Raw genomic sequence first — 55,112 nt, forward strand, 5'->3', positions numbered from 1 at the left:
AGGGCCGCACTCGATTACGACCTCGACGGCGCGGTCCTGCGACTGGCCGACCGCGATGCCTACGCCGCCGCCGGCACCCGCTCCAACTCCCCGCGCGGCGCGCTGGCGTTCAAATTCGCCGCCGAGGAGAAGACCACCCTGCTGCGCGAAGTCATCTGGGACGTCGGCAAAACCGGCAAGATCGTGCCGGTGGCGTGGCTGGAGCCGGTGTTCGTCGGAGGCACCACAGTCACCAAGGCCACCCTCGCCAATCAGGAAGTCATCCGCGCCCGCGACATCAAGATCGGCGACACCGTCCTGGTGCGCCGCGCCGGCGATGTCATCCCGTTCGTCGCGGGCGTGCTCGACGCCGCCGCGCGCACCGGGGCCGAGGTCGACATCGTCGCACCCGCGACCTGTCCGTCGTGCGGGCAGCCGGTGACCGAGGAGGGCAACAGCCGGGAACTGTTCTGCACCAACGTGTCCTGCCCCGCCCAAACCGTGCGACGGCTCATCCACTGGGCCTCGCGTGCGGCGGCCGATATCGACGCCGTCGGGCAGAAGTGGATCGAGCGCCTCGCCGAGGCCGGCATCCTGGAAAACCCGTCGGACTTCTACACCCTCACCAAGGAGCAACTGCTCGAATTCGACCGCGTCGGTGAGGTATCCGCGACCCGGATGATCGAATCCATCGACGCCAGCCGCCAGGTCGGCCTGCGTCGCGCCCTCATCGGGCTGGCGATCCCGATGGCCTCCGAAGGCACCGCCGCCCGCCTGGCCCGCGCCGGATTCGCCTCGCTGGAAGAGATCGCCGACGCGGGCGAGGACCGCCTGGTCGAGGTCGACGACATCGGGCCGAAGGTCGCCGCGTCGCTGGCCGCACACCTCACCCGCCTGCGCCCCGAACTCGAACGCCTACGCAAGTACGGTGTCTCCCTCGACGTCCGCACCGAGGATCTACCCCCGGTCGTCGCCGCCGGAGCACCCCTCGAAGGCAAGACCGTCGTGATCACCGGCGCCATCAGCGACCCGCGCTCGGGCGAGAAGGTCGCCCGTCCGACCTTCCAGCGCCTGTGTGAGAGGGCCGGAGCCACAGCGGCATCCTCGGTCTCGGCCAACACCGACATGCTCATCACCGGCGCCGGAGTCGGCGAGGCGAAACTGACCAAGGCCGAAAAGCTCGGCGTGCAAGTCGTCGATCAAGGCGAGATCTGGACCCTGCTCATCGACGCCAACATCGTGTAACGCGAACTACGACTGGAGTATTCGCGGCTAGCCGAATCGCAGGGGCAGCTCGATCGGGCCGACCGGACCCAGGTTCGGCCCGTGCACGATCGGGCCCGCGGCACTGAATTCCGGCACGCGACGCGCCAGGATCGGCAGTGCCTCGGCCAGTTCGGCGCGGGCCAGCGGCGCGCCCAGGCAGAAGTGGATGCCGCCGCCGAAGGCGAGCTGCGCGGCCGATCGCGTCGCGGTGATGTCGAAGCCGTTGTCGCCGAAGACCTCCGGATCGGTGTGCGCGGCATTGACGAGAATATTGAGGAAGCTGCCCGCCGGGATGGTGAGCCCCGCGAAGTCGAAGGTCTCCTCGGCGACGCGCCAGATGGTGTTGACCGACGGCGCGACCCGCATGACCTCGGCCACGGCCCGCGGCGCGAGCGCCGGGTCGGCCGCCAGCAGTCGCCACTGGTCCTGATGGTCGAGGAAGGTGCGCATGGCCAGCCCGAGCTGCTGGCGGGTGGTGTCCTGACCGGCGAACAGCAGCGCGCTGGTCATGGTGCGCAATTCGGCGGGCGAGAGGCGGTCCCCGGCCTCCTCGGCGGCGAGCAGCTCGGTCAGCAGGTCCGGGCCGGGTGTGGCCCGGCGCTGTTCCAGCAGCTCGTCGATGATGGCGTGCAGCGTCGCCAGCGCCGCTTCGATGCGATCCAGCTCGGCGGCCACCGACACACTGAAGATCAGGCCGATATCATTGGGCAGGCGGCGGAACTGATCGCGGAGTTCGGTTGGCACGCCCAGTAATTCGCAGATGACGCGGGCCGGATACCGGTCGGCGAACTCGGCCATGAACTCGCATTCGCCCGCCTGCGCCAGCGGCGCGATCAGCTCCTCAGCGATGGATCGCATGTCCGGTCGCAACCGGTCCACGGCCGCCGGGGTGAACGCCTTGCTCACCAGCCGCCGCAGGCGCGTATGCGCCGGTCCCTCGATGCTCGGCAGCACCGATCCCATCCACTCCACCGCCGGTCCCGACGTAATACCCTGGGCGGCAAGGAAATCCACCCCGCCCCAGCGCACCCGGCGATCGGCCAGCAGGGCCGTCGCCTCCCGGTGCCGCAGAATCGCGAAGCCGATCGGGGTGCGCGCGTACCAGCTCTCGGCGCGGGCGGCGACGACCTCGTCGGAGTCCGGCCGGAATGCCGGATCGAGCACGTTCAGTTCCATGCTGGAAACGCTATGGGCGGCGGTCCGCCCGGCCCATACCAGAAATCTGGTATCCGGCCGAGGCCCGCACTGTCTAGTCGAGGCCCGCACCGTCGGCGTGGATCAGCCCGGTGAGCTGGCGGCGGCTGCGCACCCCGGCCTTGCCGAAGATCGACGTCAGATGGGTCTGCACCGTCAGCGGGGAGATGAACAGCCGCTCCGCCACCTCGGCCGTGCTGCACCCGCGCACCACCAGCTCCACGATTTCCCGCTCCCGCGCGGTGAACCCGAACGCCGCGTACAGCAGTGGCGCGACCGCACCCGGATTCGCCTGTTGCAGAACGAGACTCACCTCGAACCCGGCGGGCCGCACATCGACGGCGGTGGCGGACGCGTGCAGCGACACCCAGCGTCCGCCGGTCCCGAGCACCCGTGAGGCGGCCTGGCCCTCCATCCGGGCCCGTTCCGCCAGCGCGAGCACCGCGAACGGCAGCGGCGCGAGATCCGGTGCTCCCGGCGCGCCGAGTTCGGCCAGCCACGCCCGTGCGGGCCCCGACGCCGCGATGACCTCTCCGCTCGCGCCCAGGACCAGCACGCCCGGCCACGCCGTGCCGCCGTCCACCGCGGCGCGCGCCCGCACCCCGGCGGTGCGCAGCCCCTGTCCGAGCACGCCCGCCACCTGATGCGCGAACTCCGCCTCATCCGCGGTGAAGTCGTGCGGGGTCCCCCGGAACAGCGAGATATTCCCCCAGCACATCCCGTCGGCCACCAGCGCGACCCGCAGCTCTCCCCGAATATTGTTGGGCCGCAGCAGTTCCCGATACCGGACGCTGCGTTCCAGTCGCCCCTCGGTGGCCTCGGTCAACACCCCGGCCCGCCGCTGCGCACCCGCCAGCCGCACGAAGGAATTGAAGTCGTCCGGCAGGTAGGCGAACCGCGCCACCTCCGCATCCGGCGGCGGCATATGGTGCGCCCGGAACCCGGTCTCGATCAGCGTGTCCGGATCGGTGGTGTGCCAGCACCCGCAGTCGTGCGGAACGGCGGTGGCCAGCAGCACCCCGGCCTCGTCGATCAGATCCGTGGTGCCCAGCCCCGCGGCGACCAGCCTGGTCAGCCGGTCGAAGGTCCGCTCCCTACCGCGACTCCCCATCGCTCCAGTGTCACCCGCCGATCCCGCCATGTGCACGCTATTTGCCCGACAACCCGGTCTGGTTCCGTACCAGACCATCTCCAGGCAGATTGTTTGACAGTAGATGATCAACGGTCCTACGTTGTAATGATCCGAGTGGGGCGCCGACCGGACGCAACCGGCAGCGGTGGCATTTTCTGGTGGTGACCGAGGCGGCGCAGCGGCGCGAGGTGGCCGAGGTCTTTAGGCGGGCCCTCGCACACGGCGAGGCAGCGCCCCTGACCCAGGACGATCTGGTGCGGATGAATGTTCAGCCGGGCACCATGTCGCGGGTGTTCGACGGCGTCCGGTAACGGTCGGCAATCCTCGGCGTGCCCTATGACGATGTGATGCTCGCGGCCTTCCTGCCCCTGGCCTATACGCTCGGCACCGATTTCAAACCCGCGGTGCGCGTCCCCCGCGACCGTGTCCTGCATTGGCAGCACTGGTAACTGTTCGGTCGGTTACCGGGCGAAATCTCCGATTCGTCGTAGTATCGGGGCCATGCGGTCCATTTGGAAGGGCTCCATCGCGTTCGGATTGGTCAATGTTCCCGTGAAGGTTTACACCGCCACGGAAGATCACGACATCAAGTTTCACCAGGTCCACGCCGTGGACGGCGGGCGGATCAAGTACGAGCGGGTGTGCACGGTGGATGGGCAGCCGGTGCAGTATTCCGATATCGATCGCGCTTATGAGTCCCCGGACGGGGACCGGGTGATTTTGACCGACGAGGATTTCGCCAAGCTTCCGGCGGCGGAGAAGCACGAAATTCCAGTGTTGCAATTCGTGCCGTCGGAGCAGATCGATCCGATTCTGTTCGACAAGAGCTACTATCTGGAACCCGATTCGACGACGCCGAAAGCCTATGTGCTGCTGGCGAAGACGCTCGAGCGGGTGGACCGGGTGGCGCTGGTGCATTTCACGCTGCGGCAGAAGACCCGGCTGGGCGCGCTGCGGGTGCGCGACGGGGTGCTGGTGTTGCAGACGCTGCTGTGGCCCGACGAGGTGCGGTCGGTGGCCTTCGACAAGCTCGATGATGTCGCCGAGCCCAAGAAGCAGGAACTGCAGATGGCGGAGACACTGGTCGACACGCTGTCGGATGATTTCGATCCGAGCCTGTACGTGGACGAGTACCAGATCGAGTTGAAGAAGCTGCTCGACGAGGCGATCGCCAGCGGTTCCAGCAAGGTGACCCGGGCGCCCGAAGCGGCCGCGCCGGAGATGGATGCCGAAGTCGTGGACCTGGTGGCCGCCTTGCAGCGGAGTCTGGAAGCCTCCGGTCGCAAGGCCGGCACAGCACCGGCCGCGCCTGCGAAGGCCGCCAAGGCGAGCAAGGCCACCGCCGAGAAGAAGCCCGCCAAGAAGGCCGCCGCGAAGAAGGCCCCGGCCAAGCAGACCCGCAAGGGCGCCTGAGACCACGCCATTCCCAACGCCCTGATACCACGCCACTCGCGCGGCATCGCCAGCCACGGGTCCCCGGCCAACCAGCACCCAGCTGGCAAACTGTCGGGCATGGAATCCGACATATCCATCCAACCCGATATCGCCATCGTCCCCATGGGCCTCGGCCACCTGCGTCAGGTCATCGACCTCGGCTACCAGGTGTTCGACACCCACGCCAAGCCCTACACCTCATGGTCGCTGACCTCGGTGGCCGAGCACCTCGACAGTGCCGGGAAGTCGTGCTGGGTGGCGGTGGACTCGGATCGGGTGGTCGGATTCGTGCTGGCCTCCATGGAATTCGAGCTGCGCGAGGACTGGGCGTACCTGGAGTGGATCGCGGTCTCGCCCGACATGCAGGGGCGCGGTGTCGCAGGCAAACTCATGACCGCCTGCTGCGACCTGCTTTTCAAGCACGGCGCGCGGCGCATCGTCACCGATGTGGAGCTGCACAACTCCGCCTCGGCCGGAATGATGCGCAAGAACGGCTTCACCGAGGGCACCACCGTCACGCTGTTCGTGCGGCCCAATCCCGATGAGGCGATCTCCGGCGAGGACGAGCAGGTCACTCTCGGCCCCGGCACCAAGCGAGATCTCATCCGCCGCGGCCGCATTGCCGGAGACGGACGGCACGGCCGACCCTCCCGCTAACCGGCGACCGTGCCAGACCGTCGCCCGGCAAAGCACCGCTCACCGAGGCTCGCGGGCTGCTCGGAGTCGCCAAACTGGCCGACAGTATCAGGGGCCACGTGTTCCTCAGTTCAACGGCTGGATCAACGGCGAATCACTTGTCGATAGGCGAAGGCCGCTATGCCGGGTGGCCGGACCTATTTGCTGGCCCGTTTCACCGGTGCCGCCCTGTCGCACATCGCCTTTCAGAGTTGCTGTGTGCTCAGCACAGCCACGCGGCGAGCAGGCTCGCGAGGTATCCGAGTATGCCGAGGTATCCGAGGATGAAGAGGATCTTGGCTGTTGGGCCGCTGTCGTCCAGGTGCGCGTCCCAGCGGATGATCGCCAGTAGCGGTACGAGCACTTCACCTTCCACGTCGGTGGTGTCGGGAAAGGTCGAGGCGCTCAGTAGGAGGAAGCCGTCAGCGGCCAAGACGGCCGGATGGGTGCATTGGCCGCCGAAGAAGCCGGTCAGGATCAGCGGACCGAATGCCAGTACGGGCAATGTGCCGAACGAGAACGCGGCGAACAGCACGAACACCCAGCCCATGGCGAAGAGGCGAAGCAGGAGGGCGGCGAACACAACCGCCAACTGGACCCAACCGATCGTCTGACTGGTCATCGCCGAATGCCCCCGCTCGCTTGTCGGTGATGCCGAATGCGTACCCGTGATGAATAAACGGCCGATAGGCGTCGAATGGCCCCGCCTCGTCGGGGCTCGCACCGGGAGCGGCCACGCTAGTTGTCGGACCCCGGGTCTACCGTCGATGTCATGACCGCCGTCGACAAGACCATGATCGCCATCAATGACGCCGTAACCCTTGGCCGACAAGGGGATACGGCGGCGGCGCGGGAGCGGTTGACGGCGCTGTGGGCGACCATCGGCGCGGGCGGTGATCCGCTGCATCGGGTTTCGCTGGCGCATTTTCTGGCGGATCTGGAAGAGCATGCGGCGGATGCGCTCACGTGGGACATTCGTGCTCTCGATGCCGCTGATTCGCTGACCGACGAACGGGCACAGGCTCATCACGCCGGGCTGAGTGTGCGCGGTTTCTATCCGTCGCTGCACCTCAACCTGGCGGACAACTACCGCCGCCTGGGCGCTTTCGAGACTGCGCGGCGGCATCTGGATTCGGCGCGCGCCAGTCTGGTCGATCTGGCCGAGGACGGCTACGGGATGGGTGTGCGGGCCGGAATCGCCAATGTCGAAGCGGCGCTGGCGGACAACTCGACCGAGCCGCTACCCACCCACCCGTAAGAGCCTCCGGCTCAATCCTTCTCGGCGGGATCGAGGCGGCGGCGGGCCAGCTGGGTGACGCCGTTGTAGCCGTAGCTTTCGCCGTCGAGCTCGTAGAGGGCGACGTAGGCGGCCGCGGGCAGCGGGCCGAGGCGGTCGGCGAGCACCGCGTAGGCGTGTTCGATGAAGGCCGCTTTCTCCTGGGCCGTATTGGTGCCCGCGGTGATGCTCACCTCGAGGTGGGCGCCGGTCGCCTCGACGGGGCGGGCGGTGGCCACGAACCAGCGGTCGGCCGGAACCAGATTGATCTGGACCACGGTGACTTCGGGTTCCTTGAGCAGGTCCTTCTCCAGCAGGGCGGTGATGTCTGCGGCCAGGGCCGCCTGGGTGTCGGCGGGGACGTCGGGGTTGGCGATGGTCACGCGTGCGAAAGGCATTGGAGGAGCTCCGAATCCGCGAAGTAATGGTTCGAATCATTACTACGCCGGTATGCTGTAACGTGTCAACCCATTACATGGAGGTGGGATCGTGGCGATCACCGAGCACATCAGCCTCGATCTGGTGGCGACGGTCGGCAAACGGTTCACGGGGACGCCGATCGAGCGGCTGCCCGATGTCGAGGCCTGGCGCGCCTGGCTCGGCGCGCACGAGCTGGAGATCGAGGACTGCGGCGAGCGCGATCTCGCGGCCGCGCGAGCTCTACGCGAGGCCGTCTACGAGCTGGTCGAGGCGGCGGCATCCGATCGGGCACCCGCTTCGACCGCGCTCACCTCGGTGAATGACCTCGCCGCACGCCCGGAGGCGCCACGAAAACTCCTCTGGGACAAGCGGAACGGCTTCCATCTCGATTGCGCCGTACTCTCCCCCGGCCAGGCGCTCAGCCTGATCGCCCGCGATGCCATCGACCTGCTCACCGGTCCCGAGCGGGATCGACTACATCAGTGCGAGGCCGATACCTGCGGCACCGTGTTCGTCACACCCACCGGCGGCAAGCCCCGCCGCTGGTGTTCGTCGGCCTCGTGCGGCAATCGCGAACGCGTCCGGGCCCATCGCGCCACCAAGCGGTGAGAGGACGTCGAAACGCTGCTCCGCGGCGTGCGCGACACCACCGGCGCCAACGCATTGCCGGAGTAGACCAGGCGGTTTACGCTACCGGTTGATCATCGCCCCACCGAAGGGAAACATCTCGATGCCGGATCCGAGACCGGGAACAGCTGTGCCGCAATCGGACTCCAGAGCTCGGGCCATCGGTGCGGTAATCGGGGCGCTGCTGGCCGCCGCCACCACGCTCGCGGGTCCGGCCGCCGCCGACAGTCCCGCCACGACCGCTGAATCCTGCTCCACCGCGAAGGTCGCGATGGGATTACCCACTCGCGCGCCCTTACTCGACTGGTCGGAGAACCTCGCGTTCGGACAGCGCGGTGATATCTGGATCGCGCGAAGCCTCCGCAATGTGGTCGAGCGCTATGACCACGACGGCCGGCTGGTGGCCAGTGTGCCCGTGACGGGCCCGGGCGCGGTTCGCCTGGGGTCGGATGGCCTGCTCTATGTGACATACGGCAATTCACCGATCGCCGGAGCCGCGAAGCAGGGCGGCGTGGTCCGGTTCGACCCCGAGGCCCCCGCACCGCAGCCCGAGGTCTTCGTCTCCGGACTCGGGCAGGCCAATGGCGCCGCCTTCGACCGCGACGGGAACCTCTACGTCGCCGATACCAGCACGAACACCGTTGAGCGCATCCATGCGGACGGGACCGTCGACGCCGACTGGACCGAGCGCGCCCGAAACGCGCTGGCGGCCATGGGCTCCGGCGCCGACGGCGTCGTCGCGGACGGCGATGTCCTCTACGTGACCCTGCTGGAGAGTTCGACCGCACGCGTGGTCGCCATGCCGATCGCCGATCCCGGGCTGACCTCGGTCGCCGTCGACCTGGCTCCCGCCCCGCTCAGCCCGCCGCTGCTACCCGACGATCTGGCGATCGGCGCGGACGGCGCGCTCTACATCGCTACCGGCACCGGGCAGCTCGTGCGTGCCGACCCGATCGCGCACACCAGCTGCACACTGCTGAGCATCGAGCCACTGACCTCGGTCGCGGTGAACCCGGACGACACCCGGACCCTCATTCTGGGCACCGAGAACGGCGACGTGGCCAAGACACGGGTGCACTGACGCAGCGCCGTCGATTGAGGCAGAGCCGTCAATTGTCGTGCGCCGCATGCGCTCTCCCCTCACGGAAGAATTCCAGCAGGCTCTCCACCGTCGGCACCTCGGTGCGCGGCCGCATGGCCCCGAACGACACATTCCAGAACTCACCGTGCCGCCGCGTCCACGGACCCACGTAGGCGTAGGGCTGCGGGTGGTCCCAATCTCCGGGCGAGACACCGTAGTTGACCTCGTCGACGGCCACGGACAGATCGAAATGCTCCGGCCACAGCACCGGCTGTTCGGCGGCGAAGCGGCGTAATGCGGTGTCCCCCACCGCGAACCAGTCGTGCACGGCGATGGCGGCATCGGTGTCGACGGTGAAGGGCTCGTCCGGGTCCATGCGGGTGCCGTCGGAGTACAGGCCCGCGGGCGGGGCGTCGGCCTCGAAACCGGCGGTCGCGGCGAGGTCACTGTAGGTGCCGTGCAGCCGGATGCGGCCCTGCGGCCAGACCAGATCGGTGCCCGTGACCGACACCGGCCATTTCATGCCGGTGAAGCCGCCCAGCACGATCCGCATGCGGATGCTGCCGAAGCGGCGGTACTGCGGACCGGCGATCAGCAGTTCGGCCGCGGCGTGCAGGGCGAACCGGGTGTCCTCGTAGGTGATGTCGTCCACCGGGAAATCATCCCCGCCGAGGCGGTGATGTTGCTGGGAAACGGCTTCCGGCAAACAAATCAGCGCCACACCGGACGAATCCGGTGCGGCGCTGAGATGCTCGACGGCTTGCCTGCGACGATCGACAGCTTGTCAGCTGGCGTTGTCGGTGCAGGCCGACAGAATGATCTTGGCCTGGCGCGGCGAGGAGGAGCCCGTGTCCGGGAAGGACGGGGCGCTCTTGCCGAGCACATTGATGGCCGAGGATTCCGCCTCCGACTTCGACGGGGCCCAGGCCCAGCCGAAGCGGGTGTCGGCGCCCTGGGCGACCGCACCGCAGGCATTGGCGAAGTGCACGACGACGGCACAATCGCCGCCACCGCACTTCTCGACGGCGGCGCCGTCCGCGGTGTCCCAGTTGCCGTAATTCACGGCATAGGCGACATTTCCAGTGCTCTTGGACAGCGCCAACGCGCCGTACAGGTCACCGGAGGTGGCGGTGAAGCCCGGCTCCGCGTCCGCCGCGGAAGCGGGTCCGGCGGCCACGGTGCCCATCGCGGCCATCGACGTAACGGCGAGGCCCATACTGGCCTTGCGCAGCAACGACATTCGATACTCCCGGGGGATGGAAGGTGATAACGGGCGTCATCATGCCAGACGCTCAGACCCGGCGCATGACCGAGACGACCTTACCCAGGACCTGGGCCTTGTCGCCATCGATCACCGGATAGGCCGGGTTGCGCGGTTCCAGGTATACATGGCCACCGGTGCGGCGGTAAACCTTGACCGTGGCCTCGCCCTCGATCATGGCCGCCACGATCTCGCCGGTGTGCGCCTCCTGCTGCTTGCGCACCACCACGATATCCCCGTCGCAGATGGCGGCGTCGACCATGGAATCGCCGCGAACCCGCAGGCCGAAGACGGTTCCGCGACCGACCAGTTCGCGTGGGAGGGAGAGCACGTCATCGGTGTGCTCCTCGGCCAGGATCGGGGTTCCGGCCGCGATATCGCCGACAACGGGCACCGGCACCGAGTTCTCGTCCTGCTGCCGCTGCGGTGCGGACGCCTTCAGGAACAGCCGCACATCCATGGGCCGGGTGACCGATTCGCTGCGCTTGAGAAATCCGCGCTCCTCCAATTCGCGCAAATGCCGCGAAACCGACGAACCAGACTTCAATCCGACGGCATCACCGATCTCCCGGGTGCTCGGCGAATACCCGTGGCGCTGCACCCAATCCCGAATGGTGCACAGGATTCGCTGCTGCCGTTCCGGCAGGGTGGAGGTGTCTAGATGCTCGAATCCGTCGAAGTCGTCATAGGTCACCCGGGAATCCTACGGTGATGCGGCCGTCATTCCCGCGTACGACCTGCGGTGGCACGGTTCAGCGCCGCCTCCGCCTCCGCTGCCAGTGCCGGAACCAGATCCGCGGCCGGTTGCAGGCTGTCGATGAGATCGACTGCCTCGCTTGCCCACACCGGTCCGGGCGGCAGCTCACCGCGTGCCACAGCCTCGCGATACGCCCGCTTGGCGGCCTCGTCGTGAGCGAGTTCACCTTCCCTGCCACGCCATTTCTCGAGAATCGGATGCGGCAGCGTGCGCGCGGTGTACTCCGACGGCCAGCCCACCTCGCGCACGATATCCAGCAGATCGCTGCGCTCGGTCTGCTCACCGCGCCCCTCGATCAGCGCCTTCCCGACGAACGGCTCCGCCAACGCCTCGAGGCTCGCCTGGAACCGCGTCCCGATCAACGCCCCCGCGGCCCCCAACGCCAACGCGGCCGCCAATCCCCGCCCATCCGCGATCCCACCCGCCGCGAGCACCGGAATCGGCGCGACCCGATCGATCACGGCAGGCACAAACGTCAACGTCGACCGCCCCCGCCGCGCCCCATGCCCACCGCTCTCGGTCCCCTGCGCCACAATCACATCCGCCCCGAACTCCACCGCCCGCTCGGCCTCGGCCATATCCGTCACTTGAATCATCAACATCGCACCGGAATCCCTGATCGGTGCGATGAAGGGCCGCGCATCCCCGAACGACACCATGACCGCCCGCGGCCGATACCGCAGCGCTGACTCCACCACCGGCAGCGTCGTCCCCCACGCCAGAAAACCAATCCCCCAAGGCTTTTCGGTGCGCTCGGCGACAATCCGCAACTCGCGCTCAACCCACTCCGCATCGGATCGGCCACCCCCGACCAACCCGAGCCCGCCACCCTCGGACACCGCGGCAGCCAACGCCCCGCCCGCGATACCACCCATCGGCGCGGACACGATCGGATGCCTGACACCCAGCAGGTCCGTGAAAACGGTCCGTAATGCCATGCACCCCAGCGTAACGGGGGCCAGCCGCCACCGGACCCGAGCGCGTTCGCACGCGCCGAGCGGGCACATGATCGTCTACCGAATAGGGTGGTGGGCGTGGAGGAGCATGAGCGGCTGTTCGATCGGGTTCGGGGGGCGATGCTGGGTGGGGCGGTCGGGGATGCGCTCGGGTGGCCCATTGAGTTTTTGTCGTTGGAGCAGATTCGGAAGCGGTATGGGGCGGCGGGGGTTACGGGGTATCTGCCGGGTCCGAGAGCGGGTGCGCCGCAGCAGATTACCGATGACACGCAGATGACGTTGTTTACCGCGGAGGGGTTGTTGCGGTGTCCGCGGGATGTGGATCCGGCGCAGAGTTTGCGGCGGGCCTATTTGCGGTGGCGGGATACTCAGCAGCAGGAGAGGCCGGCGGCGGAGCCGGATGGGTGGCTGGCGGGGCAGCGGTTTCTGTATGCGACGCGGGCTCCCGGGAATGCGTGTTTGACCGGGATGCGGCGGCAGGCCGAGAAGTATCTGCCCGCAGCGGAATTCGGGAGGCCCGGGCCGGTGAATCCGAATTCGAAGGGGTGCGGGACCGTGATGCGGTCGGCGCCGTTCGGGCTGGCCGGATTCGGGGCGGACCGGGCCTTCCACGCCGCGATGCGATGCGCCCAGCTCACCCACGGCCATCCGACCGGCTACCTCTCGGCCGGTGCGTTCGCGGTGATCATCGACAGTGTGCTCGCCGGTGCCGAATTGCCGATCGCGGTGCGCGACACCATCGATCGCCTCACCGCGATGCCGTCGGCAGCCGAAACGATCTCCGCCCTCTCCGCTGCCCTGGCCGTCGCGCACCTCGGCGACCCCACCCCGGAACGCCTGGAGATGATCGGCGCGGGCTGGTGCGCCGAGGAATGCCTCGCCATCGCCGTCTACTGTGCCCTCCACACCTACCGCACCGGCGACATCCGCTCCGGACTCCTTTTGGCCGTCAACCACTCCGGCGACTCCGACTCCACCGGCGCGGTAGCAGGCAACCTCATCGGCGCCATCCACGGCCTCCAAGCCCTCCCCATGGACTGGGTCGCCCCACTCGAAGGCCGCGACGAACTATTCCGAGTAGCAGACGACCTCGTCCTCAACTTCTTCTACAAGGACCGCACCGGCCTCGACGCCCGCTACCCCATCGATACGACTCTCGCCGGGTGAGGTGAATCCCGATAGTCGGCAGCGAGATCGGGTCGGTGGGTCGGGGATTCGGCACGTAGGTTGAGGTGGTGAGTTGCGAATTCATTGTTCTGCCGATTGCCTCCATCGCGGAGTCGAGTGCCGCGGCCGAGTACCTGGCGAGTCGGGACGGGGTTTCGATGCCGCGGAGTCTTGGACCGATCGTCGAGGGTTTGAACCGGTGGAACGATGAGATTCCGGTGTGGGCGGCCAGGATGTCGGTCGAGGTGGTGGGTGATGGGGTGCGGGTCCGAGTGCCGGACCATGCCGGGCCGAGGGCGGAGCGGTGGATCCGGGAACTGGTGGGCGGCACCATGTTCGCGGTGCACGACGCGCACGGGGGCACGGCGACCGATGACGCGCCGCGTGATGATGTGAGCGTGGATATCGGCGGGCAGATCACCCACCATTCGGTGTCGCCGACCCAGTTGCGGTCCTGGATACCTCGGTTGCATCTGATCGCGGGTACGCCGTTCCTCATTCTCTGGCGAGAGGGCGACGATGCCTTCTTCGCCCAGACCTACCGCATCGCACCTCAGCGCTACAGCCTCGAATGCGTGGACCATGACGGGACTCAGGTCGAAACCACCGTCGCGGACCCGCGGCTGGTCGCCGCTCTGATGTGGGACTACGTGATCGGCAGGCAGGATCGCCTGGCACGGCTGGAATGGACGCCGGTCGATCAGTAGTAGAAGCAGACCAGGCCGTTGCCCTGCCGACGGCAGTGGCGCAGCCATCCTTCGATCTGGCCGACCGACTCGCGAATACCGGCGTCGGTCAGCAGGTCCGGGTTCGCGGCGGCGAACGTGGCTGCGAGAGACTCGATCTCGTCGATATCGAGGGATCCGATGCTCGGGAAGCCGTCGATCTCCGGCAGCTGGGCCGGTACCCCGCCGAAGACCAGCGAGGAGGGATCGAAGTCGACCCCGATCGCGGCCAATGCCGCCCCCACCACCTCGAAATACCCGAATCGCATACCGGACCAGCCGACATTGCTCAGCGATCGTCCGTGGACATCGCATACCGCCTCGAGCGCATAGCCGTACAACTGCCCGATGCCCGGGATCATCGGCTCGCCCCGCAGCAGGTGCCGAATCAGGTCCTGCGGCTCGGCATCATCGCCGAGGGCCGGGCCTTCCAGCCGAGACAGCATATGCGGGTGCACCCGCGCGAGCGTCTCGTCCACGAACTCCTGCCCGTATGAGCCGAAGAGGCGAATCCCCTCCAGGTCAACGGCGTACGGCATGATCCCGTAAGACAAGGTTTCCTCCACAGCTGTCGTGCCCGAAACAGTGTTTCACCCAAAACATCTCGACAGCATCCGGGTTCCGCATCGCATATGACAGCGGTGGGGACCGATCCATGTCGGATCGGTCCCCACCAAAGGTATTGCGGTACCGGCCTAGACGGTGAAGCCGAGGGCGCGAAGCTGTTCGCGGCCGTCGTCGGTGATCTTGTCGGGACCCCACGGCGGCATCCAGACCCAGTTGATCTGGAGGTCCTCGGCCAGCCCGGAGCGCACCAGGGCGTTGCGGGACTGGTCCTCGATGACGTCGGTCAGCGGGCAGGCCGGGGAGGTCAGCGTCATGTCGAGTTTGGCGATGCCGTCCTCGAAGGTCATGCCGTAGACGAGGCCCAGGTCGACGACGTTGATGCCGAGTTCGGGGTCGACGACGTCGCGCATCGCCTCTTCCATGTCGTCGAGGTGCTGGATCTCCTCGGGCGTCAGTTCGACGGGGGCCGCTTCGACGGCCTGCTGCTCGGTTTCGCTCATCTCTACTCCCCGTTGCCCATGGTCTTCTTGACTTCCTCCGCGGAGGCGATTCGTACTACGGCGTCCTTGAACGCCATCCAGCCCAGCAGGGCGCATTTCACGCGGGCAGGATACTTCGAGACGCCGGCGAAGGCGATGCCGTCGCCGATCACGTCCTCGTCACCCTCGAGGGTGCCGCGCGAGGTGATCATCTCGTCGAACGCCTCGACCACCTTCAGCGCCTGCTGCACCGGCAGGCCGATGACCTGGTCGGTGAGCACCGAGGTGGAGGCCTGGCTGATCGAGCAGCCCTGCCCGTCGTAGGACACGTCGGTGACATCGCCCTTGTCGTCGATGTTCACGCGCAAGGTCACCTCGTCACCGCAGGTCGGGTTGACGTGGTGCACCTCCGCGCCGAAGGGCTCGCGCAGCCCTCGGTGATGCGGGTGCTTGTAGTGGTCCAGGATGACTTCCTGGTACATCTGCTCCATGCGCATGATCTATGCAACTCCGAAGAAGCTCTGGGCCTTCCGCACCGCGGCGACCAGCTGATCGACCTCGGCGACGGTGTTGTACACCGCGAAGGAGGCGCGAGCGGTCGCGGCGACACCGAAGTACCGGTGCAGCGGCCACGCGCAGTGGTGGCCGACGCGGATGGCGACGCCCTGATCGTCGAGGATCTGGCCGACGTCGTGGGCGTGAATGCCGTCCACCACGAACGACACCGCGCCACCGCGATTCACGTTCTCGGTCGGGCCGATGATGCGCACGCCCTCGATCGCGCCGAGACCCTCCAGGGCCGCGGAGACGAGCGTGTGCTCGTGCGCCGCAACGGCTTCCATACCGATGCTACTCAGATACGCGACCGCGGCACCCAGGCCGATGGCCTGCGAGATCATCATCGAGCCCGCCTCGAACCGCTGCGGCGGCGGGGCGAAGGTCGAGTGATCCATGTACACGGTCTCGATCATGGAGCCGCCGGTGATGAACGGCGGGGTCTCCTCGAGCAGCGCGCGCCGACCGTACAGGACGCCGATGCCCGAGGGGCCCAGCATCTTGTGCCCGGAGAAGGCGGCGAAGTCGACGCCCAGCTCCTTGAAGTCGACCGGCATGTGCGGCACCGACTGGCAGGCGTCCAGCACCACGAGCGCGCCGACTTCCTTTGCACGGCGCACCAATTCGGCGACGTCCGCGACCGCGCCGGTCACGTTCGACTGGTGGGTGAAGGCGACGACCTTGGTGGCCGAGGACAATTCGAGCGAATCGAGGTCGATGCGCCCGTCGTCGGTGATCCCGTACCACTTCAGGCGCGCGCCGGTGCGGCGCGCGAGCTCCTGCCACGGAACGAGATTCGCGTGATGCTCGAGCTCGGTGATGACGATCTCGTCCCCGGGCCCGACGCGATGCGGGAATCGGTCGTCGGAGAAGGCGTAGGCCACCAGGTTCAGCGACTCGGTCGCGTTCTTGGTGTACACGATCTCGTCCGCGCCGACGCCGACGAACGCCGCGATCGCCGCGCGCGCCGCCTCGTAGGCCTCATTGGCCTCCTCGGCGAGCTGGTGCGCGCTGCGATGCACGGCCGCGTTGTGCTCGAGCAGGAAGTTCCGCTCGGCGTCGAGCACCTGGAGAGGACGTTGCGACGTCGCACCGGAATCCAAGTACGCCAACGGTTTTCCGTCGCGCACGGTCCGGCTCAGGATCGGGAAGTCGGCCCGGATCCGAGCGACGTCGAGAGTCCCCACGGTGCTTGTCATTTAGGCTCCTACAGCTGCTGAGGTGAAGCGCACGTAGCCATTCGCGTCGAGTTCCTCGGCCAGCTCGGGGCCGCCCTCGGCCACGATCTTGCCGCCCACGAACACGTGAACGAAGTCCGGCTGGATGTAGCGCAGAATGCGGGTGTAGTGGGTGATCAGCAGGATGCCGCCGTTCTCCCGCTCCTTGTAACGATTGACACCCTCGGAAACAATCCGCAGCGCGTCCACGTCGAGGCCGGAGTCGGTCTCGTCGAGGATGGCGATCTTGGGCTTGAGCAGGCTCAGCTGCAGGATCTCCTGGCGCTTCTTCTCACCGCCGGAGAAACCCTCGTTGACCGAGCGGTCGCCGAAGGCCGGATCGATCTCCAGCTCGCCCATCGACTCCTTGACTTCCTTGACCCAGGTACGCAGCTTGGGGGCCTCGCCGCGGATGGCGGTGGCGGCGGTACGCAGGAAGTTGGAAACCGAGACGCCCGGAACCTCGACCGGGTACTGCATGGCCAGGAACAGGCCCGCACGCGCGCGCTCGTCGACCGACATCTCCAGCACGTCCTCACCGTCGAGGGTGATCGAACCGCTGGTGACGGTGTACTTGGGGTGGCCGGCGATGGCGTAGGACAGGGTCGACTTGCCGGAGCCGTTGGGGCCCATGATCGCGTGGGTCTCGCCCGACTTGATGGTCAGGTTCACGCCCTTGAGGATCTTGATGGGCTCGCCGGTCTCGTCCGGGTTGGCGACCTCGACGTGCAGGTCCTTGATTTCCAGGGTGGTCATCGGATTTCGGATTCCTTTGCGGGATGGGAAAGTTCGGGTGTCAGACTCCGACAGCGGCGAGCTCGGCCTCGATGGCCGCCTCGAGCCGCTCCCGGACCTCGGGGACGGTGATCTTCTGCAGGATCTCGAAGAAGAAGCCGCGCACCACCAGACGGCGGGCGACCTCCTCCGGGATGCCGCGCGAACGCAGGTAGAACAGCTGCTCGTCATCGAAACGACCGGTGGCGGCGGCATGCCCGGCGCCCACGATCTCGCCGGTCTCGATCTCCAGGTTCGGCACCGAGTCGGCGCGCGCGCCGTCGGTGAGAACCAGGTTGCGGTTCACCTCGTAGGTGTCGGTGCCCTCGGCCGCGGCGCGGATGAGGACGTCGCCGACCCACACGGTGTGCGCGTCCGGCTTGTTCGAGGTCGGATCACCCTGCAGCGCACCCTTGTACTGCACGTTCGACTTGCAGTTGGGCTGCGAGTGATCGACCAGCAGACGCTGCTCGAAGAACTGGCCGTCGTCGGCGAAGTACACGCCCAGCAGCTCGGCGTCGCCGCCGGGACCCGCGTAGCGGACATTGCCGGTCAGGCGCACCACATCGCCGCCGAGGGTGACATTGGTGTGGCGCAGGGTGGCGTCGCGGCCCAGCTTGGCGTGATGCGCGGTGACGTGCACGGCGTCATCGGCCCAGTCCTGCACCACGATCACGTTCAGCGCGGAGCTGTCACCGAGGATGAATTCCACGTTCTCGGCGTAGGTTCCGCTGCCCTTCTGGTCGATGACCAGGGTGGCGCGGGCGAAATTGCCCAGGCGGATCTGCAGGTGCCCGTAGGCGGTACTGCCCTCGCCCGGACCGGTGATGGTGACCGTAACCGGCTCGGCCACTTCGGTTTCCGCGCCGACCGACACGACGGTCGCCTGCTCGAAACCGGAGTACGCCTGCGCGGCAACACGATCGGTCGGGGTGCCGCCCTGGCCCAAGCGGGCGTCGGTGCGGTCCACGGTCTCGGCGGTGACGCCGGCGGGCGCGGACACCTCGACGGTGGCCTGTCCGTCCCGCACGGCGGTGCCGTCGTGCAGGCCGTTCAGGCGACGCATCGGGGTGAAGCGCCACGCCTCGTCACGACCCGAGGGGATCTCGAAGGCGTTGACATCGAACGAGGCGAAAACCTCGCCCTTGTTCAACGCCGGGGTACGAGCCTCAGCGGCCTCGGCAACGTTCTCGACGGCCATCAGCCGACGGCTCCTTCCATCTGCAGTTCGATCAGGCGGTTCAGCTCCAGGGCGTACTCCATCGGGAGCTCCTTGGCGATCGGCTCCACGAAGCCGCGCACCACCATCGCCATGGCCTCGTCCTCGGTGAGACCGCGGCTCATCAGGTAGAACAGCTGGTCCTCGGACACCTTGGAGACGGTCGCCTCGTGGCCCATGGTCACGTCGTCCTCGCGGATGTCGACGTAGGGGTAGGTGTCGGAGCGGCTGATCGTATCGACAAGCAGCGCATCACACTTCACGGTCGACTTGGAGCCGTAGGCGCCCTTGTTGACCTGCACCAGACCGCGGTAGGAGGCACGGCCACCGCCGCGCGCCACCGACTTGGAGATGATGTTCGAGGAGGTGTGCGGCGCCAGGTGCAGCATCTTCGCGCCGGTGTCCTGGTGCTGGCCTTCACCGGCGAACGCGATGGAGAGCACCTCGCCCTTGGCGTACTCACCGGTCATCCACACGGCCGGGTACTTCATGGTGACCTTGGAGCCGATATTGCCGTCGACCCATTCCATGGTCGCCCCCGCCTCGGCCTTGGCGCGCTTGGTCACCAGGTTGTAGACGTTGTTCGACCAGTTCTGGATCGTGGTGTAGCGGCAGCGGCCGCCCTTCTTCACGATGATCTCGACCACCGCGGAGTGCAGCGAATCCGAGGAGTAGATCGGCGCGGTACAACCCTCGACGTAGTGGACGTAGGCGTCCTCGTCGACGATGATCAGCGTCCGCTCGAACTGACCCATGTTCTCGGTGTTGATGCGGAAGTACGCCTGCAGCGGGATGTCCACGTGCACGCCCGGCGGCACGTAGATGAACGAACCACCCGACCACACCGCCGAATTCAGCGCGGAGAACTTGTTGTCACCCGAGGGGATGACCGAGCCGAAGTACTTCTGGAACAGCTCGGGGTGCTCCTTGAGACCGGTGTCGGTGTCGAGGAAGATGACGCCCTGCTTCTCCAGGTCCTCGCGGATGGAGTGGTAGACGACCTCGGATTCGTACTGCGCGGCGACACCGGCGACGAGGCGCTGCTTCTCCGCCTCCGGGATGCCCAGCTTGTCGTAGGTGTTCTTGATGTCCTCGGGCAGGTCCTCCCAGGAAGCGGCCTGCTTCTCCGAGGAGCGCACGAAGTACTTGATGTTGTCGAAGTCGATGCCCTCGAGGTTGGAGCCCCAGTTCGGCATGGGCTTCTTGTCGAAGATGCGCAGCGCCTTGAGGCGGAAGTCGAGCATCCATTCGGGCTCGCTCTTCTTGGCCGAGATGTCGCGCACGACCTCCTCGGACAGGCCGCGCTTGGCACTGGCACCGGCGACATCCTTGTCGGCCCAGCCGTACCCGTACTTACCCAGGGACGCGATGGTCTCTTCCTGGGTCAGCGGCTGCACCTGGTCGGTGGTCGTCGTCATTCGGCACTCCTTCCGGAGTCGTGTGTAGAAGTCGTTGCGGGCTGTGCAACGAGGGGTTGTGCGGACTTCTGTTGAGCGATATTCGATTTGGCCGCGGCCGAGCCGTGTGTGGGCCCCACGGCCGAGCCGTGTGTAGGCACAGCCACGAGCGGGACGTGGGTGGTGCAGGCGCAGTCGCCGTTGGCGATGGTCGCCAGGCGTTGCACATGGGTTCCGAGAATCTCTCGGAAGGCTTCGAGCTCGGCCGCGCACAGCTCCGGGAATTCCTCGGCGACATGCGAGACCGGGCAGTGATGCTGGCAGATCTGCACGCCCGCACCGACTTTCCGGGTCGAGGCCGCGAATCCGGCATCGGAGAACGCTTCCGCGATCTCCTCGGCCTTGGCCTCGGTCTCGGCCGGGGTGTGCCCGGTGAGCTCACCGACCCCGGCCACGATGGCCTGGACGCGCTTGCGCGCGAAATCGGTGATGGCCGCATCGCCGCCGAGCTCCCGGATCTGCCGCATCGCGGCACCGGCGAGGTCATCGTAGGCGTGGCCGAGTTTGCCCCGGCCGGTGGCCGTCAGCTGGAACTGCTTGGCGGGACGCCCGCGGCCCTTCTGCTGCCAGGGTGCGGATCGGGTGGCCCGCGCCTCACCGGATTCGATGAGCGCGTCGAGGTGCCGGCGCACCCCGGCCGGGCTCAGGCCGAGCCGCTCGCCGATGGCGGTCGCGGTGATCGGTCCCTCCTCCAGCAGGAGTTTGATGACGGCTTCCCGGGTATGTCCCTCACCCGCCGTTCCGGAGGCAGCAGCGGACCGGGCACCCGCATTCTGGTGCCCGGTCTGTTGCGCATTCCGCAAACCCACGGTTTTCACAACACAAGTGTGACGGAATTCCATTCCTCGATCCAGTAAGGGTTCCCTGACCTGATCTTCGCGACCTGGGACGATGCGATCGGGTGTGAGCTGGACCACGATATATCCCGGACGTTCCGGAAATTCCGCCCGCTCGGGGCGGGTTTCGAAAAACGTGAACAGGGTGCTTGTGGTGGGTGCGACGGGAAACGTCGGACGGCAGGTTGTCGCTCAACTGGCCGCGGAGGGGGTCGCGACGAGGGCGCTGGCTCGCGATCCGGGGGCCACCGAATTTCCGGAGGGGGTCGAGGTCGTCGGCGGGGATCTGGCCGAGCCGGAGTCTCTGACCGCCGCGGCGGAGGGGGTCGAGGCTGTCTTCCTGGTGTGGCCTTTCCACGGCAACGAGGGCGCGGCCGAGGCGCTGAAGGCATTGGGCACTCATGTGCAGCGCATTGTCTATCTGTCGTCCACGACGGTGAACGACGAAGGGCCGCAATCGGATCTGATACCGGAGCGGCATGCCGAGATGGAGGCTTTGCTCGAGGCGTCGGGGGTGCCGTGGACGGTGCTGCGGGCGGACACCATCGCGTCGAACGCGCTGGGCTGGGCGGGACAGATTCGCGCGGGCGATGTGGTGCGCGGGACCGAGGTCGCGCCGACGGCGGTCGTGCACGAGGGAGATATCGCGTCGGTGGCGGTTCGGCTGTTGACCGATCACTCGCATACCTGGCGCAAATACCTCGTGACCGGGCCGCGCGTCTTGAGTAGAGACGATCAGGTGCAGGCGATCGCCGAGGCGCTGGGTCGTCCACTGCGGTTCGAGGCGCTGCCGCTGGAGGTGGCACGCGAGTCGATGACGACCGCCGGACTCCCCCGGCCATTGATCGAGACGCTGCTGTCGATGGCCGAATTCCGGCCGCGCTCGGATCTCATCACGACGACGGTCGCGGACCTCACCGGGCGTCCGGCCCGCGATGTCCGGGACTGGGCAGCCGAGCATGTGGAGGATTTCCGGTAGCGGACCGGTCGCTGACGGGCGGTTTCGGCCGTCCGGGCATAAGTTCGATGCCAATCGAATTGTCATTGGGGGTGGGTGCCACAGCGCCCGCCCGCACAGACCACGACAGCCGATCCACGAAAGCCGGTGCCAGCATGCCCGTCGCACTGTCCGTTCTCGATCTCGCCGCCATCGCGCCCGGGCAGACCGCGCGCGACAGCTTCCACAACAGCGTCGCGCTGGCCCGGGCGGCGGAACGCAGTGGCTACGAGCGGGTTTGGTACGCCGAGCACCACAACATGAGCCGGATCGCGTCCAGTGCCACCAGCGTGCTGATCGGGTACGTGGCGGCCAATACCGAGTCGATCCGGCTCGGGGCGGGCGGGATCATGCTGCCCAATCACTCGCCGCTGGTGATCGCCGAGCAGTTCGGGACGCTGGAATCGCTGTTCCCGGGGCGCATCGACCTGGGGCTGGGTCGCGCGCCGGGCAGTGATCAGGAGACGATGCGGGCCTTGCGGCGCACGCCGTCGTCGTCGGATTCGTTCCCGCAGGACGTGCTCGAGCTACAGGGCTACCTGACCGGCAATTCGGTGATTCCAGGCATCAAGGCCGTGCCGCGCGCGGAAGGCGTTGTGCCGCTCTACATTCTGGGGTCGTCGCTGTTCGGCGCGCAGCTGGCCGCGCACCTGGGCCTGCCGTACGCGTTCGCCTCGCATTTCGCGCCCGATGCGCTGCACCAGGCGGTGCGCGCCTATCGGGACGGATTCCGGCCGTCGGAGCAGTTGGCCGAACCGTATGTGATCGCGGGCGTGAATGTGTTCGCGGCCGAGAGCCACGAGGCGGCCGAGGAACAGAAGACGGTCGCCTATCGGGCGCGGACACGGGCATTCATCAAGCGAGGCGCGGCGGGTCGGGACATCTCCGATGAGGAGATCGACGCCTTCCTGGCCTCACCGCAGGGTGGGCACCTGGCCAGGATGACCACCTACACCGCGGTCGGCACCTCCGCCGAAGTCGTTGCGTACCTGGAGGATTTCGCCGCCGACGTCCAGGCCGACGAACTCATCACGGCGCATCACGCCCAGAACATCGACGACCGGGTGCGCTCGGTGGAGCTGACCGGCGCGGCAATGGCCGCGGCCGAATCCCTCACGCGCTGAACGCCGATGGCGGAGACGGCCGGGTTCGCCTCGAAACTCCTAGCCGTGGAAGGGGTCCGTGTCCTGGCCCGGGAGCCAGGAGCGGCCCGGTTCGGTCCAGCCGTTGGCCTTGATCATCTTCTTGGCCGCGCGCTGGTTGCGGCCGATGAGGCGGTCTAGGTAGAGGTGGCCGCGCAGGTGGTCGGTCTCGTGCTGCAGGCAGCGGGCCAGGTAGCCGGTGCCCTCGACGGAGACGGGCTGGTTGTGGATGTCCACGCCGGTGACCTTGGCCCAGTCGGCGCGGCCGGTCGGGAACCACTCCCCCGGCACCGACAGGCAGCCTTCGGTGTCGTCGTCCGGGTCGGGCATGGTTTCGGGGATCTCGGAGGTCTCGAGCACCGGGTTGATGACGTAACCGCGCTGGCGGCCATCGGCATTCACGAGGTCGTAGATGAAAACCGCACGCGGATCACCGATCTGGTTGGCGGCCAGGCCCGCGCCCCGGGCGGCGGTGTTCGTCTCGAACAGGTCCTCGACGAAAGCGGCCAGCTCATCATCGAATTCGGTGACGGGCACGGCCGGGGTGGACAGTCGGGGGTCACCGCAGATCAGGATCGGACGAATAGCCATGCATTATTTGTCTCAGAAGGGTGCCGAGTGGTTGCCGCCGGGGTCAGGGTCGCGGGATATTGCGCAGGTTGGAGCGGGCCATGTCGATCATGCGGCCGACGCCACCGGCGAGCACGATTTTGCCCGCGGCCAGCGCGAAGCCCTTCACCTGGGCAGCATCGATCTTGGGCGGCAGGGACAAGGCGTTGGGGTCGGTGACCACGTCGACCAGCATCGGCCCGGCGGCCTCGAACGCCTTGGTCAGGGCCGCGCGCACCTCGGTGGGATCGGTGACACGGATCGACGGAATGCCCACGGCCTGTGCGATATCGGCGTAGTTCACCGGTTCCTGGTCGGTGCCGTAGTCGGGCAGGCCGTCGACCAGCATCTCGAGCTTGACCATGCCGAGGGTGGAGTTGTTGAACACCACGATCTTCACCGGCAGGCGGTGCCGCCAGACGGTGAGGAGCTCGCCCATGAGCATGGCCAGCCCGCCGTCACCGGAGATCGAGATGACTTGCCGCCCGGGGAAAGCCGTCTGCGCGCCGATGGCGTGCGGGAGCGCGTTGGCCATGGTGCCGTGCCGCCAGGAGCCGATGATGCGACGGCGGCCGTTGGGGTTGATGTAGCGGGCCGCCCAGACATTGCACATGCCGGTGTCGACGGTGAAAACCGCGTCGTCGTCGGCGATTTCGTCGATGAGCGAGGCGACGTATTCGGGGTGGATGGGTGTGTGGTGCTCGATGTCGCGGGTGTAGGCGTCGACCACATGTTCGAGGGCGGAGGCGTGGCGGCGCAGCATGTCGTCGAGGAAGGCGCGGCTCGGCTTCTGGTGCAGCAGCGGCAGTACCGCGTCGATGGTCGCGGCGACATCCCCGTTGACGGCGATATCGATGGCGGCGCGACGGCCCAGGTGCGAGGGGTCGCGGTCGATCTGCGCGATGCGGCCGTCCTGCGGGAGGAAGGTGTCGTAGGGGAAGTCGGTGCCGAGCAGGACCAGCAGATCGGCCTCGTGGCTGGCCTCGTAGGCCGCGCCGTAGCCGAGCAGACCGCTCATGCCCACGTCGTACGGGTTGTCGAACTGGATCCATTCCTTGCCGCCGAGCGCGTGCCCGATGGGCGAGTGCAGCCGGTCGGCCAGGGCCATGACCTTGTCGTGTGCGCCGCGGACGCCCGCGCCCGCGAACAGGGTGACGCTGTCGGCGTCGTTGATGGCCTCGGCGAGCCGGTCCACCTGGTCGGCGGGCGGAACCAGGGTCGCGGGTTCGGACACCAGATCCGCACTCCAGCCGCGGTTTTCGGCGTCGGCGCTGAGCACGTCACCGGGTAGCACCAGGACCGAGACGCCGTGCCGTCCCAGCGCGGTCTGCATGGCGATGTAGGTCAGCCGCGGCATCTGCTCGGGGGTGCTGATCATTTCGCAGAAGTGGCTGCACTCGACGAACAATCGCTCGGGGTGGGTTTCCTGGAAGAAGCCGGTTCCGATCTCGCGGCTCGGAATATGCGACGCGATAGCCAGCACCGAGGCACCATTGCGGTGCGCGTCGTACAGCCCCTGGATCAAATGGGTATTGCCGGGTCCGCAACTGGCCGCGCACACCGCGAGCCGTCCGGTGAGCAGCGATTCCGCGCCTGCCGCGAAGGCCGCGCTCTCCTCGTTGTGACAATGCACCCAGTCGATGCCCTCGGTCCGTCGCAGCGCGTCGGTGAAGGGATTCAGACTGTCTCCCACCAGTCCGTATACCCGTTGCACCCCGGCGGCGACCAGAGCATCGACCAACTGGCTGGCGACCGAATTCCGACCCATGACGCTCCGTTCGCAGTGCCGAGACCGACCATGACCGACCGTCGCACCGTAACCCACCCCGAGACGCGCATTGCTGAATTGTTGCCAGACCGCGACTCGGTGTCCGCTTCACATGCCGTCTTCACATGCCGTTGAACTCGACCAGCGGGGGCGGGTAGCCGGGGACGGGAGGGGTTGCGCGCCAGGGTTTGTGGATGCGGGCGCCGGGCAGGTGGGCGAGTTCGGGGATCCAGCGGCGGACGTAGTCGCCGTCCGGATCGAAGCGCTCGGCTTGGCGCAGCGGGTTGAGGACGCGATTGGGGCGGGTATCGGTGCCGGTGCCGGCGGCCCACTGCCAGTTCATCTGATTGTTCGCGATATCGCCGTCGACCAGCCAGGTCAGGAAGTGATCCGCGCCCAGCCGCCAGTCCACGCCCAGCGATTTGGTGAGGAAACTCGCGGCCAGCAGGCGGGCACGCCCGGGTATCCACCCCTGTGCCCGCAGTTGCCGCATGGCCGCGTCGATCACCGGGTAGCCGGTGCGGCCGTCGCGCCAGGCGGCGAAGGCGTGCGGGTCGGCGCGCGGCGGAGTGGGGCGCGGGCGGAAGTCGGTGTGGGCGAGTTCGGGCTTAGCGGCCAGGATCTGGTGGTGGAAGTCGCGCCAGGCCAGCTGGCGGGCGAAGGCTTCGCCGCCGGGGGTGGCCAGGTCGGTACGGCGCACCACCTCGCCCGGTGACAGGCAGCCGAAGTGCAGGTAGGGCGAGAGGCCGGAGGTCGCGCCGGCCAGGTTGTCGCTGTCGGTGTGGTAACTGGCCACGGGTCCGGAGAGCCACTCGCGCAACAGTTTTCGGCCGGTGCGCTCGCCGCCGACGGACAGCTCGGGTGAGGTCGGCTCGGTACACAGGTCGGCGTAGGCGGGCAGCGGCGTTCCCTCGATGACCGGGCCGGTGAGGCGGCGCGGGCGGGCGGCCTCCGGACGCAGCGGCGTCTCGAGCCACCGGCGGAAATACGGTGTGAAGACGGCGAAATGGGTGCGTCCGGTGGCCGGGCGCAGCTCCGCGGGGTCGACGACGGTGATCGACGCCGGGTGCACGACGAGCTCACAGCCCAATTCACGGGCCCGGGCGCGCAGTTCGCGTTCTCGAATCCGGCTGTAGCCGCTGACATCCGCGGCGATGTGCACGGTGCTCGCACCGGTTTCGGCGATCACCCGCGCGACCTCGGCCGCGACGGGCCCGCGCCGCACCACCAATGGCGCACCGAGGGAACGCAATTCGGCATCCAGATCGGCCAGCGCCGCCGTCAGGAAGCGAAGCCGATTCGGCGCGAGCGGAACTCGTTCGATGATGCCCGGATCCAGCACGAACAGCGGCACCACGGCGCTACTCGCGGCGGCCGCCAGCATCGGATTGTCGTGCACCCGCAGGTCACGGGTGAACAGGGCGATCGCCACCTGCATCGAGCACTCGCTTTCGGAGAGGGTCCAGAGCACACGCGCGGTTATTTCGGGAGGATCAGGCGGCCAATCTAGCAGTGCGACGTCAATGGGTGCGGCGATCGTCCGGGCGGGTCATCCAAGAAGCCGCGGTCAGCAGAGCGAAGACGGTGAGTATGTAGACCTCGCCGACCTTGATGCCCGTCGTCAGGTGGGAGGCGATGGCGCCGGTGTAAACGAAAAACGCTCCGGCGTAACCCCATTCCTTGACCAGGGCAAACCGCGGGACGACCAGTGCGACCGCGCCGAGCAACTTCCAAATGCCGAGGATGACCAGGAAGTAGGTCGGATACCCCAGCGGGACGATCACGTCGCGGGCCTGCGGGACCCGGGCGACGTCCCAATAGCCGCCGACCGCCAGTTCGACGACGACCAGCGCGGTGGTGATCCAGTACGTGTAGACGACCGCGCGGTCGGGAACGTTTCGTGTGAGGATGGTTTGCGTAGTCATGACACTGTGACGTTCGGCAGGCGTGAAGTATGTCCGACAATGACTCGGGCTCCCCGGCGGAGCGTTTCGAGCGGCGGCGCGGACGGCTGACCGCCATCGCCTTCCGGATGCTCGGAGCCTCGGGCGAGGCCGAGGACGCGGTGCAGGAGACGTGGATGCGGTTGAGCCGCACCGATATCGGGGAGATCCGGAATCTGGACGGGTGGCTGACCACGGCGTTGTCGCGGATCTGCCTGGACGGGCTGCGGGCTCGGCAGGTCAAGCAGGAGTATCCGCTGGGAAGCTTTGTGCCCGAGGCGCTTCCGAATGCTTCGATCGGCGGGCCCGAAGATCGGGCCGTGCTCACCGAGGATATGGAACGGGCGGTGCTGGTACTCATGCATCGGCTACACCCGGCCGAGCGGGTCGCGTTCGTGCTGCACGACATGTTCGAGGTGCCGTTCTACGAGATCGCCGAGATCCTGGACCGCTCCCCGAACGCGGCACGGCTGCTGGCCAGCAAGGCACGGCATCGGGTGGTCGGCGAGACGGACGCGCTGCGGCCGGACACCTTGCGCGAGCACCGGATCGTGCGGGCGTTCCTGGCGGCGGTGCGAGCCGCCGATATCGAGGCGGTGGTACGAGTGCTCGCGGCCGACATCACGGTGTCCGCCGATGCGGCGGCCGCGCCCGGCTCAGTGGCGATCACCGCCGAGGGCACGCGAATCGTGGCGCGACTGGCGGCCGGGTTCGCACAACGCGTCGATTTCGCGGCGGTGGTACTGGTCGACGGGCGACCGGGGGCGCTGGTGGCCCCGGCTGGACAGGCGCCCACAGTGCTGGCCTTCACCATCGAGGGCGAACAGATCACCCGCGTCGATGTCATCGCCGAGCCGGAGACCCTGGCGCGACTGGCACTGACGGTTCCCGACTTCAGCGTGTAGCAACCAGTTTGACCGGGCCGTCGAGCAGCGCGTCGATCGAGTCCTCCCAGGCCACTGTGCGCGTGGTGACCACACCCGGGTCGAAGCGACACGTCGCGACGAGGTCGAGGATCTGCGGGATGGCCGGGCGGGCGTGGGCGCGGCCGGTATGGAAAGTGCAGCAGCGCGAATACATTTCGAGCATGGGTAGGGCGACGTCCTGGCTCTGGATGCTCACGCTGGTACACACGCCGTCGTTGGCGGTGGCGCGGATCGCGGCGACCAGGGCCTTCGCGCCGCCCGCGGCCTCGACCGTGATGGGGAAGCGGCCCACTCGCTCGGTCGGCTTGCCCTCGATGGGTTCGGCGCCGAGTTTGGCCGCGATGGCGAGTCTTTCGGGGTCGGTGTCGAGGTAGACGGCGCGGGTCGAGCCGAGAGCGAGCGCCAGTCCGGCCGCGTAGAGGCCGATCGAGGTGGCCGCCGGGCCACCGAGCACAAGTACCTCCGCACCCGGGAAATCGGCCAGGTGCGGGGCCACGGTGCGGTAGGCGTCGGCGATATTGTCGCTGGCACTGGCCACGGTGGCGGGGGCGACGCCCGCGGGCAGCGGGACGAGCATGGCGTCCGCGTGCGGGACCAGCGCCAGGTCCGACCAGAGGCCGCCCCAGTGCACACCACCCATCGGGCCCAAGCCGTAGCTGGACATGAACGGGTGGCTGCGGCAGTTGCCGGTGCGGCCGCGCCGACAGGAATCGCAGGTGCCGCAAGAGATTTGGAAGGGGACGACGACTTTGTCGCCCGGCCGGACGGTCGTGACCTCGTCGCCGACGGCGAGCACCTCGGCGACGCCCTCGTGGCCGAAGGGATAGGGGCCTTGCAGGGGGAAGCGGCCCTGGATGACGGCGGGATCGATATCGCAGGTCGCCACCGCGATGGGGCGGACGAGGGCCTGGTCGGGGGCGGTGAGGGCGGGTTCGGCGGTATCTTCCCAGCGCAGGGAATTGGGTCCGTCGAGGACAAGTCGCTGCATTGATCGATCCTCGCTAGAACATTCTTTCCAGTCAACCCATCCTAGGGTGAATTCACCTCTGCGGCAGGTAATTCCGCCAGGCTCAGGCGGATCAGCTTGGCCATGGCCGCCGAAACCGTGTGCAGCGGTTCGTCGGTGCGGCGAACGCGGGCCAGAATGGTCGCGCCCTCGTAGGCCGCCACCACGGTAGTGGCCAGATCGCGGGCCTCCCCCGGTGCCATGCCCAGCTCGGTCAGCATCTCGGCGAAGCCGTGTGCCATGGCCTCGAAGGCCGAGACGCAGGCCGAACGCACCGATTCGACATCGCTGCCGCCGTCGAGGGCGGGCGTACCCACTGGACAACCATCCGTCCAGTCGGTATCTGCCAGTTTGGTGGCCATGAAATCGAACAGGGTTGCGGCCGTACCGAACACATCGCCGGGGGCCTGCCGGATCATGCGCCCCACCAGCACCCCGGTGCCGGTGATGGCCGAGACCGCGATCTCTTCCTTCCCGCCGGGAAAGTGGTGGTAGATCGACCCGTACGGCAGCCCCGCCGCCTCACTCAACTTCTTCAGCCCGAATCCGTGATAGCCGTGACGGGCGAGCAACCCGGCCGCGGCCACCTCGATTCGCCGTTTCGAATCGGACACCATTCATCCAGGGTATGAGCGGGGTACGACACGGGCAGGGCGAATCGTGTTCGGGCAGTGGATCAAACGAGCGCGGCGATGGCCGCGCGCAGCTTGGCGGCGGCGGTGTCGGCGACCTCTTTCAGCGCCGGATCGCCCGCGACCTGCACCATCAGTTCCGGATTCATGGCCTCGACGATGACGGTGCCTGCTTCCGAACGAGATTCGCGCACAACGACATTGCACGGCAGCAGCAGTCCGATCTGACGGTCCACCTCGAGCGCCGCGTGCGCGAGCGGCGGATTGCAGGCGCCCAGGATGAGATAGCCCTCCATCTCCGTGCCCAGCTTCTGTTTCAGCGTCGCGGTGACGTCGATCTCGGTGAGCACGCCGAAACCTTGGCCGGATAGCGCCGTCCGGGTGCGTTCGACGGCATCGGCGAAGTCGGTGTGCAGGGTGGTGGACAGTGCGAGTGTCATGAGTGTTCCTTTCCTCGGTCCCCGCAGCCATCAATATACCCCTGGGGGTATCGAGAAGGCCGGGAATGTCCACCGGCAACCGATCAGCACCTCCACGAACCCGCGTCACGGCCATGCGATCGGGGTCACCGGCCCGCCGCCGGACTAGGCTTCGCAGATGTGGCGGTAGTGGAAGGCGCGCGGCGCAGAGTCATCGATATCGGACGCCGGGCCCTGGGCCTGGACGTCCCCGCCGCCGATCACACCGTCGCCGTGCTGCACAGCGTGGATCACGACGTGCCGGGATTGGACCGGCGAGAAACCCTGCAGCTGATGCGAATCCGGCTGCTGGGCGCGACCGGGGCCGTCATCATGGCGATTTCGGCGCTGGGCGTGGGCGCGCAGCCGGTGCATCAGAATCCGGTGTCGGGGCAGCGGGTGCTGGGTTTCTTCGCCCGCGCGGGGACCTCGACGCTGGCAATGTGCCTGATCGGGACCGTGCTGGTGATCATGGCCTGGCTGCTGCTGGGCCGGTTCGCCGTGGGCGGGTGGGGCGGGAATCCGCGGCATCGGCTCAGCCGCTCGCAGATGGATCGGACGCTGCTGCTGTGGATTCTGCCGCTCAGCGTCGCGCCGCCGATGTTCAGCAACGACGTGTATTCGTATCTGGCACAGAGCGAGATCTCGGCGCGCGGCATGGACCCGTACACGGTCAGCCCGGTCGAGGGGCTGGGCCTGGACAACGTCCTCACCAATAACGTCCCCAATATCTGGCGGCAGACGCCCGCACCCTACGGGCCGCTGTTCCTGTGGATGGGACGCGGGATCGCCCACATCTCCGGCGACAACATCATCGCCGGGGTATGGCTGCACCGGATGCTGGTGCTGGCCGCGGTGGCATTGATCGTCTGGGCGCTGCCTCGGCTGTCGCGGCGCTGCGGCGTCGCGCCGGTCAGCGCGCTGTGGCTGGGCGCCGCCAACCCGCTGGTGCTGCTGCATCTCGTCGGCGGCGTCCACAATGACGCCATCATGCTCGGGCTATTGCTGGCGGGCATGGAGTTCTGCCTGCGCGCCATCGACGACACCCATCCGTTCGACCGCAGAGCGTGGGCGTTGCTCGTTTTCGGGGCGGTGGTGATCACCCTGTCCTCGACGGTCAAGATCACCTCGATCGTCGCGCTCGGGTTCGTCGGTATGGCCCTGGCCCGGCGGTGGGGGCGGGGGCTGGTCGGGATCCTCTACGCGGCAGGCATACTCGGGGTTATCGCGGGGGTCGTGACGGTGTTCGTCAGTACCGCCAGCGGCCTCGGATTCGGGTGGATCGACACCCTGGGCACCGGGACCACGGTCCGCAGCTACCTGTCCCTGCCGACGGCGACCGGCATCATCACCGGATTCGGCGGGGTGTTGCTGGGACTGGGCGATCACACCACCGCGCTGATCGACATCACCCGGCCCATCGCCGAAGCGGTGGCCGCGCTGGTCGTGGTGCGCATGCTCATCGCTACCTGGACCGGGCGGCTGCTGCCCGTCGGCGCGCTCGGCGTGGCGCTGGTCGCGGTGGTGATGCTGTTCCCGGTCGTGCAGCCCTGGTATCTGCTGTGGGCGATCGTGCCGCTCGCGGCATGGGCCAACCGGCCCGCGTTCCGGGTGCCCGCCGTGGTGATCTCGGTGATCGTGAGCCTGCTCGTGATGCCGCGTGGCGCGGACTTCTATGTCTTCCAGATCGTCGAATCCGCTATCGCCACGGTAATCGTGGGCCTGGCACTCATCTTCCTGACCCGAAATGTGCTGCCGTGGCGCAATCAGCCGGGGGTGTCGGCTCCGTCACAACAGCCCACGCCCTACGGTGTCTCCTCGTGACCGTTGCCTCCGGACCCGCCGTACGTGTCGACGGCGTCGTGAAACGCTACGGCGAGACCACCGCGGTGGACGGCATCAGCTTCGATATCGAACGCGCGCAGGTGCTGGCGCTGCTCGGACCCAATGGTGCGGGCAAGACCACCACCACCGAAATGTGCGAGGGTTTCGTGACTCCCGACGCCGGGAGCGTGCGGGTGCTGGGCCTGGACCCGATCGCCGATTCCGATCGGCTGCGGCCGCGCATCGGAGTGATGCTGCAGGGCGGCGGGGCGTATCCGGGGTCCAAGGCCGGTGAAATGCTCGATCTGGTGGCGTCGTATTCGGCGAATCCGCTGGATCCGGCGTGGCTGCTGGACACGCTGGGGCTGAAAGATGCTCGGCGGACGCCCTATCGGCGGCTCTCGGGTGGTCAGCAGCAGCGGCTCGCGCTGGCGTGCGCACTCGTCGGACGCCCCGAGATCGTGTTCCTCGACGAGCCGACCGCCGGATTGGACGCGCAGGCACGGCATCTGGTGTGGGAGCTCATCGACGCGCTGCGCCGCGACGGGGTCAGCGTGCTGCTCACCACGCACATGATGGACGAGGCTGAGCAGCTCGCCGACCAGCTGGTCATCATCGACCACGGGCGCGTGGTCGCGCAGGGCACGCCCGCCGAGGTCACCTCGCACGGGGCCGAGGGCCGGCTGGCCTTCACTGCGCCACCCAAACTCGATCTGACGCTGCTGGAAGCGGCTCTGCCGGAAGGGTTCTCGCCGCGCGAGACCGCGCCGGGCTCGTATCTGCTGCAGGGCGATATCACCCCGCAGGTGCTGGCCACCATGACCGCGTGGTGCGCGCGTATCGACGTGCTGCCCACCGACATTCGCATCGACCAGCGCCGGCTGGAAGACGTGTTCCTCGAACTGACCGGGCGGGAGATCCGCGGATGACCGAGACCGTGAACCGATTCGCGGCGGGCACCTTCTCCCCCGCCCCGCAGCCGACCACGCGCGCGAAGATGCTGGCGGCGCAGACGCGCATGGAGCTGATCCTGTTGCTGCGCAACGGGGAACAGCTGCTGCTGACCATGTTCATTCCGATCACACTGCTGATCGGGTTGACGCTGCTGCCGATGAGCGGGCTGGGCGAGCACCGGGTCGATCGGGTGGTGCCGGCGGTGATGATGGTGGCGATCATGTCGACCGCGTTCACCGGGCAGGCCATCGCGGTCGGGTTCGATCGGCGATACGGGGCATTGAAGCGGCTGGGCGCAACGCCCTTGCCGCGGTGGGGCATTGTCGCGGGCAAGTGCTCGGCAGTGCTGATCGTGGTGGTGCTGCAATCGATTCTGCTGGGGGCCATCGGGTTCGCGCTCGGATGGCGGCCGTCGCTGAGCGGGCTGGCGCTGGGCGCGGTGGTGATCGCGCTGGGGACCGCGACGTTCGCGGCGCTGGGGTTGCTGCTGGGCGGGACGCTCAAGGCCGAAGTGGTGCTGGCGCTGGCCAACATCCTCTGGTTCGTGATGCTGGGGACCGCGAGCCTGGTGTTCATGTCCGATGACCTGCCGCACGCGGTAAGCCTGATCGCGCGGATCATTCCGTCGGGGGCGCTGTCGGAGTGCCTGGAGCAGGCGATGCGGACCAGTATCGACTGGTACGGGATCGCGGTGCTGGCCGGATGGGGTGGACTGGCCGGATGGCTGGCGACCCGCTTCTTCAAGTTCGATTGACGCGAAAGATCCCTTGCCGCCGGGTGTTTAACGACACGTTGTAGTAGGGCGGTTGACGGGCCGAAATGCGTTCCCGCTACCATCGGTGCGTGCTGACTCGCGCCTTCCAGCGACTTGCCGATCTGTTCCCGATGCCTTCCCTGCGGGTGCAGCGACTCATCGCGCTCCTGGTCATCCTGACCCAGGCCGGAATCTCGGTGACCGGCGCGGTCGTCCGCGTCACCTCCTCGGGTCTGGGCTGCCCCACCTGGCCGCAGTGCTTCCCCGGCAGCTTCGTGCCGACCGCGGTGGCCGAGGTACCGGTGCTGCATCAGGTGGTCGAATTCAGCAACCGCATGCTGACTTTCGTGGTCTCGCTGGCCGCGGCGGCGATCGTGCTCGCGGTGACGCGGGCGCGGCGGCGGCGCGAGGTGCTGGTGTACGCGTGGCTGATGCCCGGCGGGACCGTGCTGCAGGCGGTGATCGGCGGTATCACCGTGCGCACCGGACTGCTGTGGTGGACGGTCGCGGTGCACCTGCTGGCCTCGATGCTGATGGTGTGGCTGGCGACGCTGCTGTGGGCCAAGATCGGCGAGCCCGATGACGGCATCGCTACCGTGCAGGTGCCCAAACCGCTGCGGGTGCTGACCGTATTGAGCGGTCTCGCGCTGACCGCCACGCTCATCGCGGGCACCCTGGTCACCGGTGCGGGTCCGCACGCGGGTGACAAGAGCGCCGCAAAGCCGGTCGAACGCCTTCAGGTCGAGATCACCACCCTGGTGCACCTGCACGCGGAACTGCTGGTCGCTTATCTCGCGCTGCTGGTGGGCCTTGCCTGCGGCCTGGCCGCGGTCGGCATGAACAAGACGATCTACACCCGCCTGGTGGTGGTCATCGCACTGGTCCTCGCCCAGGCCGGCATCGGCATCGTCCAGTACTTCACCCACGTCCCGGCCGCCCTGGTGGCATTCCACGTCGGCGGCGCGGCCGCCTGCACCGCCGCCACCGCCGCCCTCTGGGCCGCCATGCGCACCCGCGAAGCGCTACCCGCGTCGACCTCCAAGCCCGCGGGCAAAATCAGCGCCTGACCTCCGCTACGCGCCCGGACCGCCGACCGGCGCCACACGCGGCCGGGCAATCGGCGGCCGCAGCAGGGTGGGCGGGGCTGTCGGCAGCTGCCCGGGAGTCGCCTCGATCAGCGGCTGCCGATACACCATCTGCGTCTCGGTGACCTCGGCCCGCCCGTGCGGCGTCGCGGCGCCGAGCTCGTCCAGATTCACGAACACGATCTTCTCGATGGTGAGCACCGGCTGCCCGGTCCCCTTGTTGCGCACCTCGCAGCCCAACGTGATGGAGGTGCGCCCGAATTCGCGCACCACGACCCCGAGCTCGATGACATCGCCCATCCGCACCGGATTGATGAAATTGATCTCCGAGATGAACTTGGTGACCAGCCGCGAATTGTTCAACTGCCCGGCCGCGTAGATCGCGGCCTCCTCGTCCAGCCAGGCCAGCAGCGTCCCGCCGAACAACGAGCCATTCGGATTCAGATCCTGCGGCTTGATCCAGCGTCGCGTGTGGAAAATCATCGAAAGTACCGTCCTTCTTGTCCCGTGAGTGGAAATCGAGCGGTACAGCCGAACGCAGCGTACTCCCGCTTGACCAGCCCCTTTCCCCCGGCTCGCCCCCGCCACCCGGTCCGGGCAGGATGAACGATGTGACTCGGCTGATCGACGACGCCCACCTGGAAAAGACTGCGGTAGTGGCGAATTCCGCGATGAACCGAGACCGTCGACTACCCGCCTACCGCCGCGAGCTCGGCTTCGACCCGATCGCCTGGCTGACCGACCGTCCCGGTCCGCAGCGGTGGCTGGATGTCGGGTGCGGCAGCGGACATGCACTGTTCGAGGCCGCCGACGCGATGTCCGGGGCTGTCGAGATCGTCGGGCTCGATTTGGTCGGCTACTTCGGCGGTAACGCGCGGCCGGGCATCGAGTTGGTCACCGGGTCGGTGCTGAGCTGGGAGCCCAACGCACCCTTCGACCTCATTACCAGCGTGCATGCCCTGCACTACGTGGGCGACAAGCTGGCGGCGCTGACCCGGATGTCCGCATGGCTCACGACTGATGGGGTGCTCGCGGCGAATTTCGAGACCGCTTCGATTCGTGATGCCGACGGGGCTCCGCTCGGCAGGCGTTTGGGTTCGGCGTTGCGACGCAACGGGTTCGGCTACAACGCGCGGACGCATCGGCTCACGCGGACCGGAAACGCACTCCCCCAGTGGGATTTTCAGTACGTGGGTGCCGATGCCCAGGCCGGGCCCAACTACACCGGGCAGGATGCCGTGGCCTCGCATTACCGGGGCTGATTCGGCCGCCGGTCGGTTCTCGCGTCTCGGGGTGTGCACCGAGGGTTTCCCCCGACTCTCATTACCTATCGAGGGCGATGTCCGAGTTGCTGGGGGCGAACTAGCATCCGGTCATGAGATCCGCCAAGCTAGCGCGCAAGAGCCTTGTCGGTCGAATCGCGGCCGCCGGAACCGTCGTCGGAGTTCTCTGCGCGGCGGCGGCATGTGGCGACGATCCCGCACCGAACGCCGGGCCGTTGTCTGCTTCGGGGCGCGCCGACGTGCAGAAAGCGCTGGATTCCGCAGTGGCGGCGGGGATTCTCGGGGTGCAGGTGGTCGTCACCGAACATGGCCGCGAGTGGACCGCGACGTCGGGTGTCGGTGATATCGCCACCGGTGCCCCGTTCCCGCCGGGCGCGCACGTGCGGATCGGCAGCAACACCAAGGCATTCGTCGCGACCGTCGCGATGCAGCTCGTCACCGAAGGCTCCGTCGATCTCGACGCGCCTATCGGACACTATCTCCCCAGCGTGGTGCAGGGTCCCGGCATCGACGGAAACCGCATCACCGTCCGAAACCTGATGCAGCACACCAGCGGCCTGCCCGAATACCTGGAACTCCCCGAACTCCAAGATGATTCGGAAGACGCCCTGACCAAACACTTCGACACCGCCGACCTGGTCCGCCACGTCATGACCTACCCCGCCCACTTCGAACCCGGCGCGAAAGCCGAGTACAGCAACACCAACTACCTGCTCGTCGGCATGCTCGTGGAAAAGGTGACCGGCCACACCGTCGCCGATGAGGTAACCCGCCGCATCACCGCCCCGTTGGGCCTGCACGAGACCTACTTCCCCGCCCCCGGCGACACCGACCTCCGCGCTCCCCACCCCCAGGGCTACGAACAGGTCGACGGCAAACCTCTCGACGTCACCAGACTCGACCCTTCCTGGGCAGGCAGCGCCGGCGAGCTGATCTCCACCGCAGCCGACACCAACCGTTTCTTCACCGCCCTCCTCACCGAATCCCTGCTCCCCCCAACCCAACTCGCCACCATGCGAGCCAACCCCCAACCCCTCACCAATCGCCCCGGCTACTCCTATGGCCTCGGCCTCACCACCGCCCCCACCCCTTGCGGCATCCAGATCTGGGGCCACGGCGGCTCCATTCCCGGCTTCAGCACCTTCAACGCCGTCACCCCCACCGGCCGAGCCGTCACCCTCATCGCCAACCTCCGCGCCTCCGACCCCGGCCCCGTCGAAGCCCTCCAAAAGGCTTTCGACACCACCCTCTGCGCCGCCGACTGACTCTCACCCGCATTCTGAGAGAGCGTTGTGGGGGCGGTAATGAACTGAACAGGAATGGTGGGTTCGGGGGTGGCGGAGGTGTTTTCGGGTGGATCTCGTCAGTAGCGTTCGGGGCCTCGAAGGGGAGGTTCCGTGGTGTTCACTCGGTTGGGAGACGTGGTCTTTCGCTTCCGATATGGCGTTATCGGGGTTGTCGTGGGAGCTCTGCTCGCACTCGGGGCGTATGGACTGGGGTTGGAGGATCATCTCAGTCCGGGCGGGTTGGATGATCCGACCTCGGAGTCCGCGCGGGCCGCGCAACTCGCGGATGCGGCCTACGGGCGCAGTCATCTCTCGGATGTGCTGGTGCTCTACACCACTCCGGAAGGTGGGAGCATCGACGATCCCGCGTTCAGCCGGAAGATCATCGACAATCTCAATCGCCTGCCCAAGGACCATCCCGATCAGATCGACAAGGTCAACGGCGCGTACTGGAAGACCGAAACCGGGGATTACGCACCCACTTTGGGAACGGCCGATAAGCAACACGCGTTCGCCTCGGTGGCGATCAAGGGCGACGACGACAACACGACCATGCGCCATTATCGAGAGGTCAAGGACGCCTTCGCTATTGACGGCGTGACCGTGCAGGTCACCGGGCTGCAGCCGATCGCGGGGACGCTGTTCGACACCATGGCGCAGGATCAGCGGCGGATGGAGGTGCTGGCGCTGCCGGCCGTCGCGGTGTTGCTGTTCCTCATTTTCGGGGGCATCGTCGCCGCGTCGCTGCCGCTGATCGTGGGCGGGCTGACGATTGTCGGAGCCTCGGGCGTCGTCATGGCGATCACGAAGTTCACCGACGTGAACTCCTTTGTGAGCGCGGTCGTTTCGATGATCGGGTTCGGTCTGGCCATCGACTACGGGCTGTTCATCGTCAGTCGCTTCCGGGAGGAGCTCGCCGAAGGCTACGACACTCGCGCGGCGGTGCGGCGCACGGTGATGACGGCCGGGCGCACCGTGGCGTCCTCGGCCACGATGATCATCGCGGCCAGTTCGGGCATGCTGCTGTTCCCGCAGGGATTCCTCAAATCGGTGGCCTACGGCACGATGGCGGCCGTGCTGCTGGCCGCGATCACCGCGATCACGCTGCTTCCGGCGATGCTGTCGGTGCTGGGTCCGCGGGTGGACAAGCTCGGGTGGAAACGGCTGCGCAAGACGAAGACCGCCGCGGAAGTCGAGCATGGCATCTGGGGCAAGCTCACCGCCTGGGTGATGCGGAATCCGCTCAAAGCGTTGGTCCCGCTGACGATTCTGCTGCTACTGCTGATCATTCCGGTGAAGAACCTGGCGTTCGGCGGTCTCGACGAAACCTATCTGCCACCGGACAATTCGACTCGGCTGGCGCAGGCCGACTTCGACCGGCTCTTCCCGGTGCGCAAGGCCGATCCGATCCAGCTGGTCATCGTCACCGACAATCCGCGCAGCATCGGCGCGATCATCTCGCAGGCCAATCACGCCCCCGGGCTCGCCGCACGCGCCGGCTTCGAGATCAAGGCCACGCCACCGAACGGGTCCAATGTCTGGACCACCTCCGCCGCGCTCGCCGACAACAACAATGCCGGGCAGACGATCGACTACCTGCGATCCATGGAAATCCCGGACGGCGCAACAGTTCTCGTCGGCGGTCAGCCCGCCATCCAGCAGGACAGCGTCGACTCGCTGCTGAGCCGCATGCCGCTGATGATCCTGATGGTGTTGTTCGTGACGATGGTGCTGATGTTCCTCACGTTCGGTTCGGTCGTGCTGCCCATCAAGGCCGCCCTGATGAGCGCCCTCGGCCTCGGCTCCACCCTCGGCATCCTGACCTGGATCTTCATCGACGGACACGGCGCTTCCCTGCTGAACTTCACCCCGGGCCCGATCACCTCACCGGTACTCGTCCTGATCATCGCGATCATCTACGGCTTGTCCATCGACTACGAGGTATTCCTCCTGTCCCGCATGGTCGAAGCCCGCACCCGCGGCGCGAGCACCACCGAAGCGGTCCACATCGGCACGGCCCAAACCGGCCGCATCATCACCGCCGCCGCCCTCATCCTGCTCGTCGTCACCGGAGCCTTCGCCTTCTCCGATCTGGTCATGATGAAATACATCGCCTTCGGCATGGTCTCGGCCCTCTTCATCGACGCCACGGTCCTGCGCATGCTCCTGGTCCCCGCCACCATGAAACTCCTCGGCGACGACTGCTGGTGGGCACCGACCTGGATGAAGAAAATCCAGCAGAGGATCGGCCTCGGCGAACCACTCCTCGACGACGAACTCCCCGGCGGCGGCGAGATGGTGAACCTGGCCGAAACCACCCCGATCACCGACCCTGTGACCGAACAAATCGCCCTGCTGCCCAACGGGATCCCGGCCACCGGGCCACGATCTTCCCGCAGGGTCCGTCCCCGCAGAATCAACAGCGACGCACCGACGGTTAGACTCGACGACACCGGCGCCGGTCTGCCCGAAAATCCGGTGGCCCGATAGCTCGACGGCACCCTAGGGTCGCGCGGTGACTGAAATCGGAAGCGGCGACCCTGGCTCGCCGGTGGAACCGGTTTGGGCGGCGCCGGATTCACTGCTCGGCTTGATCCAACGGGGACGGGGCGCCTCCTATCGCATGGCGCTGACCGAGCGGGAGGCTGCTGCGGAGTTTGTGGTCGATGCGTTGATTCCGTTCCATCGCCATCCCGACGGCGAAGGATCGGTCGACGACGTGCTCACGCTCGCCGACGACCAACAGCTTCGCTGCATGGTCGGTCGCTACTGCGACTTTTCGAATCCCCTGTGGCCCGAGTGGCGATCAGCGAGTCCGCGAATGGAGCGGATCATGGCGGCCGAAGAAGGCAAACGGCAGGTACCGCGGACAGGACCGGGGGTTGGGAGCTCCGCGCGCCTGGCTGCCGACCGACAACGAATATTGGCCGCTGCGGCGGACGCGGGGCTGACATGGCCTGCTTCATCGGGCGAACTCTCGGATGAGCAATGGGAGACAACGCTTTTGAGGGTTGGGCCGCAACTGCTCGAGGACGAGTCCTTGCCGATGGCGTTCCGGGGCGCGATACGCCGGCAGATGAGACACCTGCGCCCAGCCCACGCACTGGTGTGGGCCAGGGCGAACGCTGATTTGGATACCGATACCGGCTATTACGCGCTGTTACGGCTCGCCGAGGTCGGTGAGGAATCCGATGTGCATCGATTGTTCGAGTATCTGACGGCTGCCTGCGCGGCTGGCAATGAGCACATCGGTGCACAGTGTGCCCTCGTTGCCGGGCTCACGCGGCTGAGCTACGCACCTGCGACAGCCACCATCGAGGGGTTGTTCGACAGCACCGTTTACTCGTATCTACGGAGGCGGTGTGCCGTCGCATTAGCCGGTCTCTCAACGGATTTCGCTCGCGGTAGGGCGGTGGAGTGCCTCACCGACTGTGAATCCGAGACGCGTGGGGTCGGGATCGCTTCTGTCGATGTGTCGGTTTCGGGGGTTCGGGAAGCGTTGATGCGAGTTGCCGGGGATGCGATGGAGGAGGACGAGAACCGGCGGGCTGCGGCTGTAAGGGTTCTTTAAGGGAGATATTGGGGGCCGTGAATACCTTCAGTCTCGTCGAAACAGAGTTCCGGGCAACCGGATTCGTATGGAGGTTGTCATGGGTTCTTTCAGTGGTGGACGTAAGGTTGCGGCGGTTGTCGGCGCGCCGGTGGCGGCGGTTGCGGTGGGGGCGGCGGCCATGGCGATGACGGCGGCGCCCGCGCAGGCGGAGGCGGATCATCCCGGGGCTTGCATTGTGGTGCAGAATCATGCGGGGCGGACTACCACGGTCAGCATGAATTACCCGGCCGGATACAACGGGGACTGGACCATTTACCCGAACGAGTTGAGTGTGCTGCTGTACAACGGCGTCGCGGTCAAATCGCCGACCGGCAAATTCAACATTCAGAAGGATTCGGATCTGCAGGCGGTGTGGAATTACGAAGGTAATCGCGATCGCGATAAGGGTTGCAATGGGTCGTGGGTTGTCACGCTGAACAGCTGACGGCGGGGGCGCAGTATCAGCCGGCGGGGCGCATCAGGCCGTGGGCGGTGGCGGAGGCGACCAGATCGCCTGTGCGGGTGAAGATCTGGATTCGGCTGTACATGCGGCTGCTGCCGGCGAAGGGGCTTTCGCAGCGCAGGAGCAGCCAGTCGTGCAGGGTGAACGGGCGGTGGAAGGTGATGGTCTGGGCGAGGAGGGCGGAGGTGCCGCGGCCGCCGCGGCGGGTGATCTCGTCATGGGGGTAGGGGCGCAGGGCTACGGGGCCGAGGAAGCCCTCGCTGCCGTGGGCCAGGAGGGCCCGGGCGATGCCGGGCAGGTCGGGGGCCTTGTCGCAGCGCATCCACAGGTCGAGGGTCGGGGGGCCCGCGAGGTCGGGGGCGAGGGCGTCGGCTCCGCCGAAAGTCCGCACCTCCCACGGCAATAGCGCGCAGGGCAGTTCCTGGCATTGCTCGGGTGCGGGGACGGTGGCGGGGAGTTCGGCGTGGTGGTCGAGGAAGTCGGGTTCATCGATGCTGAGCATGACCAGGGCCCGGGCGTGTTCGCGCGCGTCCTGTCGGAAGGTCACCTGGACGGTTGCCAGCGCGCGGCCGGACTGCACGACCTCGACGTCCACCTCGACCTCGCGCCCGGCATCCCCGCCACGCGGGAACACCCCGTGCAATGACTGGACGGCCATGTGCGGCACCGTGCGCTCGGCCGCGACGACAGCCTGGGCGAGGGTTTGGCTACCGAGGGTCGTCGGCAGCGTCGAGGTGACATTGCGGGCCAGGAAGCGGCCGGGACCGAGTTCGGTCAGCTCGAGCGCATCGAGCAGATCGCCCAGCTCCACGGTCGGCCACATATGCGTTCCACCTGCCATGGCGACATGCTCGCACAGGGCCCGACCCGCGAATTTCGAAGGTACGGCCATTCCCGCTGAGCGGGACAACCATTCGCGCAGACCGTGTCACCGATGCCAGGCCTATTCGAAAGGCCTGGTGATCAGCCGCGGTCGGCGACGACCAAATGGCCGCTGCTGAGGAATGAGCCGCGCTTGCCCTCGACACCGGCCTCACGGGCGATCGTGAGCAGATCACGATCGCTCGTGACGGTGAAGCCGCGATCGGTCAGCACGGTGGCCATGGCCTCAGGAGTCCAACTGGAGCGCTGTGGTTCACGAGCCATGGGATTGGTGCGGCCGGTGAAGGACAGCAGGACTTCCATGGCTCGCCGACCGTAGTGGTAGAGGCGGTTGGGAGTCGGGTAGGTGACGATCAGGCGGCTGCCCGCGGCGCTGCGCTTGGCCACCTCGGTCACCGTCTCCCCTACTTCCGCGGGAGTCAGGTAGGGCACGACACCCTCCCAAATCCAAGTGGTGGGCCGCGATTCGTCGTGGCCCGCCTCGGTCAAGGCGGCGCCGAGTGAGTCCTTGCCGAAATCGACCGGGACGAAACGCACCGACGCCAGCGGCTCCCGCTCGCCCAGGCGTTCTCGCTTCTCGGCCTGTGAGGCAGGGTGATCCACCTCGAACACCGTGATCCCGGCCAATTCCGGCATGCGCCAGGCGCGCGCGTCCAGACCCGCTCCCAGGATGACCTGTTGCGGAAGTCCCTTCTCCCGCACCGCATCATCGATCGCGACGGTGCGGGCGGCGAGGACTTCCGAAGTGGCGGAGACGAATTCGTACTCCACGCGGGCGCCGAACGCCTTGGGCACCGCCCCGGCGCGCAGTTGCTCGACTATCTCGCGCTCATCATCGCGGAGGAGGTCGACCGCGACCGGATCGGAGAATCGCCCCACCCCCAGTCGCCCGTCCGCCACGGCACGGCCCTGGCAGACCAGGATCGCCGTCCGACTCGCTGCACGCTCGGTCATGCGCCCATTATCTGCGCCCAGGCCACGGCACGCGCGACGGCACGAAGGTGGTGGTGTCGGTCAGGCGCGCGTGGCGGTGATGACCGTGGTGGCGTAGGAGATGGTGAAGCTGCCGCCCATGGTGTCGATGGCGGCCCCGATGCCTGCCACGACGGAGGCGAGGATGTCCGGGGCGACGACGGTCAGTGCGCCGTGGGTGGGGATCTGGTCGAGCCACTCGTCGCGCGAATAGGTTCGCTGCCAGTCGAATTGCCATTGTTCGGGGGCGGTGAAGGCTTGGGCGGCGACGATACCCGCGGCCGCCTTGTCATGGATTGCCTGGTAGAGCTCCAGGGCCGGGCGGTCGGCTACGAGGGAGGCCGGGGATTCGGGGAGGAATTCGCGGTAGACGGCGGCGAAGGCGGCCTGGGCTTCGGACGGCATTTGAGGGACGTTCCAGAACGCGGCGAAGCGACCGGCGGGCGCCAGGACGCGGGCGGCTTGTGCCGCGCCGGCGACGGGATCGACCCAATGCCAGGCGGTTCCGGAGATGACGGCATCGAAAGTGCGGTTCGCGGGATCCCATGCCTCGAAGGTGCCGATCTCGACCTCGATGCCGGTGTCGCGGGCGAAGGCGGCCATGCGGGCGTCGGGTTCGATGCCGAGCACCGCGCACCCGGCATCCCGGAATTGGCGGGCCTCGATGCCTGTCCCGCAGCCGACATCGAGTACTCGCTTTCCCGGCAGGTCGGCCAGGATGCGCTCGATCATGGCGGCGGGATAGGCGGGGCGGGTGCGGTCGTAGCGGATCGCGTCCGCGCCGAAGGATTCGGCCACATCCCGGGCGCGATGGGGGCTCTGATCGGCGGGTTCGGGCGCGGACGACGGTAGAGTGACCATGCGCCCACTTTAAGTGGGCACTTGCCCACTCTGCAATGGCGCGTGGGTTCGCTCAGAGAGAAGGAGTGCGGGGTGCCCACCGGGGTGGCCATTCGCGATGTGCGGGAGCAGTTGTTCGATGCGGCGGAGCGGATTCTGTTGCGCGAGGGGCCCAGTGGGCTGACGAGCCGTTCGGTGACCGCCGAGGCCGGATGCGCGAAAGGGGTGCTGCACAGGCATTTCACCGACTTCGACGGCTTCCTCACCGAGCTGGTCGAGGATCGGATCGCGCGGGTGGAGCGACTGGGTGCGGCATTGCGGGACAAGGCCGGGGACGGTCGGGTGGCCGAGAATCTCGCCGAGGCACTGACCGGGGTCTTCGAAACGGTCGCGGTGGCCATCGTCAGCCTGGTGACCTACCGCGACGAGTTGCGGGCCCGCCTGCGGCAACGTAGACCCGTCGGTTTCCCTATCCTCGGTGAAGCGACCACACTCATCGCGCAATATCTCGCCGCGGAGGTCGAAAAGGGCCGCATCGCAAGCACTGTCGACACCGAACTGCTCGCGACCATGCTGATCGGTTCGGCGCACCTGCTCTTCGCCGACCGCACCGCACCGCGCCCCGAGACCGAGGCCGTGCGCGCCATGGTCGCCACGGTGCTGGCCGGCACGCTGACGTCCTGAAACGGTGAGACATCAGCCAGCGAGAGTCTCACCGCGAGACCGGTATTGACACCCTCATGACCGGCGGGAAATTTTGCCTCCAGCACGTCAGGTCTTCAGCAGGAAAGGTCTCCCACCGCAGTGAGCATCGATCACACGACCCTGTCCCCCGCCGCGGTCGTGACCGCGTTGTGCGCCGAATGGCGCACCGGCACACCGGAATCCATTGCCGAGTTCTTCACCGACGACGCCGTCTACCACAACATCCCGATGGACCCGTTCGTCGGCAAGCCCGCGATCCTGGAGTTCCTGCGCGGCTTCATCGGCAGCTTCGGCGGCATCGACTTCGACATCCACCACCAGGCCGTCACCGGCAACGTCGTGCTCAATGAGCGCACCGACCGGTTCACCATCGGCGACAAGCACATCGAGCTGCCGGTGACCGGGGTGTTCGAAGTGCGCGACGGCCGCATCGCGGCCTGGCGCGACTACTTCGACATGGCCCCGTTCACCGCCATGCAGCAGGAGGGCTGAGCGTCAGAAGCTCTGCCAGGAGGGCTTGTTCTCCACCGCGAACCGGTAGTAGTCGACGGCCTTCAGATTCGCCGCCGCGTCCGGATCGACGATGACCGTGACGTGCGGATGCATCTGCAGGATCGACGCCGGGCAGAACGCCGAGACCGGGCCCTCCACCGCGGCCGCGACCGCCTCGGCCTTGCCCGCGCCGGTGGCGATCATGAGCAGATGGTCGGCGTCGCTGATGGTTCCGAGCCCTTGGGTGAGCACGTGGGTCGGCACCTGCGACAGATCGTCCTCGAAGAACCGCGCGTTGTCCTCGCGAGTCTTCGGAGTCAGCGTCTTGACCCGGGTACGCGAGCGCAGCGACGATCCGGGTTCGTTGAATCCGATGTGCCCGTTGGCCCCGATGCCCAGGATCTGCACCGAGATCGGTCCGTTCTCCGCGATCCTGCGCTCGTAATCGGCTGCGGCGGCCGGGATATCGGCGGCGTTGCCGTCGGGGCTGTTGACGTTGGAGTCCTCGAAGTCCACGTGCGCGGTGAACTCGTCACGAATGAACTGCCGGTAGGACTGCGGATGCCCGGGCGGCAGCCCGATGTACTCGTCGAGCAGGAACGCCTGCACCCCGGCGAAACTGAGCCCTTCCTCCCGGTGCTGGCGAATCATCTCCTGATAGGCACCCAGCGGTGAGGAGCCCGTGGCCAGTCCGATGGCGCGGGCACCGCGGCGCACATGGTCGGCCATGATGCGGCCGGCCAGCACTCCGGCCTCGGCCGCGTTATCGGTGATCACGAGTTCCATTTCGCTCCGTCCTTGTATACGTCGACAGGGTTGAGGTGGTGGTCGGTGACCAGCACGTCGGCACGCATCCCTGTGTGCAACGCGCCGATCTGGTCGGCCATGCCCAGTAGCCGGGCCGGGGTGGCGCAGGCGGCGGTCGCCGCGGCGCTCAGGTCGATTCCGGCGTGGAAGACCGTGCGGCGCAGCACGTCCGACGCGGTGGCGGTGCCACCGGCGATCGGGCCCTCGCCGTGCGGGTCGTAGATCCGCGAGACGCCGTCGGTCACCACGACGTCGAGGCTGCCGAGCTGGTAGCGCCCGTCGGGCTGTCCGGCGGCGGCCATGGCGTCGGTGATCAGCGCCAGGTTGTCGGGCCCGATGGTGTCGAAGACCATGCGCACGGTGCCGTCGGCCAGGTGCACGCCGTCGGCGATGACCTCGGCCACCACGTCCCCGCGCCCGGCCGCGGCCATGGCGGCGGTGAGGAAGTTGGCGTCGCGGTGCGCGAGTTCGGGCATGGCATTGAACAGGTGGGTGATCGAGACCCGCCAGCCGCGCCGCATGGCGTGCACGGACCGGTCGTAGTCGGCGACGGTGTGTCCCAGGGAGAGAATCACATTCGCGTCGGCGAGCACATCGGCGAGGGCATCGAAATTGTCGGTTTCCGGGGCGATGGTCACCGACACGATGCGCCCGCCCGCATAGTCGATGAGACGCTCCAGCAGTGCCGGGTCGCCGGGCAGGATCCGTTCGGGGTCGTGGGCGCCGCGCCGGTGCTCGCTGATGAACGGACCCTCGAGGTGGATGCCCGCGAGCAGGCCGTCGTCGATGCCCTTGCCGAGCACGTCGATGCGTTCGCGCAGTTCGGCCTCGGTGGCCGAGACCAGGGAGGCGACCAGCGTCGTGGTGCCGTGCGCGCGATGGAATTTCGCGGCGATGGCGACGCCCTCGGGATCGGTTTCGGGGAACCCGTATCCACCGCCGCCGTGGCAGTGCACGTCGATGAGTCCGGGCAGGATGATCGGCGGCTGAACAGCCACGTCGGGCAGGTCACCGCCGAATCCCGTTGCCGGGCCGACATAGTCGAGCCGCGGTCCGTCGAACGACACCACCCCGTCGGCGAGTTCGCCCGCCTCGGTGAGGGTGACGACCCGGCCGCGCAGGGTGGTCCTCACTTATCTCGCCCCAATGCCCTCTGTGCGGCGGCCAGGGCGTCGTCCGCGGTGCGGGCCGAAAGTACCGCGGCCGCAGCGGCTTTGCATTGTTCCAGGGTGACCTCGGCCAGCCGCGCCCGCACCCCGGCCAGGGATCGTGGTGCCATCGACAGCGTTTCGACGCCGAGACCGACCAGCACGCACGCGAAGTCGGGATTGGAGGCGGATTCGCCGCACACGCCGACCTTCACCCCATGGGTGCTGGCCCCGGTGACCACCATGGCGATGGCCGCCGCGAGCGCGGGCTGCCACGGATTGTGCAGCGCCGCCAGCGAGGACGACATGCGGTCCGCGCCGAACAGGTACTGCGACAGATCGTTGGTGCCGATGGAGAAGAAGTCCACCTCGGCGCCCAGTTGCCCGGAACGCAGTGCGGCGGCCGGGATCTCGACCATGACACCGCGCGTCTCGAGCCCGGCCTCGGCGGCGCGGGCGGCGAAATATCCGGCCTCCTCGACGGTCGCGACCATCGGGGCCATGACCTTGACCGGTGTGCCGGTCTGCTTGGCCGCGGCCTCGATGGCGGAAAGCTGGTCGAGCAGCGCCCCCTCATCGACGCTGCTCAACCGCAGGCCGCGCACTCCCAGCGCCGGATTCTCCTCGGCCGGCAGGTTCAGGAACGGCAGCGGCTTGTCCGATCCGGCGTCGAGGGTGCGGACCGTGACGGGACGGTCGCCCATGACGCGGAAGATCTCGGCGTACTGGTCCGTCTGCTCGGCGACCGTGGGGGCCGATTTGCGGTCCAGGAACAGGAATTCGGTCCGGAACAGGCCGACGCCCTCGGCCCCGAGTTCGACGGCGAGCGCGGCATCGGCGGCCGAGCCGACATTCGCCAGCAGCGGCACGGCGTGCCCGTCGGCGGTGCGGCCGGGACCGGTCGGCGCGTCCGCTCGGCGCGCACGGAGAGCGAGCACTTCCTCGCGACGCGCCGCGGTGGGTTCGATCTCGACGACACCGGCGGTGCCGTCGAGGACCACCTCGGTGTCCTCGGCGATCCCGACCGCGTCCGGGGCGGCCACAATGGCCGGAATCCCCAGTGCCTTGGCCAGAATCGCGGTGTGCGAGGTGGGTCCGCCGGCCACGGTCAGCAGCCCGAGCACCTTGGCCGGGTCCAGCGTCGCGGTATCGGCGGGCGCCAGGTCATGTGCGGCGAGCACGAAAGGAGTTGCGCTGTCCGGAATTCCGGGCGGCTCCACTCCCAGCAGCTCGGCCACCACGCGCTGGCCCACATCCTTCAGATCCGAGGCCCGCTCGGCCATCATGCCGCCGAGCGCGGCCAACTGCGCCCCGAAGTGCGCGACCGCCTCGGTGACCGCGTGCGCGGTCGGGGTCCCGCCCCGGATCTCGGCGCGCACCTGATCCAGCAGCGCCGGATCGGCGGCCAGCGCCGAGGTCATGAACAGGATGTCGGCCGCGGGCCCCTTGGCATCGAGCGCCTGGGCCGAATACCGCGCGGCGACGGTCTCGAAAGCTGCTTCCGCGCGGGCGATTTCGGCCTCGACGTCGCTCCCGGGCGCGTCATTCGGGCTGGTGACCGGCGCGGGCGCCAGCCACTTGACCGAACCGACGGCGATCCCGGGAGCGGCGGCGACACCGCGCACCTCACGCGTCAAGATCTGTCTCCAGCATCTCGACCAGCTTATCCAGGGCCGCCTCGGACCCGTCCTCGGCGTGCAGGGTGACGGTGTCGCCCTGCTTGGCGCCCAGGGTCATCACCTGCAGCAGGCTGTTGGCGGCGATGGGATCCTTGCCGTCCACCGAGATCCGCACGGGGACACCGGCTTCCCCGGCGGCCTTGGCGAACAGGGCGGCGGGTCGGGCGTGCAGACCGGTCTTGGACGCAACGACGGCGGTGCGTGTGATCATGCTGCGACATTCTCCTTTTCGGTTTCCGCCTCATCGTCCTCGCGACCGGGGGTCTTCAGGTTCCAGCGCTTGATGATGAAGCTGAAGGTGACGTAGTACAGGGCGGCATAGCCGAGGCCGATCGGGATGAGCAGCAGCGGATGGGTCGCCTTGCCGAAGTTGAGCAGGTAGTCGATGGCGCCCGCGGAGAAGGTGAATCCGTCGTGGATACCGAGCGCGTTGGTCAGCGCCAGCGAAGTGCCCGTAAAGATCGCGTGGATCAGCAGCAGCGGCCAGGCCACGAAGATGAACGAGAACTCCAGCGGCTCGGTGATACCGGTCAGGAACGCGGTCAGGCCGGTCGACAGCATGATACCGCCGATCATCTTCTTGTTCTCCGGCTTGGCGTGGCGCCAGATGGCCAGCGCGGCGGCGGGCAGGCCGAACATCATGATCGGGAAGAAGCCGGTCATGAAGGTGCCGGCGTGCGGGTCGCCGTGCAGGAACATGGCGATGTCACCGTGGTAGGTCTGCCCGCCGGTGGTGTAGTCGCCCAGCACGAACCAGACCACGGAGTTGATGATGTGGTGCAGGCCCAGCGGCAACAGCATCCGGTTGGCGAACCCGAAGATGCCGCCGCCGACGACCGAGTTGTCGGCGACGAAGTTGCCCAGCGAGGTCAGCCCGGAGTTGAAGGCCGGGTAGATGAACGACATCAGCACGCCGAGCACGACGGCCGCGCAGGCGGTCAGGATCGGCACCAGGCGGCGGCCCGAGAAGAAGCCGAGGTAGTCGGGCAACTGGGTGCGGTGGAAGCGGGTCCACAGCGTCGCCGCGGTAAGACCGATCACGATGCCGCCGAGGACACCGAAATTCACCAGCGCCTGAGCGCCTTTCGCGTCGACCTTGCCTTCCAGCACGACCGGCGACATGGCCTTGAGCACGCCGTTGAAGGCGAGGTAGCCGACGACCGCGGCGAGCGCGGTGGAGCCGTCGGCCTTCTTGGCCCAGCCGATGGCGATGCCGACGGCGAAGAGTAGGGGCAGGTTGTCGATGAGCGCGCCACCTGCGGCGGCGAGAACATCGGCGACAGTCTTGAGCGCGGACCAGCGGCCGAGCATGTCGTCCTGTCCTAGACGCAGCAACAGTCCGGCAGCGGGTAGCGTGGCAATCGGCAGCATCAAGCTGCGGCCGAGCTTCTGCAGTCCCGATAGATCGAGCTTCTTGCGAGAGCTCTCGACGGCATCGGCCATGGGTGTGGTCCTCAGTCTGTGAATGGAGTCACGAGTACTGTTCAGCGTCAGTTACCGTGACTGGTTATAACCAGACATATACTGGTTATAACCAGTTTTGTCTACTCGACACGCTCGGAGGAAATCATGTCGAAAGCGAATCAAATCGTTGAGGGCCTGGGTGGTCTCGACAACATCATCGAGGTGGAGGGGTGCATCACCCGCCTGCGCTGCGAAATCAAGGACGCCAGCAAGGTGGACGAGAAGGCGCTGAAGGCGGCCGGTGCGCACGGTGTCGTCAAGGCCGGTGCCGCGGTGCAGGTTGTGGTCGGGCCCACGGCCGACGCCCTGGCCGAAGACATCAACGACATGCTCTGAGCGCCATGAGCATCGAGATTCTCGCGCCGCTGGACGGCGTCGCCATGCCCATGTCCGAGGTCCCCGATCCGGTCTTCTCCGCGGAGATGGTCGGGGCGGGCGTGGCCATCGAACCGCTCGACACCGATGACGCCACCACGGTGGTCGCCCCGGTCAGCGGGTCCATCGTGAAGCTGCACCCGCACGCCGCGGTCATCGTCACCGACGACGGCACCGGCGTGCTGCTGCACGTCGGCATCGATACCGTCGGCAAGTCCGACATCTTCGAGGTGAAGGCCGCCGAGGGCGATAAGGTCAGCGCCGGCGATCCGCTGATCACCTTCTCCCCCAATGCCGTTCGCCGCCTGGGCCTGAGCGCGGCCGTGCCGGTCGTGGTCATGGACAGCGCGCCGGGCTCGGCGAAGGACCCCGTGAGCGGGCCGGTCACCACCGGTTCGGTGCTGTTCTCCATGTGAGCGTCGGGTGAGACGAATCGAGCCGCCGCCCAATCGGGCGGCGGCTCAATCATTTTGCGGCCCTTGCGGCCCGAAGATGTTGCGGCGCTAGCTGTCTTCGGCCGAGACGGTCATGTACACCTGGTAGCGATCGGCGCGATACCAGGACTGCGCGTGCTCGACGGCCCGATCGCGCGAATACGAGATGCGGTCGAAAGCCAGTAGCGGACAACCGGTTTCGGTGCCCAGCCAGCCCGCGTGCCGCTCGTCGGCGGCCACCGCGCGCACACTCTGCTCCGCGCGGTCGATGGGGCAGCCGTATTCGCGGGCGAACAGCGCGTACAGCGACTGCGTCAGGTCCTTGTCCAGCAGTTCCGGTAGCAGATCGGCGCGGTACCAGCCGTCGTCGATGGACATGGGCAGCCCGTCGGCCAGGCGCAGGCGGACCAGGTGAATAGCCTTGGTATTGGCGGGAATTCCGAGCGCGGTCACCGACGCCGGGGGCGGGACCGCGAAATCGGTGTGCAGCACCACGGTCGAGGGGGTGCGGCCCAGGCGGCGCATGTCATCGGAAAACGAGGCCATGTGCAGGCGCGAGCGGGCGACCCGCTCGGCCACGAAGGTGCCCTTGCCCGGAATGCGGGTGATGACGCCCTCGGATTCGAGCTGGCCCAGCACCTCGCGCACGGTCATGCGGCTGACGCGGTAGTCGTCGCACAACTGGCGTTCGCTGGGCAGCATCTCGCCGGGACGCAGATTCGCGCACAGGGTGGTCAGCGCCGAACGGAGCTGCGCTTGCTTGGTCACGCGCCCTGCCACGTCGATCCGGTCCTTTCCGCCCCCGCCTGCTGCGGGCGCGGTCACTTCTCGTTGCGCGCCTTGGGGAATCGCTTCTGCTTGGCTACCCAGCCTGCCATCTTGGCCCAGTGGCCCTTCGCGGGGGTGACCTTCGAGATGAGCTCGCGATCCCATTCCTCGGTCTCGGACAGGCCGTCGACGGTCTCGACGAGGACCTTGGCCGCGGCCAGCGAACCCACGACGCGGTCACCGAGGACGCCGTCGGCGCCGACCAGGGTGACGCGGACGCCGACGCGGCCGACGGGCTGCAGCACCGCGGTGGCGGAACCGCCGTGCTCGGCCACGAATCCCTTCACGGAATCCACGACGGACGGCGAGACTTTCTCGGATGCCGGGGCGGCAGTAGCGCTCATGGCAGGCAGTTTACCCACGGGTAATTCAGGGTCTATGAACCACGGCACAACTCACACTCCGTGAGCCGCCGCGCACCGGGGTACGGGCGCGGTGTAAGACTGGATTCATGCGCGCCATCCAGGTTTCCGAGCACGGCGGTCCCGAAGTCCTGCGATACGTGGAGGTGCCGGACCCGCAGGTCGGGGCCGGGCAGCTGCTGGTGCGGGTCGAGGCCGCCGGAATCAACTTCATCGACACCTACATTCGGACCGGGCGGTACCCGACGCCGGTGCCCTACATCCCGGGCTCGGAGGGTAGCGGTGTGGTGACCGCGGTCGGACCCGAGGTCACCGAGTTCTCGGTGGGCGATCGCGTGGCGTGGGCGGCCGCGCCGGGCAGCTACGCCGAGCAGGTGGTCGTGCCTGCGGCCGTGGCGATTCCGGTGCCCGACGGCGTGAACGCGCCGACCGCCGCCTCGGCGCTGCTGCAGGGCATGACCGCGCACTACCTGATCGAGTCGATCTACAAGCCGCAGCCGGGCGAGGCCGTGCTGGTGCACGCGGGCGCGGGCGGGGTGGGCCTGATCCTGACCCAGCTGCTCTCGGCGCGCGGGGTCCGGGTGATCACCACGGTGTCCACCGACGACAAGGAAAAGCTCTCGCGCGACGCCGGGGCTTCCGAGGTTCTGCGCTACGACGACGATATCGCCGGGCGGGTACGGGAACTCACCGGCGGCGTCGGTGTGGCCGCGGCCTACGACGGCGTCGGGGCATCCACCTTCGAGGCGAGCCTGGCTTCGACGCGGGTGCGCGGCACGGTCGCGCTGTTCGGCGGGGCGAGCGGACCGGTGCCGCCGTTCGATCTGCAGCGGCTCAATCCGCTGGGCTCACTGTTCGTGACGCGCCCGACGCTGGTCCACTACACCCGCGACCGCGCCGAATTGCTGTGGCGCGCAAACGACATCATGAACGCCATCGCCGACGGCACCCTGCACATCCGAATCGGCGGCAGCTACCCCCTGGCCGATGCCGAACAGGCCCACCGGGATCTCGAGGGCCGCAAGACCACCGGGTCCATCGTCCTGGTGCCCTGAACGAATTCGCCCTGACGTCCTGAACGGACCCGCCGGTGCCCGAATACGTTCGGGCACCGGCTTTTTCGTCAGTCGAGGTCGCGGCCGGTGAGCCCGCGGTAGACGAATCGGGTGAGGGCGTCGATGGCCTGCTCGTCGGTCATCTGCATGCCGCCCTCCTCGACGGCCTGCAACAGACCGGTGGCGGACTGGAACATCATGGCCAGGCTGACCTCGGGCGGACCGGGCAGGCGTAGCCCGGCGGGGCCGAAACCGTCGAGGTGGTCGGCCACCTCCTCGCGCTGCTCGGTGGCGAATCGTGCTGCGATGCGGGCGAAGTCGTCGTTGACCAGGGCGGCCTGACTCACCGCGCGCAGCACCGGCCAGTTCCGGCGGCCGAAGTTCCAGTAGGCCGCGACGTGGTAGCGCACCGATTCCGGGTCGGTGAAATCGGCGATGTGCGCGGGGTCCTCGGCGGAGGTATCGCTTTCGTCGGCAAGGTCTTTCAGCAGCGCCGAGAGCAGTTCTTCCTTGCTCGCGAAATGGTTGTAGAACGACCCCGCGGCGCGGCCGGCCGCCGCGGTGATGTCGGTGATCTTGGTGTTGAGGTAGCCGCGTTCGGCGAACAGCCGGTGCGCGGCCTGCTTGAGCGCCTGCTCGGTCTCGGCCGATTTCTCGCTGCGGCGTTGCGCTTTCGCACCCGGGTTGGCTGCCACATTCCACCTCCTCTTGACAGCGGAACGTACCACCCTCAATACTGAATCCACATTCAGTGAATCATAATTCAGTTTCAGGAGTTGCCATGAACACGCAGGTCCTCGTCGCGGGAGCCGGCCCGACCGGGCTCACCCTCGCCATCGATCTGGCCCGGCGCGGCATCGCGGTGCGCGTCATCGACAAGGCGGAGGAGTTCTTCGCCGGGTCGCGCGGGGACGGTATCCAACCGCGCACCCTCGAGGTGTTCGAAGACCTCGGGGTGCTCGACGCGGTCCTGGCGCAGGGCATGCCGCAAGCGCCGCTGCTGATCCACATGGACGGGCAGTTCGTGATGGAACGGCGGATGAGCCAGTGGCGCGAGCCCACCTCCGAGGTGCCGCACCCGAATCCGTGGGTGCTGGCCCAGGCCGACACCGAACGGGTGCTGCGCGAGCGGCTGGCCGAATTCGGGGTGCGGGTCGAATTGGGCACGGCCCTGGTGGAATTCGACGGTGACGACGACGGGGTGACCGCGGTCCTCGAGCATGCCGGGGCGCGCGAGAGCGTGCGCGTGGACTATCTGGTCGGCGCGGACGGCGGGCGCAGCACCGTGCGCAA

62 protein-coding genes (1 of these 62 running past the window's edge) are annotated in these 55,112 nt (G+C 67.5%); 27 read left to right on the forward strand and 35 right to left on the reverse strand.

Features of this window, described 5'->3' with window-relative positions; translation table 11 throughout:
- Positions 1-1,224: NAD-dependent DNA ligase LigA (ligA, locus tag ON43_RS18775; RefSeq protein WP_040809252.1), on the forward strand; the 1,224-nt coding region annotated here is incomplete at its 5' end.
- Between the two features lie 27 nt (positions 1,225-1,251).
- On the opposite strand, the gene ON43_RS18780 is transcribed toward ligA, so the two are convergent.
- Together ON43_RS18780 and ON43_RS18785 are read right to left on the reverse strand one after the other, a co-directional pair.
- On the reverse strand, positions 1,252-2,421 hold the full coding sequence (locus ON43_RS18780; RefSeq protein ID WP_040809254.1) for a cytochrome P450: 1,170 nt from the start codon (positions 2,419-2,421) through the stop codon (positions 1,252-1,254).
- A gap of 73 nt (positions 2,422-2,494) precedes the next feature.
- Complete coding sequence (locus ON43_RS18785) at positions 2,495-3,550, reverse strand: helix-turn-helix transcriptional regulator (RefSeq protein ID WP_051178672.1); 1,056 nt, start codon at positions 3,548-3,550, stop codon at positions 2,495-2,497.
- Between the two features lie 182 nt (positions 3,551-3,732).
- On the opposite strand from ON43_RS18785, the gene ON43_RS45575 reads away from it, so the two are divergent.
- The 3 genes from ON43_RS45575 to ON43_RS18795 all read left to right on the forward strand — a co-directional run bounded on the left by ON43_RS45575 (position 3,733) and on the right by ON43_RS18795 (position 5,662).
- Entirely contained in the window at positions 3,733-3,882 is a 150-nt protein-coding gene (locus ON43_RS45575) for a hypothetical protein (protein WP_167333444.1), read from the forward strand.
- Positions 3,883-4,072: 190 nt separating this feature from the next.
- Positions 4,073-4,984 carry a non-homologous end joining protein Ku gene (gene ku, locus ON43_RS18790; protein ID WP_040809256.1) on the forward strand — a complete coding sequence of 304 codons (912 nt, stop codon included), beginning with the start codon at positions 4,073-4,075 and terminating at the stop codon, positions 4,982-4,984.
- Positions 4,985-5,083: 99 nt separating this feature from the next.
- Positions 5,084-5,662, forward strand: coding sequence for a GNAT family N-acetyltransferase (locus tag ON43_RS18795; RefSeq protein WP_040809258.1), 579 nt, complete (start codon positions 5,084-5,086; stop codon positions 5,660-5,662).
- Between the two features lie 241 nt (positions 5,663-5,903).
- Here ON43_RS18795 and ON43_RS18800 read toward each other — a convergent pair whose 3' ends face one another.
- On the reverse strand, positions 5,904-6,302 hold the full coding sequence (locus ON43_RS18800; RefSeq protein WP_040809260.1) for a hypothetical protein: 399 nt from the start codon (positions 6,300-6,302) through the stop codon (positions 5,904-5,906).
- 150 nt (positions 6,303-6,452) lie between these two features.
- Between ON43_RS18800 and ON43_RS18805 the strand changes: the two genes are divergently transcribed.
- Positions 6,453-6,938: a hypothetical protein gene (locus tag ON43_RS18805; protein WP_040809262.1), complete on the forward strand. Its 486-nt coding sequence runs from the start codon at positions 6,453-6,455 to the stop codon at positions 6,936-6,938.
- Between the two features lie 11 nt (positions 6,939-6,949).
- On the opposite strand, the gene ON43_RS18810 is transcribed toward ON43_RS18805, so the two are convergent.
- A complete protein-coding gene (locus ON43_RS18810) occupies positions 6,950-7,354 on the reverse strand; it encodes a tautomerase family protein (protein WP_040809264.1) in 405 nt (134 codons plus the stop codon).
- Positions 7,355-7,445: 91 nt separating this feature from the next.
- Between ON43_RS18810 and ON43_RS18815 the strand changes: the two genes are divergently transcribed.
- Complete coding sequence (locus ON43_RS18815; RefSeq protein WP_051178673.1) at positions 7,446-7,985, forward strand: CGNR zinc finger domain-containing protein; 540 nt, start codon at positions 7,446-7,448, stop codon at positions 7,983-7,985.
- A 148-nt stretch (positions 7,986-8,133) separates the two neighbouring features.
- Positions 8,134-9,084: an NHL repeat-containing protein gene (locus ON43_RS18820; protein ID WP_051178675.1), complete on the forward strand. Its 951-nt coding sequence runs from the start codon at positions 8,134-8,136 to the stop codon at positions 9,082-9,084.
- A 28-nt stretch (positions 9,085-9,112) separates the two neighbouring features.
- Here ON43_RS18820 and ON43_RS18825 read toward each other — a convergent pair whose 3' ends face one another.
- From ON43_RS18825 to ON43_RS18840, 4 genes are all read right to left on the reverse strand, one after another.
- A complete protein-coding gene (locus ON43_RS18825; RefSeq protein WP_051178689.1) occupies positions 9,113-9,736 on the reverse strand; it encodes a hypothetical protein in 624 nt (207 codons plus the stop codon).
- A 132-nt stretch (positions 9,737-9,868) separates the two neighbouring features.
- The gene (locus ON43_RS18830) at positions 9,869-10,324 is read right to left on the reverse strand and encodes a DUF4189 domain-containing protein (protein WP_040809268.1); all 456 of its coding nucleotides are present in this window, start codon (positions 10,322-10,324) and stop codon (positions 9,869-9,871) included.
- Between the two features lie 52 nt (positions 10,325-10,376).
- Positions 10,377-11,039, reverse strand: coding sequence for a transcriptional repressor LexA (lexA, locus tag ON43_RS18835; protein ID WP_040809270.1), 663 nt, complete (start codon positions 11,037-11,039; stop codon positions 10,377-10,379).
- A 26-nt stretch (positions 11,040-11,065) separates the two neighbouring features.
- Positions 11,066-12,040: an NAD(P)H-dependent flavin oxidoreductase gene (locus tag ON43_RS18840; RefSeq protein ID WP_040809358.1), complete on the reverse strand. Its 975-nt coding sequence runs from the start codon at positions 12,038-12,040 to the stop codon at positions 11,066-11,068.
- A 96-nt stretch (positions 12,041-12,136) separates the two neighbouring features.
- On the opposite strand from ON43_RS18840, the gene ON43_RS18845 reads away from it, so the two are divergent.
- Both ON43_RS18845 and ON43_RS18850 read left to right on the forward strand, forming a co-directional pair.
- A complete protein-coding gene (locus ON43_RS18845; protein ID WP_040809360.1) occupies positions 12,137-13,225 on the forward strand; it encodes an ADP-ribosylglycohydrolase family protein in 1,089 nt (362 codons plus the stop codon).
- Positions 13,226-13,293: 68 nt separating this feature from the next.
- Positions 13,294-13,932: a hypothetical protein gene (locus ON43_RS18850; RefSeq protein ID WP_157514106.1), complete on the forward strand. Its 639-nt coding sequence runs from the start codon at positions 13,294-13,296 to the stop codon at positions 13,930-13,932.
- Here ON43_RS18850 and ON43_RS42610 read toward each other — a convergent pair.
- The 8 genes from ON43_RS42610 to ON43_RS18890 all read right to left on the reverse strand — a co-directional run bounded on the left by ON43_RS42610 (position 13,926) and on the right by ON43_RS18890 (position 21,060).
- Entirely contained in the window at positions 13,926-14,489 is a 564-nt protein-coding gene (locus tag ON43_RS42610) for a DUF7691 family protein (protein WP_157514107.1), read from the reverse strand. The genes ON43_RS18850 and ON43_RS42610 overlap by 7 nt on opposite strands.
- Before the next feature lie 156 nt (positions 14,490-14,645).
- The gene (locus tag ON43_RS18860; protein WP_040809274.1) at positions 14,646-15,017 is read right to left on the reverse strand and encodes a metal-sulfur cluster assembly factor; all 372 of its coding nucleotides are present in this window, start codon (positions 15,015-15,017) and stop codon (positions 14,646-14,648) included.
- Between the two features lie 2 nt (positions 15,018-15,019).
- Positions 15,020-15,493: a Fe-S cluster assembly sulfur transfer protein SufU gene (gene sufU, locus ON43_RS18865; protein ID WP_040809276.1), complete on the reverse strand. Its 474-nt coding sequence runs from the start codon at positions 15,491-15,493 to the stop codon at positions 15,020-15,022.
- A gap of 3 nt (positions 15,494-15,496) precedes the next feature.
- Positions 15,497-16,750, reverse strand: a complete 1,254-nt coding sequence (locus ON43_RS18870; RefSeq protein ID WP_040809278.1) for a cysteine desulfurase — start codon at positions 16,748-16,750, stop codon at positions 15,497-15,499.
- Complete coding sequence (sufC, locus tag ON43_RS18875; RefSeq protein ID WP_040809280.1) at positions 16,751-17,524, reverse strand: Fe-S cluster assembly ATPase SufC; 774 nt, start codon at positions 17,522-17,524, stop codon at positions 16,751-16,753.
- A 40-nt stretch (positions 17,525-17,564) separates the two neighbouring features.
- Positions 17,565-18,743 (reverse strand): Fe-S cluster assembly protein SufD, encoded by a 1,179-nt coding sequence (gene sufD / locus ON43_RS18880; protein WP_040809282.1) that lies wholly within the window; start codon positions 18,741-18,743, stop codon positions 17,565-17,567.
- Positions 18,743-20,179 carry a Fe-S cluster assembly protein SufB gene (sufB, locus tag ON43_RS18885; protein WP_040809284.1) on the reverse strand — a complete coding sequence of 479 codons (1,437 nt, stop codon included), beginning with the start codon at positions 20,177-20,179 and terminating at the stop codon, positions 18,743-18,745. Before sufB ends, sufD begins: the two co-directional genes overlap by 1 nt.
- Positions 20,176-21,060, reverse strand: coding sequence for a helix-turn-helix transcriptional regulator (locus tag ON43_RS18890; RefSeq protein ID WP_051178679.1), 885 nt, complete (start codon positions 21,058-21,060; stop codon positions 20,176-20,178). The genes sufB and ON43_RS18890 overlap by 4 nt, the downstream gene beginning before the upstream one ends.
- 49 nt (positions 21,061-21,109) lie before the next feature.
- On the opposite strand from ON43_RS18890, the gene ON43_RS18895 reads away from it, so the two are divergent.
- Together ON43_RS18895 and ON43_RS18900 are read left to right on the forward strand one after the other, a co-directional pair.
- Entirely contained in the window at positions 21,110-22,033 is a 924-nt protein-coding gene (locus ON43_RS18895; protein WP_083913527.1) for an NAD(P)H-binding protein, read from the forward strand.
- Positions 22,034-22,167: 134 nt separating this feature from the next.
- Complete coding sequence (locus ON43_RS18900; protein ID WP_040809366.1) at positions 22,168-23,175, forward strand: LLM class flavin-dependent oxidoreductase; 1,008 nt, start codon at positions 22,168-22,170, stop codon at positions 23,173-23,175.
- 39 nt (positions 23,176-23,214) lie between these two features.
- On the opposite strand, the gene ON43_RS18905 is transcribed toward ON43_RS18900, so the two are convergent.
- From ON43_RS18905 to ON43_RS18920, 4 genes are all read right to left on the reverse strand, one after another.
- On the reverse strand, positions 23,215-23,784 hold the full coding sequence (locus ON43_RS18905) for a peptide deformylase (RefSeq protein WP_040809288.1): 570 nt from the start codon (positions 23,782-23,784) through the stop codon (positions 23,215-23,217).
- A 43-nt stretch (positions 23,785-23,827) separates the two neighbouring features.
- Positions 23,828-25,570 carry a pyruvate dehydrogenase gene (locus tag ON43_RS18910; protein ID WP_040809290.1) on the reverse strand — a complete coding sequence of 581 codons (1,743 nt, stop codon included), beginning with the start codon at positions 25,568-25,570 and terminating at the stop codon, positions 23,828-23,830.
- A gap of 121 nt (positions 25,571-25,691) precedes the next feature.
- Complete coding sequence (locus ON43_RS18915; protein WP_040809292.1) at positions 25,692-27,008, reverse strand: cryptochrome/photolyase family protein; 1,317 nt, start codon at positions 27,006-27,008, stop codon at positions 25,692-25,694.
- An 82-nt stretch (positions 27,009-27,090) separates the two neighbouring features.
- Positions 27,091-27,495, reverse strand: a complete 405-nt coding sequence (locus ON43_RS18920; protein ID WP_051178681.1) for a DoxX family protein — start codon at positions 27,493-27,495, stop codon at positions 27,091-27,093.
- 29 nt (positions 27,496-27,524) lie between these two features.
- On the opposite strand from ON43_RS18920, the gene ON43_RS18925 reads away from it, so the two are divergent.
- Positions 27,525-28,418, forward strand: a complete 894-nt coding sequence (locus tag ON43_RS18925) for a sigma-70 family RNA polymerase sigma factor (protein ID WP_040809294.1) — start codon at positions 27,525-27,527, stop codon at positions 28,416-28,418.
- On the opposite strand, the gene ON43_RS18930 is transcribed toward ON43_RS18925, so the two are convergent.
- Genes ON43_RS18930 through ON43_RS18940 form a run of 3 tightly spaced genes read right to left on the reverse strand, consistent with a single transcriptional unit; the run spans position 28,408 to position 30,517 of the window.
- Positions 28,408-29,427: a zinc-dependent alcohol dehydrogenase gene (locus tag ON43_RS18930; RefSeq protein ID WP_040809296.1), complete on the reverse strand. Its 1,020-nt coding sequence runs from the start codon at positions 29,425-29,427 to the stop codon at positions 28,408-28,410. The genes ON43_RS18925 and ON43_RS18930 overlap by 11 nt on opposite strands.
- 41 nt (positions 29,428-29,468) lie before the next feature.
- Positions 29,469-30,062: a TetR/AcrR family transcriptional regulator gene (locus ON43_RS18935; RefSeq protein WP_051178683.1), complete on the reverse strand. Its 594-nt coding sequence runs from the start codon at positions 30,060-30,062 to the stop codon at positions 29,469-29,471.
- Between the two features lie 59 nt (positions 30,063-30,121).
- A complete protein-coding gene (locus ON43_RS18940; RefSeq protein WP_040809298.1) occupies positions 30,122-30,517 on the reverse strand; it encodes a DUF302 domain-containing protein in 396 nt (131 codons plus the stop codon).
- Between the two features lie 159 nt (positions 30,518-30,676).
- Here ON43_RS18940 and mptB point away from each other — a divergent pair, with 159 nt between their 5' ends.
- From mptB to ON43_RS18960, 4 genes are all read left to right on the forward strand, one after another.
- On the forward strand, positions 30,677-32,359 hold the full coding sequence (gene mptB / locus ON43_RS18945) for a polyprenol phosphomannose-dependent alpha 1,6 mannosyltransferase MptB (protein ID WP_040809299.1): 1,683 nt from the start codon (positions 30,677-30,679) through the stop codon (positions 32,357-32,359).
- The gene (locus tag ON43_RS18950; RefSeq protein WP_040809301.1) at positions 32,356-33,288 is read left to right on the forward strand and encodes an ABC transporter ATP-binding protein; all 933 of its coding nucleotides are present in this window, start codon (positions 32,356-32,358) and stop codon (positions 33,286-33,288) included. Before mptB ends, ON43_RS18950 begins: the two co-directional genes overlap by 4 nt.
- Complete coding sequence (locus ON43_RS18955; protein WP_040809303.1) at positions 33,285-34,067, forward strand: ABC transporter permease; 783 nt, start codon at positions 33,285-33,287, stop codon at positions 34,065-34,067. The genes ON43_RS18950 and ON43_RS18955 overlap by 4 nt, the downstream gene beginning before the upstream one ends.
- Positions 34,068-34,156: 89 nt before the next feature.
- A complete protein-coding gene (locus ON43_RS18960) occupies positions 34,157-35,134 on the forward strand; it encodes a COX15/CtaA family protein (RefSeq protein WP_373283458.1) in 978 nt (325 codons plus the stop codon).
- Positions 35,135-35,140: 6 nt separating this feature from the next.
- Here ON43_RS18960 and ON43_RS18965 read toward each other — a convergent pair whose 3' ends face one another.
- Positions 35,141-35,635 carry an acyl-CoA thioesterase gene (locus ON43_RS18965; protein ID WP_063712578.1) on the reverse strand — a complete coding sequence of 165 codons (495 nt, stop codon included), beginning with the start codon at positions 35,633-35,635 and terminating at the stop codon, positions 35,141-35,143.
- Between the two features lie 128 nt (positions 35,636-35,763).
- Here ON43_RS18965 and ON43_RS18970 point away from each other — a divergent pair, with 128 nt between their 5' ends.
- From ON43_RS18970 to ON43_RS18990, 5 genes are all read left to right on the forward strand, one after another.
- The gene (locus tag ON43_RS18970) at positions 35,764-36,414 is read left to right on the forward strand and encodes a class I SAM-dependent methyltransferase (protein WP_218003297.1); all 651 of its coding nucleotides are present in this window, start codon (positions 35,764-35,766) and stop codon (positions 36,412-36,414) included.
- A 113-nt stretch (positions 36,415-36,527) separates the two neighbouring features.
- Positions 36,528-37,700: a serine hydrolase domain-containing protein gene (locus tag ON43_RS18975; protein ID WP_051178686.1), complete on the forward strand. Its 1,173-nt coding sequence runs from the start codon at positions 36,528-36,530 to the stop codon at positions 37,698-37,700.
- A gap of 135 nt (positions 37,701-37,835) precedes the next feature.
- The gene (locus tag ON43_RS18980; protein WP_086007977.1) at positions 37,836-40,211 is read left to right on the forward strand and encodes an MMPL family transporter; all 2,376 of its coding nucleotides are present in this window, start codon (positions 37,836-37,838) and stop codon (positions 40,209-40,211) included.
- A 25-nt stretch (positions 40,212-40,236) separates the two neighbouring features.
- Positions 40,237-41,292 (forward strand): hypothetical protein, encoded by a 1,056-nt coding sequence (locus tag ON43_RS18985; protein ID WP_157514108.1) that lies wholly within the window; start codon positions 40,237-40,239, stop codon positions 41,290-41,292.
- 79 nt (positions 41,293-41,371) lie between these two features.
- Positions 41,372-41,758 carry a hypothetical protein gene (locus tag ON43_RS18990; RefSeq protein WP_157514109.1) on the forward strand — a complete coding sequence of 129 codons (387 nt, stop codon included), beginning with the start codon at positions 41,372-41,374 and terminating at the stop codon, positions 41,756-41,758.
- 16 nt (positions 41,759-41,774) lie between these two features.
- On the opposite strand, the gene ON43_RS18995 is transcribed toward ON43_RS18990, so the two are convergent.
- The 3 genes from ON43_RS18995 to ON43_RS19005 all read right to left on the reverse strand — a co-directional run bounded on the left by ON43_RS18995 (position 41,775) and on the right by ON43_RS19005 (position 44,491).
- Positions 41,775-42,617, reverse strand: coding sequence for an acyl-CoA thioesterase (locus tag ON43_RS18995; RefSeq protein WP_083913528.1), 843 nt, complete (start codon positions 42,615-42,617; stop codon positions 41,775-41,777).
- 122 nt (positions 42,618-42,739) lie between these two features.
- On the reverse strand, positions 42,740-43,612 hold the full coding sequence (locus ON43_RS19000) for a class I SAM-dependent methyltransferase (protein ID WP_040809311.1): 873 nt from the start codon (positions 43,610-43,612) through the stop codon (positions 42,740-42,742).
- 60 nt (positions 43,613-43,672) lie between these two features.
- Positions 43,673-44,491 (reverse strand): class I SAM-dependent methyltransferase, encoded by an 819-nt coding sequence (locus ON43_RS19005; protein ID WP_040809313.1) that lies wholly within the window; start codon positions 44,489-44,491, stop codon positions 43,673-43,675.
- 72 nt (positions 44,492-44,563) lie between these two features.
- Between ON43_RS19005 and ON43_RS19010 the strand changes: the two genes are divergently transcribed.
- Positions 44,564-45,154, forward strand: a complete 591-nt coding sequence (locus ON43_RS19010; RefSeq protein WP_040809315.1) for a TetR/AcrR family transcriptional regulator — start codon at positions 44,564-44,566, stop codon at positions 45,152-45,154.
- Positions 45,155-45,295: 141 nt separating this feature from the next.
- Positions 45,296-45,667 (forward strand): limonene-1,2-epoxide hydrolase family protein, encoded by a 372-nt coding sequence (locus ON43_RS19015; protein WP_040809382.1) that lies wholly within the window; start codon positions 45,296-45,298, stop codon positions 45,665-45,667.
- A 3-nt stretch (positions 45,668-45,670) separates the two neighbouring features.
- On the opposite strand, the gene nagB is transcribed toward ON43_RS19015, so the two are convergent.
- Genes nagB through ON43_RS19040 form a run of 5 tightly spaced genes read right to left on the reverse strand, consistent with a single transcriptional unit; the run spans position 45,671 to position 50,744 of the window.
- The gene (gene nagB, locus ON43_RS19020; RefSeq protein ID WP_040809317.1) at positions 45,671-46,453 is read right to left on the reverse strand and encodes a glucosamine-6-phosphate deaminase; all 783 of its coding nucleotides are present in this window, start codon (positions 46,451-46,453) and stop codon (positions 45,671-45,673) included.
- A complete protein-coding gene (locus ON43_RS19025; RefSeq protein ID WP_040809319.1) occupies positions 46,441-47,607 on the reverse strand; it encodes an N-acetylglucosamine-6-phosphate deacetylase in 1,167 nt (388 codons plus the stop codon). The genes nagB and ON43_RS19025 overlap by 13 nt, the downstream gene beginning before the upstream one ends.
- A complete protein-coding gene (gene ptsP, locus ON43_RS19030) occupies positions 47,604-49,259 on the reverse strand; it encodes a phosphoenolpyruvate--protein phosphotransferase (protein ID WP_040809321.1) in 1,656 nt (551 codons plus the stop codon). The genes ON43_RS19025 and ptsP overlap by 4 nt, the downstream gene beginning before the upstream one ends.
- Positions 49,249-49,512: an HPr family phosphocarrier protein gene (locus tag ON43_RS19035; RefSeq protein ID WP_040809323.1), complete on the reverse strand. Its 264-nt coding sequence runs from the start codon at positions 49,510-49,512 to the stop codon at positions 49,249-49,251. Before ON43_RS19035 ends, ptsP begins: the two co-directional genes overlap by 11 nt.
- A complete protein-coding gene (locus ON43_RS19040; protein ID WP_040809325.1) occupies positions 49,509-50,744 on the reverse strand; it encodes a PTS transporter subunit EIIC in 1,236 nt (411 codons plus the stop codon). Before ON43_RS19040 ends, ON43_RS19035 begins: the two co-directional genes overlap by 4 nt.
- A gap of 126 nt (positions 50,745-50,870) precedes the next feature.
- On the opposite strand from ON43_RS19040, the gene ON43_RS19045 reads away from it, so the two are divergent.
- Together ON43_RS19045 and ON43_RS19050 are read left to right on the forward strand one after the other, a co-directional pair.
- On the forward strand, positions 50,871-51,101 hold the full coding sequence (locus ON43_RS19045; RefSeq protein ID WP_281033324.1) for a PTS sugar transporter subunit IIB: 231 nt from the start codon (positions 50,871-50,873) through the stop codon (positions 51,099-51,101).
- Between the two features lie 5 nt (positions 51,102-51,106).
- Positions 51,107-51,556 (forward strand): PTS sugar transporter subunit IIA, encoded by a 450-nt coding sequence (locus tag ON43_RS19050; RefSeq protein ID WP_040809329.1) that lies wholly within the window; start codon positions 51,107-51,109, stop codon positions 51,554-51,556.
- Between the two features lie 87 nt (positions 51,557-51,643).
- On the opposite strand, the gene ON43_RS19055 is transcribed toward ON43_RS19050, so the two are convergent.
- Together ON43_RS19055 and ON43_RS19060 are read right to left on the reverse strand one after the other, a co-directional pair.
- Positions 51,644-52,342 (reverse strand): GntR family transcriptional regulator, encoded by a 699-nt coding sequence (locus ON43_RS19055; protein ID WP_245568660.1) that lies wholly within the window; start codon positions 52,340-52,342, stop codon positions 51,644-51,646.
- Between the two features lie 53 nt (positions 52,343-52,395).
- Complete coding sequence (locus tag ON43_RS19060; protein WP_040809331.1) at positions 52,396-52,746, reverse strand: hypothetical protein; 351 nt, start codon at positions 52,744-52,746, stop codon at positions 52,396-52,398.
- A 107-nt stretch (positions 52,747-52,853) separates the two neighbouring features.
- Between ON43_RS19060 and ON43_RS19065 the strand changes: the two genes are divergently transcribed.
- Complete coding sequence (locus ON43_RS19065) at positions 52,854-53,819, forward strand: quinone oxidoreductase family protein (RefSeq protein ID WP_040809333.1); 966 nt, start codon at positions 52,854-52,856, stop codon at positions 53,817-53,819.
- A 68-nt stretch (positions 53,820-53,887) separates the two neighbouring features.
- Here the strand turns inward: ON43_RS19065 and ON43_RS19070 are convergent, their stop codons facing one another.
- On the reverse strand, positions 53,888-54,514 hold the full coding sequence (locus tag ON43_RS19070; RefSeq protein WP_040809335.1) for a TetR/AcrR family transcriptional regulator: 627 nt from the start codon (positions 54,512-54,514) through the stop codon (positions 53,888-53,890).
- Between the two features lie 86 nt (positions 54,515-54,600).
- Here ON43_RS19070 and ON43_RS19075 point away from each other — a divergent pair, with 86 nt between their 5' ends.
- Positions 54,601-55,112 carry the start of an FAD-dependent monooxygenase gene (locus ON43_RS19075; protein ID WP_040809337.1) on the forward strand. 937 nt of this gene lie beyond the right edge of the window, so the window shows 512 of its 1,449 coding nt (coding positions 1-512); the start codon lies at positions 54,601-54,603; its stop codon lies beyond the right edge, outside the window.

This window comes from Nocardia concava NBRC 100430 (genome assembly GCF_000308815.1).
Classification (GTDB): domain Bacteria; phylum Actinomycetota; class Actinomycetes; order Mycobacteriales; family Mycobacteriaceae; genus Nocardia; species Nocardia concava.

Bases quoted from the DNA above. Each gene is read 5' to 3' on its own strand.
- ON43_RS18780 (WP_040809254.1), bottom strand. From the start codon at position 2,421: ATGGAACTGAACGTGCTCGATCCGGCATTCCGGCCGGACTCCGACGAG.
- ON43_RS18785 (WP_051178672.1), bottom strand. From the start codon at position 3,550: ATGGGGAGTCGCGGTAGGGAGCGGACCTTCGACCGGCTGACCAGGCTG.
- ku (WP_040809256.1), top strand. From the start codon at position 4,073: ATGCGGTCCATTTGGAAGGGCTCCATCGCGTTCGGATTGGTCAATGTT.
- ON43_RS18795 (WP_040809258.1), top strand. From the start codon at position 5,084: ATGGAATCCGACATATCCATCCAACCCGATATCGCCATCGTCCCCATG.
- ON43_RS18800 (WP_040809260.1), bottom strand. From the start codon at position 6,302: ATGACCAGTCAGACGATCGGTTGGGTCCAGTTGGCGGTTGTGTTCGCC.
- ON43_RS18805 (WP_040809262.1), top strand. From the start codon at position 6,453: ATGACCGCCGTCGACAAGACCATGATCGCCATCAATGACGCCGTAACC.
- ON43_RS18810 (WP_040809264.1), bottom strand. From the start codon at position 7,354: ATGCCTTTCGCACGCGTGACCATCGCCAACCCCGACGTCCCCGCCGAC.
- ON43_RS18830 (WP_040809268.1), bottom strand. From the start codon at position 10,324: ATGTCGTTGCTGCGCAAGGCCAGTATGGGCCTCGCCGTTACGTCGATG.
- ON43_RS18840 (WP_040809358.1), bottom strand. From the start codon at position 12,040: ATGGCATTACGGACCGTTTTCACGGACCTGCTGGGTGTCAGGCATCCG.
- ON43_RS42610 (WP_157514107.1), bottom strand. From the start codon at position 14,489: ATGCCGTACGCCGTTGACCTGGAGGGGATTCGCCTCTTCGGCTCATAC.
- ON43_RS18860 (WP_040809274.1), bottom strand. From the start codon at position 15,017: ATGAGCGAAACCGAGCAGCAGGCCGTCGAAGCGGCCCCCGTCGAACTG.
- sufU (WP_040809276.1), bottom strand. From the start codon at position 15,493: ATGCGCATGGAGCAGATGTACCAGGAAGTCATCCTGGACCACTACAAG.
- ON43_RS18870 (WP_040809278.1), bottom strand. From the start codon at position 16,750: ATGACAAGCACCGTGGGGACTCTCGACGTCGCTCGGATCCGGGCCGAC.
- sufC (WP_040809280.1), bottom strand. From the start codon at position 17,524: ATGACCACCCTGGAAATCAAGGACCTGCACGTCGAGGTCGCCAACCCG.
- sufD (WP_040809282.1), bottom strand. From the start codon at position 18,743: ATGGCCGTCGAGAACGTTGCCGAGGCCGCTGAGGCTCGTACCCCGGCG.
- sufB (WP_040809284.1), bottom strand. From the start codon at position 20,179: ATGACGACGACCACCGACCAGGTGCAGCCGCTGACCCAGGAAGAGACC.
- ON43_RS18890 (WP_051178679.1), bottom strand. From the start codon at position 21,060: ATGGAATTCCGTCACACTTGTGTTGTGAAAACCGTGGGTTTGCGGAAT.
- ON43_RS18895 (WP_083913527.1), top strand. From the start codon at position 21,110: ATGCGATCGGGTGTGAGCTGGACCACGATATATCCCGGACGTTCCGGA.
- ON43_RS18900 (WP_040809366.1), top strand. From the start codon at position 22,168: ATGCCCGTCGCACTGTCCGTTCTCGATCTCGCCGCCATCGCGCCCGGG.
- ON43_RS18905 (WP_040809288.1), bottom strand. From the start codon at position 23,784: ATGGCTATTCGTCCGATCCTGATCTGCGGTGACCCCCGACTGTCCACC.
- ON43_RS18910 (WP_040809290.1), bottom strand. From the start codon at position 25,570: ATGGGTCGGAATTCGGTCGCCAGCCAGTTGGTCGATGCTCTGGTCGCC.
- ON43_RS18915 (WP_040809292.1), bottom strand. From the start codon at position 27,008: ATGCAGGTGGCGATCGCCCTGTTCACCCGTGACCTGCGGGTGCACGAC.
- ON43_RS18920 (WP_051178681.1), bottom strand. From the start codon at position 27,495: ATGACTACGCAAACCATCCTCACACGAAACGTTCCCGACCGCGCGGTC.
- ON43_RS18925 (WP_040809294.1), top strand. From the start codon at position 27,525: ATGTCCGACAATGACTCGGGCTCCCCGGCGGAGCGTTTCGAGCGGCGG.
- ON43_RS18930 (WP_040809296.1), bottom strand. From the start codon at position 29,427: ATGCAGCGACTTGTCCTCGACGGACCCAATTCCCTGCGCTGGGAAGAT.
- ON43_RS18935 (WP_051178683.1), bottom strand. From the start codon at position 30,062: ATGGTGTCCGATTCGAAACGGCGAATCGAGGTGGCCGCGGCCGGGTTG.
- ON43_RS18940 (WP_040809298.1), bottom strand. From the start codon at position 30,517: ATGACACTCGCACTGTCCACCACCCTGCACACCGACTTCGCCGATGCC.
- ON43_RS18955 (WP_040809303.1), top strand. From the start codon at position 33,285: ATGACCGAGACCGTGAACCGATTCGCGGCGGGCACCTTCTCCCCCGCC.
- ON43_RS18965 (WP_063712578.1), bottom strand. From the start codon at position 35,635: ATGATTTTCCACACGCGACGCTGGATCAAGCCGCAGGATCTGAATCCG.
- ON43_RS18975 (WP_051178686.1), top strand. From the start codon at position 36,528: ATGAGATCCGCCAAGCTAGCGCGCAAGAGCCTTGTCGGTCGAATCGCG.
- ON43_RS18990 (WP_157514109.1), top strand. From the start codon at position 41,372: ATGGGTTCTTTCAGTGGTGGACGTAAGGTTGCGGCGGTTGTCGGCGCG.
- ON43_RS18995 (WP_083913528.1), bottom strand. From the start codon at position 42,617: ATGGCAGGTGGAACGCATATGTGGCCGACCGTGGAGCTGGGCGATCTG.
- ON43_RS19000 (WP_040809311.1), bottom strand. From the start codon at position 43,612: ATGACCGAGCGTGCAGCGAGTCGGACGGCGATCCTGGTCTGCCAGGGC.
- ON43_RS19005 (WP_040809313.1), bottom strand. From the start codon at position 44,491: ATGGTCACTCTACCGTCGTCCGCGCCCGAACCCGCCGATCAGAGCCCC.
- nagB (WP_040809317.1), bottom strand. From the start codon at position 46,453: ATGGAACTCGTGATCACCGATAACGCGGCCGAGGCCGGAGTGCTGGCC.
- ON43_RS19035 (WP_040809323.1), bottom strand. From the start codon at position 49,512: ATGATCACACGCACCGCCGTCGTTGCGTCCAAGACCGGTCTGCACGCC.
- ON43_RS19040 (WP_040809325.1), bottom strand. From the start codon at position 50,744: ATGGCCGATGCCGTCGAGAGCTCTCGCAAGAAGCTCGATCTATCGGGA.
- ON43_RS19045 (WP_281033324.1), top strand. From the start codon at position 50,871: ATGTCGAAAGCGAATCAAATCGTTGAGGGCCTGGGTGGTCTCGACAAC.
- ON43_RS19050 (WP_040809329.1), top strand. From the start codon at position 51,107: ATGAGCATCGAGATTCTCGCGCCGCTGGACGGCGTCGCCATGCCCATG.
- ON43_RS19060 (WP_040809331.1), bottom strand. From the start codon at position 52,746: ATGAGCGCTACTGCCGCCCCGGCATCCGAGAAAGTCTCGCCGTCCGTC.
- ON43_RS19065 (WP_040809333.1), top strand. From the start codon at position 52,854: ATGCGCGCCATCCAGGTTTCCGAGCACGGCGGTCCCGAAGTCCTGCGA.